This window comes from Actinomadura harenae (assembly GCF_003696215.1).
GTDB lineage: Bacteria > Actinomycetota > Actinomycetes > Streptosporangiales > Streptosporangiaceae > Spirillospora > Spirillospora harenae.
The window spans coordinates 115,343-164,384 of sequence record NZ_RFFG01000005.1; the positions used below are offsets into that span (position 1 = coordinate 115,343).

Consider the following 49,042-nt stretch of genomic DNA (forward strand, 5'->3'; position numbering starts at 1 on the left):
CCCCCGGCGACCTGACGCTGCACGTCGAGGCCGGGCTGACGTTCGAGGCGCTGCGCGCGGCCGAGGCCGGCGGGTGGGGGCAGCACCTGGCGCTGGCCCCGCCCATGGACGGGACGATCGGCGGCGCAATCGCGACCGACGTCGCGGGTCCGGGCCGGCTGCTCCACGGATCCGCGCGTGACCTGCTGATCGGGATCACGGTCGTCCGGGCGGACGGCACGGTCGCGCGGTCCGGCGGCAAGGTCGTCAAGAACGTCGCCGGATACGACCTGGGCAAGCTCTACACGGGTTCGCTCGGCACGCTCGGCCTCATCGTGGACGCGACGTTCCGCATGCATCCGGCCGCGCGCGTCGTGCGGGTGGCGGCCACGGTCAAGGACCCTGGACGGGCCGTCCAGGCGGTGCTGCATTCCCAGGTCGTCCCGCGTGCGCTCGAGATCGACCGTCCGGCAGGATCGGACGAGACGACGGTCGCGGTGGAGGCCGAGACCGAGACTCCTGACGAGACGTCCGCGCGCCTGCGCGAGCTGCTCGGTGGTTCGCCCGCTCCCGACCCCACCTGGTGGGGCAGCCTTCCAGAGGGCGAGGTCGTGGCGGAGATCCGGAGTCTCCCGGCCCGCTTGCCCGAGATCATGGACATCGCCAAGGGTCTGCCTCTGCGCGGTTCTACGGGCGCCGGACGCCTCTACGCCGTACCGGACGATCTGGAAGCGCTACGTGAAGCGCTGAAGCCGATCGGGGCGCGGGTCGTCCTCGTGCGCGCGGGGCAGGCCGTCCGTGAGTCCGTGGACGTCTGGGGACCGATGCCGGCTCTCCCGCTCATGCGACGCGTGAAGGACCAGTTCGATCCCGACCACCGGCTCTCGCCCGGTCGGTTCGCCGAAGGAGTGTGACCTCGTGGCCCGGCCGGACGAACTGCCGAACCTGCTGAACGACTGCGTCCACTGCGGCTTCTGCCTGCCGACCTGCCCGACCTATGTGCTGTGGGGCGAGGAGATGGACTCGCCGCGCGGACGCATCCACCTCATGCGGCAGCACGAGGAGGGCGCGCCGCTGGACGACGCCATGGTCCAGCACTTCGACGCGTGCCTGGGGTGCATGGCGTGCGTGACGGCCTGCCCGTCCGGCGTCCGGTACGACCGGCTCATCGAGGTCACCCGGGCCCGCGTCGAGGCCGAGCACCCGCGGTCGCGGGGCGAGCGAGCGGTCCGTGAGGCGATTTTCCGGCTGTTCCCGTACCCGAACCGGCTGCGGGCGCTCCGGGGCCCGCTACGGGCCTATCAGCGCTCCGGGCTGCCCGCCCTGGTCAGGCGCAGCGGCATCCTGGAGCGCCTGTCCCCGACGCTCGCCGCGATGGAGCGTCTCGCGCCGCCGTCCGGGAAGGCTCCCAGGCTGCCCGAACGGGTCTCCGCACGTGGCGGACGGCGGGCGACGGTCGGGATGCTCACGGGATGCGTCCAGCGCGAGTTCTTCCCCGGCGTGAACGCGGCGACCGCGCGCGTGCTGGCCCTGGAGGGCTGCGACGTGCTCATCCCGCGCCACCAGGGTTGTTGTGGAGCGCTGTCCCTGCACTCCGGGCGTGACGAGGAGGCCCGCGCGTTCGCGCGCCGGACGGTCGAGACGTTCGAGGGTGTGGACGTCATCGTGGTCAACTCGGCGGGCTGCGGCTCGGCGATGAAGGAGTACGAGTCACTCCTCGCGGACGATTCCGCCTGGGCGGCTCGTGCGCGCGCCCTCTCGGAGAAGACCCGGGACCTGGCCGAGTACCTCGTCGAGCTGGGCCCGCGCGCCGAACGGCACCCGCTGCCGGTGACCGCCGCCTACCACGACGCCTGTCACCTCGCGCACGCGCAGGGGGTGCGATCTCAGCCGCGCGCCCTGCTGACGGGCATCCCTGAGCTGACCGTGAAGGAGATCGCGGACCCGGACATCTGCTGTGGCTCGGCCGGCACCTACAACCTTCTCCAGCCGGACGCGGCGGCCGAACTGGGCGACCGCAAGGCGGCGAACGTGGCCGCGACCGGCGCGGACCTCCTCGTCGCCGCGAACCCCGGATGCTCGCTCCAGATCGCCCAGGCCCTGGAACGGCACGGCGCGCCGCTTCCGGTCGCGCACACCGCCCAGGTGCTGGACGCGTCGCTCCGCGGCCGTCCCGCCTCGACCTTGCTCACCCTGTGAGCCCCGCCGTTGCTCATTTGTTGACAAGTCCCGATACGTCGCCGCTGACAATGCATCGTTCCACGTCAGAGGCCTGACCGGCCGGTCAGCGGCGGGGACTCGTCAGGTATCGTGACCCACCCGACGCACCAGGACGCATCCCCCGAGGCCGACAGATGTCCCACAGCCACCGATCCCACCGCCGCCGCAAGAAGACCACCACCGGCAAGCTCGGGCTCGCGGGCGCGCTCACCGGCGCGCTCGGCATCGGCGCGGTCGCGGCCGTGATCATCGTGCTGCGCCCGGACGCTCCCGGCTCGCCCTCGATGGCCGGGACGGGCCGCGACACCTCGCAGAACGGATCGGCTCCCAGTGGCGTCCCTTCCGGAGGCCCCACTCCCATGTCCGCGCCGAAAGCGGGGCGCGAGCTCAGTTTCACTACACCCGAGGGCTTTGGCTACACGCTGGCCGCCGTCCGTTCGGGCACGGACAGGCAGCCCCTGTCGACGAGCCAGGCCCCCAAGGACGGCGAGACGTACGCGTACGCGGACTACGTCCTGACCAACAGCCAGCGCCGTCCCAAACCGCTGGACTTCCCGGCCGACCTTTTCATGCCGCGCGACTCGGTTCCCTCGTCCGCGCGAGAACGGTGCATGCCCCAGCCCGGCGTGCCCGACACCATGTGCACCCTGCCGAACCACAGCGAGGTCACCGCCCGCATCGGCGACGCCAAGGCGCCCTTCGCACAGGACGGCGACACCGTCCTGCCCGCTGGTGGCTCCTACATCGTCCGGGTCGCATCCGACCTGCCCGTAAGCGACGGCACCGCGTCACGCGATCTGCGCCTCTTCGTATGGGACGCCCGCTTCACCAGTGACCGCAAGGGCGTGGAGATCCCGCTCCCTTAGCCGTCACCTCTCAGTCGTCGCCCCTCGGCTGTCGCCTCTCAGGCGTCGCCGCTGAACCCGATGTCCTCGAAGGCCGGTTCCCAGAATCCGCATGCGCCCAGGTTGGCGAGCCCCGCCCTCACGGCGACGACCTGGGGGCGCTGGTAGAGAGGCAGCACCGTCGCCTCCTGCCAGACCAGCTTGTCGGCCGCGTTGATCAACCTGCGCGCACGAGCAGGTTCCACCTCGGCTATGGCCCGGTCCATGGCCGTGTCGATCTGGGCGGATCCCACGCGGGAGTAGTTCTGCTGAATGTGATCGCCCTGCGGACGAGCGAAGACCGACCGCAACGGTGACAGCGGAAACGCGGTGCCCAGCCATGAGAACGGCACGATGTCGAAGTTCCCCGGCGTGACGTATTGATCGAACAGGTCGTCCGTGGGGACGGGCACGATGTCCACGCGCACGCCCACGCGCGCGAGGAGCGCACGGGTCAGCTCCCCCTCACGCCTGCTGGTCGCCACGCCAGAGGGCACGACGAAGCGCAACGCGAGTGTCCGGCCGTTCTTCACCCGGTAGGCGCGGCCGTGCCGGATCCAGCCCGCCGCGTCCAGGAGCCGCCCGGCGCGCTCCGGGTCGTAGCGGCCGAGATCACCCGAGTCGTCCCGGTATCCGGCCTGCGTGTTGACGTAGAAGTGGTTCCCCAGCGGACGCGGCGGACGGCCCAGCCCCGCCAGGTCGGACCGGACGATCACGTCGCGGTCCACGGCCATGAACAGCGCACGCCGGACCCGCACGTCGGACAGCAGCGGCGACGCCGCGTTGAACGTCAGGTGCCGCCAGTCGGGGCCGCCCGCGCGGCGGATCCGCGCGCCCCGGACCTCGGCGGCCCTGCGCAGCCCGGCCGGGTCGGTGCCGACGTCCATGAGGTCCACCTCGCCGTTGGCGAACGCGCCGGGCATCGCGCCGGGGTCCAGGGCGCGGAAGACGATCCCGTCCAGCTTGGCGGGCCGCCCCCACCAGCCCGGGTCCCGGACGAGCTCGACGGTCTTGGCGGTCTCGTCGATCCGGCGGACCCGGAACGGCCCGGCCGTCACCGGCACCCGGTTCACCCAGCCGTCGTTGAACACGCGCGGATTCCTGCTGGTCGCGGCCGGATAGAGCGGGCTGAACAGGCTGCGCCAGTCGGCGTAGGGACGGTCGAACGCGACCTTGACCTCCCGGTCGTCCGTCCCGCGCTGGACCTTCGTGATCTCCCGGTAGCCGGTGACGGTCGCGACCTGGAAGCGCGGGTCGCGTCCTGACAGCGCGCGCGCCTGGGCGGCGAAATCGGCGTATCCGATGGGTTTCCCGTTCGACCAGTGCGCGTGCGGGTTGATCCGGTACGTGACGACCTGCCGCGGCTTGGTCATCGTGACACGCGCCGATTCGAGGAACTCGGGTACGGGATGCGGGACGGCCTTCTCGTCCGCGCGCATGAGGAACGGCAGGATGCCTTGCAGGACGAGAGCCACCGTCCCCTTGCCACCGTTCACATGGTGGAAGTTGAACTGGGCTGGGAATTCCGGCAGCGGCCAGCGCAGCGTCCCACCGAAGCGAACACGGTCGCGCGGCTGTGGATTCACATCGTAGGCGGGCGGTTGACCGCTCCTGGTCGACGCCATGGAGGACGAGGCGTCGGGCACGCTGCACCCTGTCGCCGCACATACCGAAGCGACCGCGAGGGCGAGGGCGCTCCAAGGCCGCAGGATCATGTGCTGACGCCCAACGCGTAGTGGCAGGCGACCATCCGGTCCGGTTCCCCGTCGATGCTCCGCGACACCGGATCCTCCCGGTCGCAGAGGGCCCGTGATGCTTCGGACAAGGCCAGGTAGCGCGGGCAGCGCTGCCGGAAGAGGCATCCGGTTTCCAGGCGTGGCGCATCGGGCGGGACGTCCGGCAGCCGAACGCGTCCGCGTTTCCGTTCCAGCACCGGATCAGGAATCGGGACGGCGTCCAGCAGCGCGCACGTGTACGGGTGCGCCGGGTCCTCGTAGACGTGCTCGACGTCGCCGATCTCCACGATGCGTCCGCGATGCATCACGGCTATGCGGTCGGCCACTCTCCGCACCACAGCCAGGTCGTGTGCGACGAACAGGTACGCCAGTCCTAGGCGAGCCCTCAGTTCCTCAAGCAGATCGATGACTCCGGCTTGGACGGACACGTCCAGTGCGGCCACCGGCTCGTCCAACAGGACCAGGCTCGGTTCCAACGCGAGCGCACGAGCGATGGCCACGCGTTGCCTCTGACCGCCGGAGAGCCCATAAGGATGACGGTTCGCGTGCGAGGGTTCTAGGCCGACCAGCTTGAGAAGCTCCTGCACGCGATCAGGGATGTGTTCGGAAGGAAAGGCATGGGTGCGCAGCGGTTCGGCGAGTATGGCGGCGACCCGCATCCTGGGATCGAGAGAGCTGAACGGATCCTGGAACACGACTTGGACGTTGCGGCGCAGGGCTTTGCGACCCGCACCGTCGAGGCCGGCACTGTCCTCGCCCAGGATCTCGATCCGCCCGCCATTCCGGGGCCGCGCCATCGCGAGGATCTCCATCAGGACGGTCGTCTTCCCACATCCCGACTCCCCGACCAGGCCCAGCGTCTCGCCCGCGCGGATGTCGAAGCTGACGCCGTCGACCGCGCGCAGCAAACCCTTCCCGCGCCCGAACGAGTTCCTCTGCTCAACGTGGAAACGGTGCAGGTCCTTCACATCAAGGACGGCCTCACGGCTCGTGCGTGCGCGCGCTGCATCGTCCTCACCGATCGGGGGGAGAAGCTCGGTGGGGGTCAGCGGGAACACGGCATCGGGATCGCGCGTCGCCGGGGTGTTGAGACACGCGGCGGCATGTCCGGGACGGCCGACCGGGAGCATTTCCGGCTCGTCGTCCCAACAGGCGCCGACGGCGATGGGACAGCGCGGCGCGAACGGGCAGCCGGGCGGAAGCGCGTTGAGCTGCGGCGGCGCCCCGTCGATCGGGACCGGACGGCCGCCCGCGTCGTCCAGCCGGGGAAGCGAGCGCAGCAGGCCGATCGTGTACGGCATCCGGGGACGCCGGTAGATGTCCTCGACCTGGCCGCTCTCCACCGCCCGGCCCGCGTACATCACCAGGACGCGGTCGGCGAACCCCGCGACCATGCCGAGATCGTGGGTGATCATCAGGATCGCCGCGCCGGCCGCCTCGCCCGCCGTCCGCAGCACGTCCAGCACCTGCGCCTGGAGCGTGACGTCCAGCGCGGTCGTGGGCTCGTCGGCGACGATCGCGAGCGGGTCGTTGGCGACCGCCATCGCGATCATGACGCGCTGCCGCATGCCGCCGGAGAACTCGTGCGGGTGCGCGCGGGCGCGGCGAGCGGCGTCCGGGATGCCGACCAGGTCCAGCAGTTCCACCGCGCGCGCACGAGCGGCGCCGCGGGTCGCCCCCGAATGGATCCGGATCGCCTCGGCGATCTGGTCGCCTACCGCGTGCACTGGTGTGAGGGAGGACAACGGGTCCTGGAACACCATCGCCAGGTCCTTGCCTCGGATGCGTGACATCTCGCCGTCGGACAGCCCAAGGAGCTCGCGCCCGCGGAGCCGTACCGAGCCGGTGACCTCCGTCCGGTCCGGCAGAAGCCCCAGGACGGCGAGCGCGACGGCCGTCTTGCCCGACCCCGACTCGCCGACCACGCCGAGCACCTGGCCGCGCCCGACGGAGAAGCTCACCCCCCGGACCGCCCGGACGTCCGGCCGGTAGGTGACGGCGAGGTCCTGGACCTCCAGCACGTTCGTTCCGATCCCCCGCGGGTTCATCCGGCGCTCCCCTCCACGGCGGGCTCCCCCGAACCGGCCCCCGAACCGGCGCGCGCGCCGTCCGCGGTGACCTCGGCCTCGGCCTCGGCGGACGGCCCGGACGCGGCGAGCTGCGGGTCGAGCACGTCGCGCAGCCCGTCCGCGAGCAGGTTCACCGCCAGCACGATCAGGACGAGCAGCCCGGCGGCGAACCCGAACAGCCACGGGAAGACCGTCGCCGCGCCGCGGCTCTCGGCGATCACCGTGCCCAGCGAGGTGTCCGGCGGCCGCACCCCGAACCCGAAGTAGGACAACCCGGACTCGGCGAGGATCGCGACACTCACGTTCACCGCCGCGTCCACCAGCAGCAGCGACGCCAGGTGCGGCAGGACGTGCCGGACGATCGTGCGGGTCGCGCCGACGCCCAGGAACCGTGCCGCGAGCACCCACTCGCGCTCGCGCAGCGACACGGTCATGCCCCGCACCATCCGGGCCGTCACCATCCACAGGAACGCGGCGAGCAGCGCCACCAGAGCCTGCCAGCCGCCGCCCAGCGCGGGCGACAGCACCGCCATGACCAGGAAGGACGGCAGGACGAGCAGCAGGTCCACGCCCCACATCAGCGCCCGGTCCGCCCAGCCGCCGAAGTATCCGGCGACCGTGCCGACGACCGCCGCGAGGCCGGTCGACAGCACCGCGACCGACAATCCGATGATCAGCGACTTCTGCATGCCGCGCAGGGTCAGCGCGAACACGTCCCGGCCGCTCTGCGTGGTGCCGAACCAATGCCGGGCGGACGGCGGGCTCAGGAACGCCGTGAAGTCGATGTCGTCCCAACCCCACGGGGACACGAGCGGCCCCGCGAACGCGAGCAGGAACAGCAGGACGAGCAGGAAAGCCCCGGCGATCGCCCGTCCCCGTCCCGGACGCCCCCGCATCGCGCCCGTCACCTCGTCCTCGTGCGCACGCGCGGGTCGAGGATCCCGTACAGGACGTCCGAGAACACCCCGGCGAGCAGGACGGTCACGGCGGCGAAGCAGGCCGTCGCGGCGACGACGTTGACGTCCCCACGGGAGATCGAGTCCACGAGCCACTCGCCCATGCCGTGCCAGCCGAAGATCTTCTCGGTGAACATCGAGCCGAGCAGCAGCATCCCGAACGTGTAGGAGAAGTAGGTGGTCATCGGGATCAGCGCGGTGCGCAGCCCGTGCTTCAGCAGCGCGGCCCGGCGGGTCAGGCCCTTCGCGCGGGCCGTCCGGACGAAGTCGGCGCCGAGCACGTCCAGCATCAGCCCGCGCTGGTAGCGCGCGTACAGGGCGGCCTGCCCGAAGGCGATCGTGAGCGTCGGCAGCAGCAGATGGCGCGCGCGGTCCGCGAGCGCGTCGAGCCCGCCGAACGTCCCGTCGCCCGCGCCCGGCGTGGACTCCCCGACCCACGCGAACAGCTGCGTGCCGGTCATCGCGTTCACCCTCTCGGCCGCGTACTGGAGCAGGACTGCCAGCACGAACACCGGAACCGACAGCAGCAGGTACGCGCCGTAGGTGGCGGCCCTGTCGGGGAACCGGTCGCGGCGCACCGCCGCGTACGCGCCGAGCAGCACGCCGAACACGCCGCCCAGGACGGCGCCGCCGAGCAGCAGCCGCAGGCTCACCCACGCCCGCCGCCACATCTCCCCGTTGACGGACTCGCCCTCCCAGGTGTGCCCGAAGTCGCCGTGCAGCACGCCGTCCGCCCAGGTCAGGTAGCGGCGCGGGAGCGGCGTGCGGTCGTTGAGGTTCAGCCGGGTCAGCTCGGCGTCCACCACGGCCGCGGACGGACGGGGGCTACGGTCCATGAGGTTCGCGCGCGGATTCAGCGCGCAGGCGGCCAGGACATAGGCAAGGCTCGCGGCCAGGACCACGAGCACCGCGTAGTTGGCCAGACGCCGTAGCAGAAAGCCCGCCATCCTCTCCTCTCCACACGCTAGGTGGTCACGGAATGCTACTTATTGCTCACGTCCTGCGCAGGGATTCCCCGAAGAACACGGCCCCGCGCTATCACGCGCGCACGAGCCCGCCCTCCGCGCCTCACATGGCGAAGGCGCACGCTGCCCGGACGGGCAGCGTGCGCCTTGGGTGGCGAGGTTTCAGGCCAGGGCGGCCTCAGGCTCGGAGGTGGGGGTCGGCATCGCGCGCCTGCGGTTGCGGAGGCCGCCGAGGGAGAGCAGGAGCAGGCCGCCGAGCGCCCACGCGCCCAGGACCGCGAGCGGCGTCGCGATCCGCGCGCCGTCGAAGAAGGCCGTCGCGCGGATCAGCGTGGCGGCGGCGCCAGGCGGGAGGTACTGGCCGATCTCGCCCCACGGCCGGGGCAGCATCTCGGGGGCGGAGGTCGCCGCCGACAGCGGGTTGCCGATCAGCAGCAGCGTCAGGGCGCCGAGCCCGAGCCCCGGACGGCCGACGAGGGCGGCCAGGCCCGCGACCGTCGCGGCGCACGCCAGGATCGCCAGGCCCGTCGCGCCCGCGATCCACAGGTACGAGCCGGGCAGCAGGGACAGTCCGTAGCGGGCGAGCCAGGCGGATCCGAGCCCTCCGGCGACCGCGAAGAGCAGGACCCCGGCGAGCCGCCACGGGACGGACCGGACGGCCAGAGTGAGCAGGGCGGCCCCGGCGATCCCGGACATGACCAACGGCAGCACCATGGCACCGAACCCGGTGCCGCGCGGGTCGCCGGGCGAGGCGGGCACCACGTCCTGGACGGCGGGCGCGGCAGGCCCCGCGCCGGCGGCCCGACCCGGCGCGGGGAGCAGCGCGGCCATCTGGCCGAGCTGCTGCGCGATCACCGGCGACGCGGCGGACGCGACGAGCACGCGCGGACCGGCCGGCGTGACGACGATCGCGCCGTAGGCGTCCCGGCCGGTGAGGGCCGCGCAGGCGGACGCCTCGTCCGGGCGGATCCTCAGGTCGAACATGCCGGGCCGCTCGTGGGCGAGCCGCGCGGCGACCGCGTCCGCGCCGGGGCCCGCGACGACGATCGGCACCTCGCGCGGCGCGACCTTCGCGGACGGCCAGGCGAAGGCCGTGATCATCACCAGCTGGAGCAGGGCCGCGCCGAGCGCGACCACCAGGGCGCGGCGGGCGGATCCGGCGTGGCGCGCGGGGCTCGTGGAGCTCGCGGGGCCCGTGGAGCTCGCGGGGGGAGTCACGGTCATGGCCGCCTCCAATAAAATCGGACGTTCGTTCTCTTTAACGCCCGTCACCGTCCCACCGGCCCGCCGACTTGTCAAGAACGGACGTTCGTTTTAGTTTGTGGGCATGCCCCGAGTCAGCGAAGAGCACCTGGAGCGCCGCCGCCGCCAGATCATCGACGCGGCCCGCGCCTGCTTCATCCGCAACGGCCTGTACGAGACGTCGATGCAGGACATCTTCGCCGAGTCGGGCCTGTCGGCCGGGGCCGTCTACCGGTACTTCAAGAGCAAGAGCGAGATCGTGGACGAGATCGTCGCGGAGGGTGGCGGCGAGCTGCAGAAGGTGCTGTCCGCCCTGGTGGACGCCGATCCGCTGCCCGACCCCGACCGGCTCTGCCTGGCGATGTGCGAGCGGATCACCGAGCTCGCGACCGGCAACGGCCCCGGCCGGCTCGCCATCCAGGCATGGGCGATGGCCGCGCACGACGGAGCCGTCGGTGAGAAGGTGCGGCAGACCATGCGCACCTCACGCGACCACTGGGTGACCTACGTCCGGCGGCTCGCGGAGGCCGGGCGGGTGCCCGCCGACATCGACGCCGAGGCCGCCGGGCGGGTCCTGTTCGGCCTGTTCCCGGGATTCATCCTCCAGCACCTGCTGCTCGGGGACGCGACGCCCGAGGGGTTCGCGGCGGGCGTCCGCGCCCTGTTCCCCATGACCGCCTTCACACCCGCGCCTTGACCGCCTTCACGCCCGCCCCCATGACCGCCCTCACGCCCGTCCCCGCGACGGCCCCACGACCGCATCCGTGACGCCCTCCGAGCAGGCCTAGGCGGACCTCCCGGAGACACCAGACCGACCCCTGCCCTCGCCCGCGCGCGGTAAAAGCGCTAGAAACTCCTCACACGCCCAACCTCGTCCATCACCGGACGAGTCGCGGTGGCGTGGCCATCACCTCAGCGTTTTAACATTTCATTACCTGGGGCGCGGGAGAGGCAGTGGGCAGGGTGAGGATCGGCCGGAGCATCGGAGGGGCGGCGCCGGCGGGCGCGGCGGCGGCCGTCCTGCTGGTCGCCGTCTCGCTCATGCTGGGCCACTGGCTGCCGGACGACCGGCGGATGGTGTGGTGGCATCCGGAGGTGTTCGTCGCGCTGTCCTGGTCGCCGGTCGGGGCGCTGCTCAGCGCGCACCGGGCCGGACGGCGGGTCGGGCTGCTGATGCTCGGGGCCGGGATCAGCGCGGCGGTCTACGTCCTGTCGCTGAACCTCGGGCCGCTCGCGCAACTCCACCACTGGCCCGGCGCGTGGCTGCCGGTCTGGCTCAGCCACTGGCTGTGGGCGGTCGACACCTACGCGCTCACGCTCGTCCTGCCCCTGCTGTTCCCGGACGGACGGCTCGTGTCGGCGCGGTTCCGCCCGGTTCTGGCCCTGGCCTGCCTGGTTCCGGTCGTGGTGGCCGTCCATCTGACCGTCGATCCGGGCGCGCGGCGGTTCCACGACGGCGTCTCGGTGTACCCGCTCCAGTCGATCCCGCGGGTGATCGCGGTGCTGATCGTGGGGGCGCTGGTCCTCTCCCTGCTGTCGCTGGCGGCCCGGTTCCGGCGGGCCGCGCCGGACGTGCGGCGGCAGATCGCCTGGGTCGTGTACCCCGGCCTGGTCACCGAGGCGATCATCTACGTCGGGGAGAGCGCCCGGATCGGGGACACCGTCCGGGACACCGCGATCGTCACCATCCCGATCTGCGTCGCCATCGCGATCACCCGGTACCGGCTGTACGACATCGACGTGGTGATCAACCGGACCCTGGTGTACGCCGGGCTGGTCGGCGTGATCACCGGCGTGTACTTCACGCTCGTCGGCACCGTCAGCCTGTTCATGTCCGACCACGGCGGCATGGCGGGGCTCGCGGGCGCGGTCGCGGCGGGCGTGGTGTTCGAGCCCACCCGGCGGCGGCTGCAACGCGGCGTGGACCGGATGCTGCACCGCGAACGCGACCCCTACCGGCTCGCCGACCGGCTGCAACGGCGCCTCCAGACGGCGTCCGGCCCGTCCGCGGCGCTCGCCACCGCCGCCTCCGTCGTCCGGGAGGCGCTGCACGCGTCCGGGCTGGCGATCGAGGTGCTGGACCGGGACGGCAACCTCGCCGCGCTGGTCGAGGACGGCGCGCCGGGCGAGCGCTCGCAGCGGGTCCCGCTGGTCTGGCACGGCGAACCGGTCGGACGGATGATCTTCAGCGGCGTCCGGGCGCCGGACGCGCGGCTCGCCGGGATCCTCGCCCGCAACCTCGCCGAGCTCGCGAACGCCGCCCGGCTCGCGATGGACGTGCAGCGCTCGCGCGAGCGGATCCTGCGCACGCGCGAGGAGGAGCGCCGCCGGCTCCGCCGCGACCTGCACGACGGGCTCGGCCCGACCCTGGCCAGCCTCGCCATGACCGTGGACGCGGCGCGGATCACGATGCGCACCGACCCGGAGGCCGCCGACGGCATGCTGGAGCGACTGCGCAGCACCATGGGCCGGACGATCGGGGAGCTGCGCGACCTGGTCTATGGGCTGCGCCCGCCCGCACTGGACGACCTCGGCCTCGCCGGGGCGATCCGGGCGCTCGGCGGCGTGGTCGGCAGCGGCGGGCACGGGCCGCGCGTGGACGTCGAGGTCGAGGGCGACCTGGCCGCGCTCCCGGCGGCGGCCGAGGTCGCGGCGTACCGGATCGTCCAGGAGGCGCTGACCAACGTGTACCGGCACGCGAAGGCCGGGCACGCGCTCGTCCGGCTGGACCTGAGCGGCGACCTGGACGTCACCGTCCGGGACGACGGGGTGGGCCTGCCGAAGGACGTCCGCGCCGGGGTCGGCCTGTCGTCGATGCGGGAACGGGCCGCCGAGCTGGGCGGATCCTGCACGGTCAGCCGCCGTCCGGAGGGCGGGACGGTGGTCCGGGCGCGGCTGCCGCTGTCCGGCGCGCCACCGGGCCCCTCCCCGGGCCCCTCTCCAGGGAGCTCTCCGCCGTCCGAACCGGACGGCGTCCCAGGGCAGCGGGGGGACGGGCATCTCGCCTCTGGCGGCGCCTCACACGCGCACGCGCCCGCCGAACGGCGCTGATCTCACGCCAGCGTTCAGACGTTGGGCTCAGACGCTGGGCTCAGACGTTGGGCATGGTGCGTTCTGACGTTGGACATGGTGAGGGCCGGTGACCGCCCCCCGCCAAGAAGGTCGCCACCGGCCCTCGAACACCGCTGCGGTTCCGAGGCTCCCATCCCGGCCCGCGCGGCCTGCACCTTGAGGTGTGCTCGCCACCCGAGGTGTGCACCCAGAAAGTAGGCGACCGGGAGGCCCTTCCGTCAGGGACGGGAGTCCCGAGTCACCCGGGACGAAAAATAGTCACATTTGACTAGAGCCATTCGGGCCTGGTCTCCCCCTCGGCCACCAGGACGGCAGGACCGGTCAGGAAGCTCGTCCCGGCCTCCAGGGACACCGTAACCCGGCCGCCGGGAACGTCCACGGTCCACTCCCCGACCGGCAGGTCCGAGGGGCCTGAGGGGGCGGATCCACCGAGCGCCGCGGCCACCGCGACCGCCACGGTGCCGGTGCCGCAGGAGCGGGTCTCGCCCGAACCCCGTTCGTAGACTCGCATCTCGACGTGACGTTCGCCCACCAGACGGAAGAACTCGACGTTCACCCCCTCGGGGAACACTTCCGGGTCGAAGCCGGGCGCATGGCACAGATCGAGCTCCGCGAGCGGACGGTCGACCGGGCAGGCCAGGTGCGGGTTGCCCATGGAGACGCGGACGCCGCCGAACGTCTCGCCCGCGACCGTCGCCGCGGATTCGCCCAGGTGGACCGGCCGGTTCATCTCGACGCGGACGTCCCCGGACGTCCCGACCGTGACCCGGCGCAGCCCGGCGCGGGTCGCGACGTCCCACTCGCCCGGCTCGGCGAGCCCGGCGTCCACGAGGTACCGCGCGAACACCCGGACGCCGTTGCCGCACATCTCGGCGATGCTGCCGTCGGCGTTGCGGTAGTCCATGAACCAGTCGGCGGCCAGGCCCTCGACGGCGGGCTCGCCCGCGAGCTTGGTGGGGACGACCCGCAGGATCCCGTCCGCGCCGATCCCCGCGTGCCGGTCGCACAGCCGGGCGGCCGCCTCGGCGGTCAGGTCAAGAGCCCCGTCCGGATCGGGAAGGATGACGAAGTCGTTCTCGGTGCCGTGGCCCTTGATGAAACGCATGCATTCGATCGTATTACCCCGCCGGAACGCCCCCGTTTCCCCAGGCCCGAGGCCCACAGGAGTCGCACGCCCGCGAGGGCTCAGGACCGCCTCACAGCAGGCTCAGGGCGCGATCCAGGAGGTCGGGGGCGTCGTAGGGCAGCCAGACGACCCGCGGGTCCCGCCGGAACCAGGACTCCTGCCGCCGGGCGAACCGGCGTGTCGCCCGGATCGTCTCGTCCTTGGCCTCGGCCTCGGACCACTCCCCCGCCAGGAACCGCAGGACCTGCGCGTACCCGAGGGCGCGCCCGGCGGTCAGGCCGTCCCGCAGGCCCTGCTTCTCCAGGGCGCGGACCTCGTCCACGAGCCCGGCCTCCCACATGCGCTCGACGCGCAGCGCGATCCGCTCGTCCAGCTCGGGACGCGGCACCTCCAGGCCGATCTGGACGACCGAGCGGTACCGGTAGCGGTGCTCGGGCAGGGTCGCGGTGAAGGCCCGTCCGGTGATCTCGATGACCTCCAGCGCCCGGACGATCCGCCGCCCGTTGCTGGGCAGGATCGCGTCGGCCGCCTTGGGGTCGAGCTCGCGCAGGCGCGCGTGCAGGACGCCCGAGCCGGCCTCGGCCAGCTCGTCCTCCAACCGGGCCCGGACGGACGGGTCGGTGCCGGGGAACTCCATCTCGTCCAGGGCCGCGCGCACGTAGAGGCCGGACCCGCCGACCAGCACCGGCACCCGCCCGCGTCCCCGCACCTCGGCGAAGACCTCGGCGCTGAGCCGCTGGAACTCGGCGACGCTCGCGGTGACGGTGACGTCCCAGATGTCGAGCAGGTGGTGCGGGACACCGCGCATCTCGTCCGCCGTCAGCTTCGCGGTGCCGACGTCCATGCCCCGGTAGAACTGCATGGAGTCGGCGTTCACCGCCTCGCCGGGCAGGCGCAGCGCCAGGTCGACGGCCAGATCGGACTTCCCGGCGGCGGTCGGGCCGACCACGGCGATCACGTCAGGAGAGCTCACGGGCTTAATTCTGGCAAGCCAGTGGGTATGGATCGGACTGTACGGGTGCCGCGGGCCGCCTCCCACCACGTGGCGGCCGCGACACCGGCGACCTCGGGGGAGGATTCCATGTCGTTCATCGACAAGGTGAAGGAAATGCTCGGCCAGCATCCCGACCAGGCCAAGGGCGGCGTGGACAAGGCCGGGGACATGGTCGACGACAAGACCGGCGGCAAGTACGCCGACAAGGTCGACAAGGCCCAGGAGAAGGCGGGCGACTACATCGACCACTCGTCCGGCCAGGGGCAGCCGAACACCGACCAGGCCCAGGACGGCGCGCAGGACGACCAGGGCGGCCGGCCCGGCCAGAGCGGTTCCTGATCACCCGGGACCCGGACCACGAAAGCGGAAGAGGCGTCCCAGAACACGCCTGGGACGCCCCTTGAGGCATGCCCGCCGGGAGACCGGCGGGCGATGTCAGTGCTTGCCTACGGGCAGGTGGAGCAGCCCGTGGACGCCTGTTCCGAAGCCGCCGAGCCCGCGGGACGGCCGATGGACGGCATGCCCAGCGCGACGCCCTTGGCGCCCTCGGGCTGGGCCTGACGGGCCTCCCAGGCGTCGCCCGCGCGCGTGCGACGCACGGAGAACGACTTGTCGGCCACCAGGTGGTGCGGCGCGGCGTAGGTGACCTCGACGGTCACCATGTCGCCGGGCCTGACGGCCTCGTCCGGGACGGCGAAGTGGACGAGCCTGTTGTCGGCGGCGCGGCCGGAGAGGCGGCGGGTCGCGTCGTCCTTGCGGCCCTCGCCCTCGGCGACCAGGACCTCCAGGGTGCGTCCGAGCTGCTTCTTGTTCTCGGCCCAGGAGATCTCCTCCTGGAGCGCGATCAGCCGCTCGTACCGCTCCTGGACGACCTCCTTGGGGATCTGGCCGTCCATGGTCGCGGCCGGGGTGCCGGGCCGCTTGGAGTACTGGAAGGTGAACGCCGAGGCGAACCGGGCCTCGCGGACGACGTGCAGGGTCTGCTCGAAGTCCTCCTCGGTCTCGCCGGGGAAGCCCACGATGATGTCGGTGGTGATCGCCGCCTCCGGCATCGCCGCCCGGACCTTCTCGATGATCCCGAGGAAGCGTTCCTGCCGGTAGGAGCGGCGCATCGCCCTCAGCACGGCGTCCGAGCCGGACTGGAGGGGCATGTGCAGGGACGGCACGACGTTCGGCGTCTCGGCCATGGCCGCGATCACGTCGTCGGTGAAGTCCTTCGGGTGGGGGGACGTGAAGCGGACGCGCTCCAGGCCCTCGATCCCCCCGCACGCGCGCAGGAGGCCCGCGAAGGCGCTCTGCCCGCCCTCGGTCATCGCCTTGACCTCGTCCGGGGCGGACGCCGGCGAGCCGAAGCCGGAGCCGTAGGCGTTGACGTTCTGCCCCAGGAGGGTGACCTCGGTGACGCCCTCGGCGACCAGCGCCTCGATCTCGGCGAGGATCTCGCCGGGACGGCGGTCCTTCTCCTTGCCGCGCAGGGACGGGACGATGCAGAAGGTGCAGGTGTTGTTGCAGCCCACCGAGATGGACACCCACGCCGCGTAGGGGGACTCGCGCCGGGTCGGCAGCGTCGAGGGGAAGGTCACCAGGGACTCCTCGATCTCGACCTGCGCCTCCTCCTGGACGCGGGACCGCTCGAGGAGCACCGGCAGGGCGCCCAGGTTGTGGGTGCCGAACACCACGTCCACCCAGGGGGCGCGTTTGACGATGGTGTCGCGGTCCTTCTGGGCGAGGCAGCCGCCGACCGCGATCTGCATGCCCGGGTGGGCGTCCTTGACCGGGCGCAGGTGGCCGAGGTTGCCGTACAGGCGGTTGTCGGCGTTCTCCCGGACGGCGCAGGTGTTGAACACCACGACATCGGGCTCAACACCGTCCGCGCGCACGTATCCGGCGTCCTCCAGCAGCCCGGAAAGGCGCTCGGAGTCGTGGACGTTCATCTGGCACCCGTAAGTACGAATCTCGTACGTGCGGGAACCGCTCTCAGTAGGCGCACTCATGACGGTCCAAGGGTAATAGGCCGGGCGGGGCGCCCGGCGCGTCCCGAGTGGATCACCATCTGGTTACCGGCCGGTCACATTACCGCCGACACACCCGCTCCCACCAGGCACGACGAACAGCCTGAGAACCCGTCATCCACGCGGTTACGTGGGCATTCGTGACCGGATCGGTACCGCCTGCATGCGTCTTCGACGATAAGCATCACGTAAAGTCCGGGCTCATGGTGGACATCGGCAAGGGAGCTGGTGACAAGGGGACCTCTGACAACCCGCCCCTCGTCGTGCTCGAGAACGTCAACAAGCACTTCGGTGAACTGCACGTCCTGAAGGACATCAACCTCACCATCGACCAGGGCGAGGTCGTCGTCATCATCGGCCCGTCCGGTGGCGGAAAGTCGACCCTCTGCCGGTCGATCAACCGGCTCGAGCCGATCGACGGCGGCACGATCCTCATCGACGGCAAGAAGCTCCCCCAGGAGGGACGCGACCTCGCCCGGCTCCGCGCCGACGTCGGCATGGTCTTCCAGTCCTTCAACCTCTTCGCCCACAAGACGATCCTGGAGAACGTCACGCTCGGGCCGATGAAGGTCCGCAAGGTGGGCAAGGCCGAGGCCGAACAGACCGCGATGCAGCTCCTGGAGCGGGTCGGCATCGGCACCCAGGCCGGCAAGTACCCCGCCCAGCTGTCCGGCGGCCAGCAGCAGCGCGCGGCGATCGCCCGCGCCCTGGCCATGAAGCCGAAGGTCATGCTGTTCGACGAGCCGACCTCCGCGCTGGACCCCGAGATGGTCAAGGAGGTCCTGGACGTCATGACCGACCTCGCGCACGAGGGCATGACCATGATCGTGGTGACCCACGAGATGGGCTTCGCCCGCCGCGCCGCCCAGAAGGTCGTCTTCATGGCCGAGGGGCAGATCGTCGAGGAGAGCACCCCCGAGGAGTTCTTCACCAACGCGCGCACCGACCGCGCCAAGGACTTCCTGTCCAAGATCCTCACCCACTGACGCACCGATCCGCGCCCGCCGGTCCGCCATGCGAGACCGGCCACAGGCGCACCGGAACGACGTAGCAGGAGCCGGTACGGAACCGCGTACCGGAACGCCACGCCGACGGCGCGTCCCCTTGGGCATACCAAAAGGCGCCAAAGGGGACGCATCACAAGGTGGGGCGACAGAGTTCGACTGGCCCCCCGCACCGGGCAACGCCGGGCAACGCACGAAAGTAGAGGGACGACACATGCGAGCACGTCAGATCGTGGCCGCTCTGGCCGCCGCCTCCCTGGCGCTCACCATGAGCGCCTGCGGCAGCGACTCCTCCAAGAAGAAGGCCGAGACGACGAGCGTCGCGGACAAGGCCAAGAACGACAAGAAGCTGGTCATCGGCGTCAAGTTCGACCAGCCGTCGCTCGGCCTGAAGAAGCCCGACGGCTCCATCGACGGCTTCGACGTCTCGGTCGCCAAGTACATCGCGCAGCAGCTCGGCGTGCCGGAGAGCGGGATCACCTTCAAGGAGGCCCGGTCGGAGAACCGCGAGACCTTCCTCCAGACCGGTCAGGTGGACCTGGTCGTCGCGACCTACTCCATCACCGACTCCCGCAAGCCCAAGGTGACCTTCGGCGGCCCGTACTACGTGGCCCACCAGGACACCATGGTCAAGGCCGGCAACACCAGCATCAAGAAGGCCGCCGACCTCGCGGGCAAGAAGATCTGCAAGGCGGCCGGCTCCAACTCCTGGAAGCGCGTCGTCCAGGGCCCGCCGGACGGCAAGCTGAACATCAAGGCCACCACCGTGGACGCCACGGGCTACGCCGACTGCGTCGCCAAGCTGGACGCCGGCGCGGTGGACGCGGTCTCCACCGACGACCTGATCCTGGCCGGGTTCGCCGCCCAGCAGCCGGGCAAGTTCAAGGTGATCAACGACCCCTTCACCGACGAGAAGTACGGCGTCGGCATCAAGAAGGGCGACACCAAGGGCTGCGAGGCCGTCAACGCCGCCATCACCAAGATGTACTCCGACGGCACCGCCAAGACGCTGCTGGAGAAGTACTTCAACGGCACCGGTCTGAAGCCGACCACGACCGTTCCGCAGTTCGAGGGCTGCTCCTGACCGTCTGACGCCCCCGGCCGCGCCGCGCCCCCTGCCGAGGGGGCGTCGGCGCGGCCTCCTACAGGTGGGAATCCATGGGCCAACTCTTCGACTTCACCGAGGTCATCAAGAACCTCGACAAGATCGCCATCAGCTTCTGGGCGACGATCCGGCTGGCCGCCCTGACGGCGGTCCTGTCCATGATCCTCGGCACGGTGTGGGCGAGCTTCCGGGTGTCCCCGACACCGGTGCTGCGGGGCGTCGGCACCTTCGTGGTGAACCTGCTGCGCAACACCCCCCTCACCCTGCTGGCGGCCTTCTGCATCTCCGCGCTCAGCGACATCCTCAAGTGGCACTTCTCTGAGACGCCGTCCGTCAACGGCTACTGGTGGGCGGTCAGCGCGCTGTCGGTCTACACCTCCGCGTTCGTCGCCGAGGCTCTCCGGTCCGGCATCAACACCGTCCCGCTCGGCCAGGCCGAGGCGGCGCGCTCCATCGGGCTGACCTTCACCCAGTCGCTCCGCATGATCATCCTCCCGCAGGCGGTCCGGTCGGTGATCGGGCCGCTGGGCAGCGTGCTGATCGCCATGATCAAGAACACGACGGTCGTGGCCGCGGTCTCCTACGGCGTCGACGCCGTCTCGGAGATGAAGCAGCTGTTCTTCGACCTGGGCGCCACGCTGCCGATGTTCATCGGCTTCGCCATCGGCTACCTGGTCCTGACCCTCCCGACCGGATTCTTCTTCGGCTGGCTGTCCAAGCGAATGGCGGTGGCGCGATGAGCCGCGACGACGCGACCGTCCTGTTCGACGCGCCCGGGCCGCGCGCCAGGAGGCGCAACAACATCCTGACCGGCGTCTCCGTGCTGGTGATCCTCGGGATCATCGGGTACATCATCTACGCGCTGAACGACAAGGGCCAGTTCGCCAAGGAGCTGTGGAAGCCGTTCACCCAGTGGGACGTCTGGCGCACCTACTTCATCCAGGGCACCATCAACACCCTGAAGGCCGCGGCCGTCGGCACGGTCCTCGCGCTGGTCTTCGGCGCGCTCTTCGGGCTCGCCCGGCTGTCGGACCACTGGTGGATCCGCGTCCCGGCGGGCGCGGTCGTGGAGTTCTTCCGCGCCATGCCGCTGCTGATCCTGATCTTCCTGGCGTTCTTCGTGCCGGCCACGGTCAGCCCGATCATCGCCGACGGCCCCCTCGGCAACTTCCAGCGGGTCATGGTGGAGAACGTCTTCTCGATCTTCGGGGTGACGATCAACAACGGCACGGTGACCGTGCCCGCGTTCGCCGCCGTGGTGTTCGGCCTCACCCTGTACAACGGCTCGGTGCTCGCCGAGATCGTCCGGGCGGGCGTGCAGTCGATCCCGCGCGGGCAGTCGGAGGCGGCGGTCGCGCTCGGCATGCGCAAGAACGCGGTGATGCGGCTGGTGCTGCTGCCGCAGGCCGTCACCGCGATGCTGCCGGTGATCGTCAGCCAGATCGTGGTCCTGCTGAAGGACACCTCGCTCGGCTTCATCATCGGCTACGAGGACCTCACGTCCTACGGGTTCAAGATCGAGCCGGCGAACTTCCACAACCTGCTGCAGGCGGCGATCGTCTGCGCGGCCATCTACATCACGATCAACCTCATCGTGAGCCGGATCGCGGCCGTGCTGGAGGCGCGCGTCCGCCGCAGCAAGAAGTCGATCACCACGATGAGCAGCACTGGCGTGAGCGTCCAGGCCGGTGCGGGCATGACCGCCAGCGGCGCGGACGCCGCCTCCTGACGGCCGTCCGGCCCAGCGGTGAAGGGCGTCCCCGGGAATCCGGGGGCGCCCTTCCGGGTTTCCGGGGACGTGACGTACGACGGGATTCCGGCGGGCGCGACCGCCGTGGACGTGGCGGTCGTGGGGGCCGGGCAGGCGGGGTTGTCGGCCGGGTACCAGCTGCGGCGGGACGGCGTGGACTTCGTGATGTTCGACCATGCGCAGCGTCCCGGCGGGGCCTGGCAGCACCGGTGGCCGACCCTGACGCTGGGCAAGGCGCACCGGATCGCCGATCTTCCCGGGATGCCGCTGGGGACGCCCGATCCGGGGCGTCCGGCGTCCGACGTCGTGTCGGAGTACTTCGCGCGGTACGAGCGGGAGTACGGGCTCGACGTGCATCGCCCGGTGGACGTGTCGTCCGTGCGGGACCTGCCGGACGGGCGGCTGCTGCTCTCGACGTCCGAGGGCGACTACGCGGCCCGTTTCCTGATCAATGCGTCCGGGACGTGGGAGAAGCCGTTCTGGCCCCGCTACGCCGGAATGGAGACGTTCCGGGGGCGTCATCTGCACACGCACGACTACCGGGGGCCCGCGGAGTTCGCCGGGAAGCGGGTCATGGTCGTCGGCGGCGGGGCCTCGGGCGTCCAGGCGCTCCTGGAGATCGCTGAGGTGGCCGCTGAGACGCGTTGGGCCACCCGGCGTCCTCCAGAGTGGGTCGAGGGGCCGTTCGACGAGGAGCTGGGCCGTGCGGCCGTCGCGAAGGTGGACGAACGGGTGCGACGCGGACTGCCGCCCGGGAGCGTCGTCTCGGTCACCGGGCTGATGCTGACGGACGAGGTGCGGGCCGCGCGGGCGTCGGGGGTGCTGCGCAGGCTGCCGATGTTCGAGCGGGTCACGCCGTCCGGCGTGGTGTGGGCGGACGGGTCGTCCTTCGACGCGGACGTGATCCTGTGGGCGACGGGGTTCCGGGCGTCCCTCGGGCACCTGGCGCCGCTGGGGCTGCGCGGGCCGGGCGGCGGGATCGCGATGGACGGGACGCGGGTCGCCGCGGATCCGCGCGTCCATCTCCTGGGGTACGGGCCGTCCGCGAGCACGATCGGGGCGAACCGGGCGGGCCGGAGCGCCGCGCGGGCCGTCCGGCGCGCCCTCCAGGAGACAGGGCGACCACGGGCTAATATCGGACGGACCACAATGAATCTCCCCAGTGAGCGTCCGGAATCTCCGCGTGACGACCGAACTGCGGAGATCGCCCCTGTTGCCTGAGTTCTCCCCGCTGAGCGGCTCGTATCTTTCCGGCGGCAACTGCCCCGTCATGGCCCCAACCGATCCTCCGATGCGGGACGATTCGCATATGACCGCTCGTGCGACCCTCCCCTACGGCTCCTGGCCGTCACCCATCTCCGCCGCCGACGTCGCCCGCGCTCGGCTGCGGATCGGCTTTCCCACCGTGGCGGGCGACGACGTGTGGTGGCAGGAGACCCGGCCGGAGGAGGGCGGCCGGACGACGGTCGTCCACCTCGCCGAGGGCCACCGCACCGAGCTGCTGCAGGCCCCCTACGACGCCAGGACGCGCGTGCACGAGTACGGCGGGCGGTCATATCTGCCGGTACCGTCCGGCGAGGGCCACGCGATCGTGTTCTCCAACTACGAGGACCAGCGGCTTTACAAACTCGACCCGAACGACCCGAAGCCCTATGCGCTGACACCGGAACCGGCCCAGCCAGGGGGGTTGCGCTACGCCGACTACGTGCTGTCCCCCGACGGCACACAGGTGTGGTGCGTCTGCGAGGGGCACACCCCGGGCGGCATCAGGCGCGCGATCGTCGGCATCCCGCTCGACGCGTCCGCCGCCGCGGACGCCTCGGCGATCCAGGAGCTGGTCAGCGGCGCCGACTTCTACGCCTCCCCCACGCCGTCGCCGGGCGGCGGGCACCTGGCGTGGGTCCAGTGGAACCACCCGCGGATGCCCTGGGACGGCACGGAGCTGCGCGTCGCCGCCCTCGCGGACGGCGAGACCGTCGCCCCGCGCACGGTCAAGGGCGGGCTCACCGAGTCCGCGCTCGCCCCGCTCTGGCGGGACGACGAGACCCTGTACGTGATCTCCGACTGGCCGGGCTGGTGGAACATCTACCAGGTCGGCCTGCACGGCGAGTCGGCCCAGGCGCTCTACCCCGCCGAGGAGGAGTTCGCCGGCCCGCTGTGGACGCTCGGCGGCAAGCCCTACGCGATCCTCGAGGACGGGCGCCTGGCCGTCCTGCACGGCGAGGGCGACCTGCGGCTCGGCGTGTACGACCCGGAGACCCTCGAGCTGACCGACCTCGACCTGCCGTACGCGGACTGGCGTCCGGCGCTGTCGGTGTCCGGGTCGACGGTGCTGGGCGTCGCGGGCGCGCCCGAGGTGCCGACCTCGGTCGTCCGGGTGGACATGAGGACCGGGCGGGCCGAGAGCCTGCGGCGCGAGCTGGCCGAGCCGCCGAACGCCGCCTACCTGTCGATGCCGCGCGCCGAGCGCCTCGAGGGGCCGTTCGGGCGTCCGGTGCACGCCCTGGTGTACCCGCCGTCCAGCCCGGACGCCGAAGGCCCGGCCGGTGAGAAGCCGCCGTACGTGGTGTTCGTGCACGGCGGCCCGACCGGGCGCGCGTCCAGCACGCTCGACCTGGAGCACGCCTTCTTCACCAGCCGCGGCATCGGCGTGGTCGAGGTCAACTACGGCGGGTCGGCCGGATACGGGCGCGCGTACCGCGAGCGGCTCCGGCGCCAGTGGGGCGTCGTGGACGTCGAGGACGCCGTCGCCGCCGCGCGCGCGCTGGTCGACCTCGGCGTCGCGGACGCCAAGCGGCTCGCGATCCGGGGCGGCAGCGCGGGCGGCTGGACGACCCTCGCCGCGGTCACCACGACCGACCTGTTCGCCGCCGGGACGTCCTACTTCGGCATCAGCGACCTGGCGTCGTTCGCGGCCGCCACGCACGACTTCGAGTCGCACTACCTGTTCGGGCTGATCGGGCCGCTGCCCGGATTCGAGCGCGCGTACGAGGAGCGCTCCCCGCTCGGGCACGCGAGCCAGACGTCCTGCCCGGTGCTGCTGCTCCAGGGCCTGGACGACCCGATCGTCCCGGCCGACCAGTCCGCCCGGTTCGCGGAGGCGCTGGACGAGAAGGAGGTGCCGTACGCGTACCTGACGTTCGAGGGCGAGTCGCACGGGTTCCGGCGAGCCGAAACGGTCATCACGTGCCTGGAGTCGGAACTCTCCTTCTACGGCCGCACGCTCGGATTCGAGCCGGTCGGCGTCCCGCCCATCGAGCTGAAGTAGCGGATACCTCCGTCAAGCGGAACTGCGGTGTGCCGGGGGCACACCGCAGTTCTCGTTTTACGGGGGTTGTTTCAGTTGTAGGGGTTGGGCGTGAGTGCTCGGCCTTGTGTCAGGCGCGGTTGTCGGCGGCCTTCCGCAGGTTGTAGACGTCCGAGTCGAAGTACGGCGAGTACGAACGCCAGGAGACGCTTCCGCCTTCCTGGTATCCGCCGATCACACCGTTGACGTAACCGGTGTGCGACTTGGTGTTGTACCAGAGCAGCCAGGGGCTGCCGCTGGTACCGCCATAGAACCCGGTGCAGTCCATCCGGATCTGGTACTTGAACGCCTTGGCCGTCTTGGTCTTGCAGTAGATCGGACGGTTGCTGCGGCTCGGGTAGCCCGCGACGTTCACCCAGTTGCCCGCGCCCTCATCGGTGGCGAGCTTGTTGTAACCGACCACCTGCTCGATCTTCCGGCCGCTGCGCGGGTTGACCGCGATGAAGCCGTAGTCGAGGTCGGGGTCGCTCTTGGAGGCCCAGCGCTTGTCCACCAGCAGCATCTTGGCCGACCAGATCCCGTAGGGACGCTTGCCGTTGTCGAACTTCGGCACGAAGGCCACGTTGCGCGAGTAGCCTCCGCCGCGTCCGCCGTGAATGCAGTGCGCCGCCGTCAACAGCAGACTCTTGGAGTAGCTGTGGATGACGCTGGCCGTGCAGTAGTGATTGCCCTTGCCGTTGTTGAAGAACACGGCGCCGACCGTCGGGATCCCACCGAACGCGGCGGACTTCGGGACGCTCTGCGCCGTCACGCTCCGCCCGCCCATGGTTCCCGGCGAGGGACTCGCCGACGGACCCGTCGAGGGGGCGGCCGCCTTCGGACCGCCGACCGGAGTCGCCGAGGCGAGCCGCTGCGGGGTCCAGTAGTTCTCGGCGTCCTGCGCCTCCACCGAGCCGATCTGCTGGCTCGTGGAGGTGTCCGCCACCGCGTGCGTCTTCGCGTGGCCCTGGCTGACCAGCACCCCGCCCGTGGCGACCGCCGCGACCCCCGTGACCGCCACGACCGCATAGGTAACCCGCATCCGACCCTTTCGCATTCGCCCGAAAATACCGACTCTTCCGTCACGCCACAACGAGAATGATCAGTCTCGTCCGGAAACCTGACCGGCCGATCAAGATCGTTCCAGCGGGCGCACCGGGAGGTGACCCGCTCCATGCCCGCGCTTGGAGCACGTCTCCCAGACTGCCGGGGGCCCGGCCATCCGGCACGACCGAAACCCCTTCCAGCATGGACGAGGCCCGTGACGCGCGTCCCGCCGGGGCCCGCTCCGGACGGATTCGAACATCCGGACCGCCCCGCGCCCAGGCCCCGCCGGCCCCCCGCCGAGGCCTGATCGCGGGCCTGTGTGCGGGCCACAAGCGGCCGACGCGTGAGCTCGCTCCCACGGGCGGCACGCCCGCGCGACAGGCTGTTGGAGGCCTGTCGCGCGGGCGCGCGTGCGGAGAGCCAACCGACGACTCGACGGCGGTGGGACGGTCAGCGGTACCCGGTTGTGCGGTGGGACGATCTCGGTAGCGCGGGTGAGGCGGTCAGCGGGCGAACTCGGTGGCGCGGGACTCGCGGACGACCGTCACCCGGATCTGGCCGGGATAGGTCAGCTCGTCCTCCACCTGCTTGGCGATGTCGCGCGCGATCACCTGAGCCTGGATGTCGTCCACCGTGTCCGGACGCACCATCACGCGGATCTCGCGTCCCGCCTGCATCGCGAACACCTTGTCCACGCCCTCGTGCTTCTCGCGCGCGATCTGCTCGAGCCGCTCCAGCCGCTTGACGTACGCCTCCAGCGACTCGCGGCGCGCGCCCGGACGGCCGCCGCTGATCGCGTCCGCCGCCTGGGTGATGACGGCCTCGACCGTCCGCACCTCGACCTCGTTGTGATGCGCCTCGATCGCGTGGACGACGTCCTCGTGCTCGCCGTAGCGGCGGGCGATCTCCGCGCCGATCAGCGCGTGGCTGCCCTCCACCTCGTGCGTGAGCGCCTTGCCGATGTCGTGCAGCAACGTCCCGCGCTTCACCACGTCCGCCGGGAGCCGCAGCTCGTGCGCCATGATCCCGGCGAGGTGCGCCGACTCGACCAGGTGCTTCAGCACGTTCTGCCCGTAGGACGTCCGGTACCGCAGTTGCCCGAGCAGCGCGATCAGCTCCGGGTGCATCTCGGTGATGCCGAGCTCGACCAGCGCGTCCTCGCCGGACCGCACGCACAGCTGCTCGACGTCGGACCGGCTGCGCTCGTACACCTCCTCGATGCGCGACGGGTGGATGCGGCCGTCCAGCACCAGCTTCTCCAGCGTCAGCCGCGCCACCTCGCGCCGCACCGGGTCGAAGCAGCTCAGCAGCACCGCCTCGGGCGTGTCGTCGATGATCAGGTTGACCCCGGTGGTGGACTCGAAGGCGCGGATGTTGCGGCCCTCGCGGCCGATGATCCGGCCCTTCATCTCGTCCCCGGGCAGGTGCAGGACGCTGACCACCGACTCGGCGGTCTGCTCGCTGGCGACCCGCTGGATGGCCAGCGTGACGATCTTGCGGGCGCGTTTGTCGCCCTCCGCCCGGGCCGCGTTCTCGATCTCCCGCGTGAGCGGCACGGCCTCCCTCTTCGCCTGGTTCTCGATCGCCGAGACCAGCTCCGACTTGGCCTGCTCGGCGGTCAGCCCCGCGGTCCGCTCGAGGACGGCCCGCCGCTCGTCGTCCAGCTTCGCGAGCTCCTCCCGGCGGGTCTCCAGGGACTTCCTGGACTCGCTCAGGCGGCCGGACCACTCCTCCAGGCGCCGCACCTCGCCGTCGAGCCGCTGCTCGCGCTCGGCGAGCCTCGCCTCGCGGCGCTCCAGGTCCTCGCGGAGCGTCCGGAGGTCCTCACGCAGCTCCCTGGCCTCCTCCTCGACCTCGGCGCGCGCCGTGGTCACCTGCCGCTCCGCCTGCGTCTCGGCCTTCGCGACGATGCCGTGCGCCTCGTCCCGGGCCGTCCGGCGCGTCTCCTCCGCACCCTCACGGGCCGTCCGGCGGATCTCGTCCGCCTCCTCGCGCGCGGCCCGGCGGATCTCCTCCGCTCCGTCCCGGGCGCGCTCGGCCTCCTCCGGGTCGGGTCCGGCCGGGGTGCCCGGACGCCGCACCACCATGACCAGGGCCACCACGGCGATCAACGCCACGAGCAGCGCCGCGACGGTCATTCCCGTGCCGCCCATCAGCGCCTCCCCACGGAAACGGCCGGACGGGCCGTCGGCCGGAGCGGGGTCGCCGGGGCCTCGGCGCGCCGTCCCGGCGGGGCCGCGTCATGTCGTCCGGTGCTCATCCCCGCACCTCGCGTCCCGCGTTACCGGCGCCTCCCGCCGCCGCGGTGACTCCGGCCGCGTCCACTGGACGCTCCGGCCCCCGTCCGCCGCCGCGTCCGTGGACACGGCGTGAACGCATGACTATCGACAAACTCACGGCACGCATGATGATCACCGCTATCTGTTCGTGAGATACCGGCACCCCGGAGCGGACCCGTGCGAGGCAGGACAGGCCGGTCCTTCTGGGCACGCGTGGCGTCGGGGTGCGCGAGGGGGAACGGAGGCGGACGGTCGTCCGTCCGCCTCCGGTGACAGGGAATGACCCGGTGTGGCTCCGGGCTGAAGGCCGTCCGGCCTGTGGGGTGGGGCCGCGACTCATGCGGGCCGGACGGAAGGGCCGGCCGGGCGGGGACGCCTCGTCGCGTCCCGGCGTCGGGACACGTCCTGGCAGTGGGGTGGGGACGGCTCCGGCCGTGTGGACGGACGCCCGGACGGTTCTGGGGCGTCCGGCCGCGAGGGTGGGCGGACGGGTGATCCACGTGACCACTCGCGGGTGGAGTCACGAGGCCGTTCCTTCCTCGCCCGCGGGCCCCTGACGGGGTTCTGGAGCCCTGCCTCGCGAGGACCTACCCGCACCCGAGCGGATCGTCGGGTACACGACATCGCCCGGCCGCCGTCGTGACGGCACCGGGCCGGCCGATCCGCTCCGGACCGGTTCCGGTCGCTGCCCCTCCCACCTCTCGCCTGCTAGAACACGCTCGGTCGTATGGAAATCCGCTGGTGCGCGGAGTAACTCCTCACTGCCGTAACGGTAAGCGCCATCCAGGTGATGAGCAAGCAAACCCAGGGCATTCCGGACAGGCTCCTCCGCCCTTTCACCGCCGTCCACCCCGCTCACCTGCCGCGACGTGACAGCCGGTCAACCTCCCGCTAACACCTCCGGCGTGTCGCCCCACAACCTCCCGGGGAGGCACCACCTGCCCCGTTCGTCCCCCACGCGTCACGCGGTTGGGGAGGCCAGGGCGGTCAGTGGCCGAGGCCGCGTTCACCCATGTCGATGTCCCAGGCGTCGGCGAGGACGATGTCGATCTCGATCTCGGCGCCCTCGATCGCACTGCCGCCGTACGTGCGGTAGGCGTCCTCAAGAGACTCGGCCTCGACGTTGTCGTAGGAGGTCCGGCCGTCGCGGGTCCGCGTCCGCATGGAGTAGATCCTCAGCCGCTTCTCGCCACTCATCACCTCAAACTAGCGCGAGTCGCCGACGTCCAGGAGGAGACGGAGCGAAGCGACGAAACGCTCGCCCTCGGCGTCCCCGAGCGGGGCCAGGAAGTCGCGCTCCATGCGGCGGCGGGCGCCCTCCGCCCGGCGGAGCAGGTCCGCGCCGTCCCCGGTCAGGGCGACGACGTTCTTGCGCCGGTCCTGCTCGCCACGGCGGCGCTCGACGAGGCCGCGACGCTCGAGCCGGTCGACGGGCCCGACCATCGTCGTCCGCCGGCGGACGGCTCGTCGTGGGCCTCGGCGTCGGCGGCACCCGCCGGCCCACGCGCCACCGGCATCGCAGCCCAGCCGGTGGCGCGTGGGAACGGATGGCCCCGTGGAGGCTCGGCGGTACCGCGTGAGCGGCGGGAGGACGCAACCGGTTCATGCTTCGGCGCTGCCCGAGCGAGGTCCGGCAGCGCGAGCAGCGGGTGTGCGGGCGCACGGCGTCCCTCCCACTCCGACCAGCGCGCGCCAAAACGCGGCGTAGCCGCCTACCTTGTGACGCCCGGGGGCTGGCCGTGCGTCAACGGCCTGCCGCCTGCCTCGCGAATGCGCGGCGCTTCGCTGCCCTCTGCGGGCAGGGCGGTGGAGCGTCCGGCGGAGGGCGTCGCGTCAGTCGAACTCCCAGCTCTCCGGGAGGGTGTCGGTGTCGTCGTCGATGTCGCCGCCTTCGGCGTCCAGCGCCTCTTTCACGACGCGGTAGGCCATGCCGGGCGGGTAGCCCTTGCGGGCGAGCATCCCGACGAGCCGCCGGACGCGCTTCGTGCGCTCGACGCCGCGTGTCGAGGACAGTCTGCGCACGACGAGCTCACGCGCGCGCCGTTCCTCCTGCTCGGAGTCCAGCGACTCCACGGCCTCGCTGACGATCTCGTTGTCGACGCCGCGCCGGCGCAGCTCGGCCGCCAGTGCCCGCCGTCCCAGACCTCGTCCGGCATGTCGCGACTGAACCCATGTCTGCGCGAACGCCTCGTCGTCGATCAGGCCGACGTCGGTGAACCGCCCGAGCACCCGCTCCGCGACGTCATCCGGGATGTCCTTCCTCCGCAGGGCGTCCGCCAACTGCGCCCGGGTGCGCGGCGAGCCCGTCAGCAGCCGCAGGCAGATCTCCCGGGCCCGGGCCTCCGGATCCCCGGTGTCCCGCTCGCGCGTGCCGCCGTCCTCGTTCCGGGGCCCTGGCGCGGACTCCCCGGCTCGGCGTTCGCGCTCTTCGGTGCCCGGCTCCCGGCCATGCTCGTCCTCGTTCGAGGCTCGCCGCCGAGGTCCCTGGCGTCCACGACGACGCCCGTCGGACGCGTCCTCTCCGCCCCAGGAGGCTCGAGAGCCACCGAACGGTCTCTCCGACTTCCGCTTCCCCGAGTCACGCCGCCCTCGGCTACGACGTTCGCCTGATGCCGCGGCCTCGCTCGCGGAGGTTCCGTTCTCAGGGAACGCGTCGTCACTGGAGTCACCGCGCGTCGGGGGTGCCTGCGGCGAGGCGCCTACTGCCGTGTGCTGCCACTCGGACACGCTCTCTGTGGGCGGATCCTGCACGAACGAGCCCTGCGCACGGTCATCCATGGGGACGTTCTGTTCGGGGATGTCCTCGACAGGCGTATCCCCCGTCGGCACGCCCCCCTCGGGGCTCGGTGGGAGCGGCCCCGCACCGTCGGCAGCATCCTGGAGGGCGCTGGGCTCCCGGGCTCCCTCTTCTGGGCCGCCCCCTACTGCGCGGCTCCTCGACGCCGCGCTCCGTGGCCTGCTCTCGGCCGCCGAGGCATCAGCGGCGTCGCTTGCCGAGCTCTCCGGTTCCGCCTCTGGTCGGGGGGCGGGGGCTGCGGCGCGTCGTTCGGAGGGCGTCCGGCGTGGCTTCTTGGCCGCCGGGGCGGCTGCGGAGACCGAGTCGGAGGGCGGCTGGGACGCGTCCTCTGTTCCCGTCTCGTGCTTCTCGATGGGCGGGGTGCTCAGCCAGGTCGGGGGGGCGTCCGGGGGCTTCGGGGTGCTCTCGGCAGTCCCTCGGGTTTCGTTCGGCGGTGCGGAGGACCGCTGTGGGGAAGCGGGTGTTGCGCCCCAGGGGTTGCTGGACGGGCTCGCCCACGGCGGCGGAGCGGCCGTGCTCGGCTGGTTCCAGGGCAGTGCGCTGGGGTCCGTCTTCGGTGTGGGGACGTTCCAGGGGAGGGCGGCCCCTCCCTCGGCCGGAGGCTGCGCCGTCCCCGGGTTCGGGTTCTGGGCGTCGGCCGCTCCGCTCCAGGACGATGCCGCTGGAGTCTGCGTGTCGGTCTCGGCAGCGTCGGAGCCCGCGTTCCCGGTGGTCGGGGCCTGCTCGGGATCGGTACGGGGAGGCGCCCAGGGGGTGGCGGACGAGGTCGGCCACGATGGGGTGTCGTCCGAGGGCGGGGTGGTCATCGGAGGCCCTCGGGGACGGCGGCGCCGGTGGGGAAGGACCGCGCACCGGCGAACCGGTGGCGGTGGAGGCGCCGCCGCCCTGCATACGAGATCATCGCTCAGTCTTCGTCAGGAGTCACCCGATTCGACGGATTCGCCGTCAGGAATCCCCGGCCTTGGCCTTGGCCGACTTGCGCGCGGACGGAGCGGCGGCAGCGGCGGCAGCGGCGGCGGGCTTGGCCGGGGCCTCGGCGGCCGGCTTGGCGGCGGCGTCCCCGGCCGGCTTGTCGACGCGCGGCCCGACGCCGAGCTTCTCCTTGATCTTCTTCTCGATCTCGTCGGCGGTGTCGGGGTTGTTCTTGAGGTAGTTGCGGGCGTTCTCCTTGCCCTGGCCCAGCTGGTCGCCCTCGTAGGTGTACCAGGCGCCGGACTTGCGGACGAAGCCGTGCTCGACGCCGAGGTCGATCAGGCCGCCCTCGCGGGAGATGCCGTGGCCGAAGAGCAGGTCGAAGTCGGCGACCCGGAAGGGCGGGGCCATCTTGTTCTTGACGACCTTGACCCGGACGCGGCTGCCGACGGCCTCGGTGCCGTCCTTCAGGGTCTCGATGCGGCGCACGTCGAGCCGGACCGAGGAATAGAACTTCAGCGCGCGGCCACCGGTGGTGGTCTCCGGCGAGCCGAACATGACGCCGATCTTCTCGCGCAGCTGGTTGATGAAGATCGCGGTGGTACGGGTCTGGTTCAGCGCACCGGTGATCTTGCGGAGCGCCTGCGACATCAGCCGGGCCTGCAGGCCCACGTGGCTGTCGCCCATCTCACCCTCGATCTCGGCGCGCGGGACGAGCGCGGCGACCGAGTCGACGACCACGATGTCGACCGCGCCGGAGCGGACCAGCATGTCGGTGATCTCGAGCGCCTGCTCGCCCGTGTCGGGCTGGGACACCAGCAGGGCGTCGATGTCGACGCCGAGCTTGGACGCGTACTCGGGGTCGAGCGCGTGCTCGGCGTCCACGAACGCGGCGATGCCGCCGTTCCGCTGGACGCTGGCCACCGCGTGCAGCGCGACGGTCGTCTTGCCGGAGCCCTCGGGGCCGTAGACCTCGACGACGCGGCCGCGCGGCAGGCCGCCGATGCCGAGCGCGATGTCGAGCGAGATCGCCCCGGTCGGGATGACCTCGACGGGCGCGCGCGCCTCGTCGCCCATCCGCATGATCGAGCCCTTGCCGAACTGCCGCTCGATCTGGGCGAGCGCGGTCTCGAGAGCCTTCTCCCGGTCGTTGGCTGCCATGTCTGCCCCTTGTCTCGTATTCGGTCGCCGGGTCTGCCGGCTCTCGGCTTCGCGATGTCGAAGGCGACGTTACGAGGTGCCTCCGACAGTTCTCGAGCCCTCACCGGAACTGTGGATAACGTCGCTCGCCGGGCACAGCCTACCGAACATCCGTTCGATCATGGACGGGCCTCCCGATTCGCCCCGGATTACCCGTGCGCCGAACGCCTCGACACCGTACGCTGGCGGCGCCGTCCCCGGAGGCTTTCATCATGACGCTGACCGTCCTTTTCTGCGTCGATCCGCTCCACACCCGGCGCGTTGAGCCCCACTTCTCCCGCGAGGCCGCGGCCGTGCGCGATCACTACGGCGAGATCGGCCTCATCGACCACGACGAGCTGCGGCGCGGCGACGCCGACGCGGCCGTCCGCGGCGTCCCCCGCGACCTCGGGCACGCCTGGTACCGCGGCTGGATGCTCACCGGGGCCGAGTACGCCGCCCTGGCCGCCGCGCTGAAACGGCGTGGCACGGTGCTGCTCACCCATCCGGACGACTACAGGCGCGCGCACGAGCTGCCGGGCTGGCACGACTCGTTCGCGGGGCTGACCCCGAACAGCGTGTGGCAGGAGCTCTCCCCAGGGGACGACCCGGGCGACCTGGCCGAGCTGGTGCGTCCCCTGCGCGGCGGGCCCGGCATCGTGAAGGACTTCGTCAAGTCCCGCAAGCACGAGTGGGCCGAGGCGTGCTTCGTCCCGGACGTCCGTGATCTCGCGCGCCTGCGCGCCGTCGCCACCAAGATGATCGCCCTTCAGGAGGAGTACCTGGCGGGCGGCCTGGTCGTGCGCGAGTACGAGGAGCTCGACGGGGACGGTGAGGCGCGCGTCTGGTGGGTGGACGGCGAGCCGGCGCTCGTGGGGCCCCATCCCGACACCCCCGACACCGAGCCCGAGCCGGACCTCTCCGGGGTGGCGCGGGCCGTCCGGGCGCTGGGCTGCAGGTTCATCACCACCGACCTCGCGCGCCGCGCGGACGGCGCCTGGCGCGTGGTGGAGGTCGGCGACGGGCAGGTGAGCGATCTCCCGGCGACGGTCGACCCGATGGATCTGTACGCTCACCTGCCGGTTCCTGATTGACGGCGAAGAAACCGGATTAGGTACGGTTTCGTCTCAGATACGACCGTGAAACGTCACCCGCTAAGGACGTGTCCCCGTTGCCCCCTCAGGAACCCGCGCGCCGTCTCAGCTCACGAGCCGTGAAGATCGGCATGGTGAGCGTGCTGTCCATCGCCGTCACCTCCGCCTGCGGCACCAAGTCCACGACGGCCTGGTGCGTCGACCGCATGGCCCCTCCGACCGGCCTCACCAAGGGCGGCTACAAGGTCGTCCCGGACGCCTACTGCGACACGCGGGAGATCGAGAACGGCTCGGTCGGCTACAACCGGTACTTCTGGTACTACGGCGGCAAGCGGGACAGGTACGGGTACGTACGAGGCGGCGGCTACAGCGCGCCGCGCAGCCACCGGATCAAGTCGAGCAGCGGCCATTCGCTGATCCGGGGCGGTTTCGGCGGTCACGGCCGGAGCGGCGGCTGATATGCGGCGCGAGTACAGCGACCCGCGTCCGGACTGGGCCGCGCGCGTCGAGGCGCAGGGCCTGGCCTACCACCGGACGGCGCATCCCGAGTATCTGAAGCGTCCCTACTGGGACGAGTCCGTGCACTACGTCTTCGAGATGGACGAGGTGCTGGCCCTGGAGGAGACCGTCGAGGAGCTCCACCGCATGTGCCTCCAGGCGGTGGAGCACGTGGTCACCACGGGCCGCTACAACGTGCTGGGCATCCCCGACTGGGTGGCGCCCCTCATCGAGGCGTCCTGGCGGCGGCGCGACCCGCATCTGTACGGGCGGTTCGACCTGAGTTACGGCGGCACGGGCCCGGCCAAGCTGCTGGAGTACAACGCCGACACCCCCACGTCCCTGGTGGAGAGCTCGATCGTCCAGTGGTACTGGCTGCGGGACGTGTACCCGGACGACGACCAGTGGAACTCGATCCACGAGCGGCTGGTGGCGCGCTGGAAGGAGATCGCGGGGAGCGTCCCGGGCGGGCGCGCGCACTTCGCGTGGACGAACGAGGACGAGACCGGTGAGGAGGTCATGACGGTCGCCTACATGCAGGAGACCGCCGAGGAGGCGGGCCTGCCGGGCGAGGCGATCGCCATGGAGGACATCGGCTGGGATCCCGTGCGCGCGCGGTTCGTGGACATGGGCGAACGCGAGATGACCACGGTCTGCAAGCTCTACCCGTGGGAGTGGATCGTCGCCGAGCCGTTCGGCCGGAACCTCGCGCACGCGCCCACGAGGTGGATCGAGCCGATCTGGAAGATGATCCTCTCCAACAAGGCGCTCCTGGTGCTGCTCTGGGAACTGTTCCCGGGCCACCCGAACCTGCTGCCCACGTACCTGAACACCCCCGGCGACCTGACGTCCTACGTGCAGAAGCCTCTGCTGGGACGCGAGGGCGCGAGCATGCGCATCGTCACCCCGGACGGCCCCGAGGTCAGCACCGAGGGCGAGTACGGGCGCGAGGGCTTCGTGTTCCAGGAGTTCTGCCCGCTGCCCGACTTCGACGGGGAGCACCCCGTCCTCGGCGCGTGGGTCGTGGAGGACGAGTCCGCCGGGCTCGGCATCCGCGAGACCTCGGGCCTCATCACCGACGACACGTCCTCGTTCGTCCCGCACCGCATCCCGCTGTAACCCTCGAGGAGAACCATGACCCCGCTCGCCGCCGCCTCCGGCGACGACAGCCTCGGCCATGTCCTGCTGCACGGCTCCGGAGCCCTGCTCGCGTACGCGGCCGCCGGCCTCGTGCTGTTCGTGGCCGGTTTCTACATGACCGACCTGGCGACGCCCGGCCGCCTGATCCACGTGATCCGCCGGGACCGCAACCCCAACGCCACGCTGCTGGCCTGCGCGTCCACGGTCGGCGTCGGCCTGATCGTGGCCGTGTCGATCTTCGCGGCGGGCGGGGACCTGATCGAGGGCCTGACCCGGACGCTGGTGTTCGGCCTGGTCGGGATCGTCGCGCAGACCGCCGCGACGATGGCGTTCAACCGGCTCGTCGGGATCAACGTCCGGGAGCTCGCGGACGGCCCGGAGGACAAGCTGGAGCCCGCCGCGATCCTGCTGGCCGTGGCGAACGTGATGATCGGGTTCGTGACCGCCGTCGCGGTGTACTGACCGCCGACCGCAGGCACTCCTGCTGTCACGGGCGCGCGCGGACGTTTGGCCGCGCGCGCCTGGCGCCGGGGTGAAGAGTGCCTAGCGGAGGCTCGCGGGCACGTCGAAGGTGGCGACGACCGCCCGCCAGACCGACTTGGCGGATTCGCCGTCCGCCAGGGCCTGGTCGATCGTGCGCCCGCCGAGCTCGGCCAGGACGTAGTCCTTGGCGACGCTCGCGGCGTAGCCCTCGCCGAACTGCTCGTTCATCCGCTGCCAGAACATTGTGAGACGCACGCCGACACGCTATCCGACGGACTCGTCCATCTCGTCCGGTCCGCTCGGCCGACCCGCCTGGACGTACCGGCCGTGCAGGTCGGCCAGGTGGCGTCCGACGCCTTCGACCACGCGGGCCGTCCGGTACGACGGGAACACGTCGAAGGCGTGTTGGGCCCCCTGCAACTCGGCGTAGAGGACGGGTGCGTCCGACGCGTCCCGGAGCTTGTCCACGAATCGGCGTGCCTCCAGGACGGGGATCAGCGAGTCGTGACTGCCGTGGATGACGAGGAACGGTGGCGCGTCCGCGCGGAGGTAGCTCACCGGGGACGCCTTGGCGAAGGCATCTCGATCCTTGTCGAAAGACCGTTTCAGTACGCGTTTCTGTAGCAGCGCGGTCTTTCCGAGGGGAATCGGCCAGGGGCCTGGTTCGAGGAGGTCGTACACGCCGTAGATGGGCACAGCGCCTTGGACGGACGTGTCCACGTCCTCGAAACCGGGCTGGAACTCGGCGATGTTGGCCGTGAGCGCGACCATGGCCGCGAGGTGCCCGCCCGCCGAACCCCCTGTCACGCAGAGGAAATCCGGGTCGGCCCCGTACTCCTCGGCATGCGCGCGGTACCAGCGGAGGAAGTGCTTCAGGTCGAGCAGGTGGTCGGGCCACGTGGCGCGTGGGCTCAGCCGGTAGTTCACGTTGAATCCGACCCATCCTTGCAGCGCCATGTGGTTCAGCAGAGGCAGGCCCTGTTCGCGCTTGTCGCCGATGATCCAACCGCCACCATGGATCTGCATAAGGCCGGGGCGTAGGCGCCCGTCGTTCTTGGGGCGGTACACGTCCAGCTTCAGGCGCAGCCGCCCGTCCTCGTGGAAGACGACATTGCGGTCGACCTGGACGCCGCGCCGGGGCACCAGGCACAGCGGCGGCAGGATGAGCTGGCTCAGCGGATAGCGAGACGGCACCTGCGGGTCCGGATCCCCGGGGACGCCGCTCTCGCGGAGCGTGGCCGCCGTCCCGCGGGACGCCGCGATCGTGCCGATCGTCCCGGCGAGCCCGACCAGTCCCAGCGCCAGGCCGACCCCTCCGGCCCAGCCGTCCAGGCCCCCGGCGGCGGCTGTCGAGACGAGCCCGACGATCTCCAGAACCAGCAGGTGGGGCGCCATTTCTAGGGCGAACCAGCCCGCGAAGAATCCGGGCATGGACAGGACCGCCCCGTGGGGCGGGCGGCGGGCGTTCACGGCGAGCAGCAGGCTCACCGCGCCCACCGCGAGCAGGACGTACGGCATCGGGGCTCCCGGGGTCGCGCCTGCCACCAGCGTGCACCAAGCAATCACTTGCTTACAATGTGACGCGGACCACCCTCGCGCGGTTCTGTCGGACCCGCGAGGCAGGATGGGACGCATGACCGGACTGCCGCACGACAGCACCGCTGACGTGCTCGAACGCTTCTCCCCGGCGACCCGCGCGTGGTTCGCCGGGGCGTTCGCCGCGCCCACCGCCGCGCAGGCGGGCGCGTGGCGGTCCATCGCGGCGGGCGACCCGACGCTCGTGGTCGCGCCCACGGGCTCCGGCAAGACCCTCGCGGCATTCCTGTGGTCCCTCGACCGGCTGGCCTCCGAGCCTCTCCCCGACGACCCGAAGCACCGCTGCCGCGTGCTGTACGTGTCCCCATTGAAGGCCCTGGCCGTCGACGTCGAGCGCAACCTGCGCGCGCCCCTGACGGGCATCCGCCAGGCGGCGCGCCGCCTCGGCCTCCCCGAGCCGGACGTCCGGGTCGGCATCCGCTCCGGCGACACCCCCGCCGACGAGCGGCGGCGGCTGGCCACCAAACCCCCGGACATCCTCATCACCACGCCCGAGTCACTGTTCCTGCTGCTCACCTCGCAGGCGCGCGAGGCGCTGCGCGGCGTCGAGACCGTCATCGTCGACGAGGTGCACGCGGTGGCGGGCACCAAGCGCGGCGCGCACCTGGCGCTCTCCCTCGAACGGCTCGACGCGCTGCTCGACCGGCCCGCACAGCGCATCGGGCTGTCGGCGACGGTCCGTCCCGCGGCCGAGGTCGCGGCGTTCCTCGGGGGCGCGCGCCCGGCGGCCGTCGTGCAGCCGCCGTCCGAGAAGGTCTTCGACCTCGACGTGGTCGTCCCGGTGGAGGATCTGGGGGAGATCGCCCAGTTCGTGGACGGTTCCGGCGACATCGACCCGCGCCAGCGCAGCATCTGGCCCCACGTCGAGGACCGGCTGCTCGACCTCATCGAGACGCACCGCTCCACGCTGGTCTTCGCCAACTCGCGGCGGCTCGCCGAACGGCTCTGCGGCCGCCTCAACGAACTCGCCTTCGAACGCGCCACGCGCGCGCACGAAGGGCCGGAGGAGCACGACGAGGGCGACGGCCTCCGCCGGATCGGCCCGGACGACATAGAGCGAGCCCTCAGCCTCGGTCAGCCGCCCGGCCCATCGCACGCGCGTGAGGAGAGCGGGGCGGCGCGGAGCGGCGGGGGGATGCCCGCGCAGATGATGGCGCAGGCCGGGGCCGCCAAGGGCGTTCCGGCGGAGATCGCGCGCGCCCACCACGGGTCGGTGTCCAAGGAGGAGCGGGCGGGCATCGAGAACGCCCTGAAGGAGGGACGGCTGCCCGCCGTGGTCGCCACGTCCAGCCTGGAGCTGGGCATCGACATGGGCGCGGTCGACCTGGTCGTCCAGGTGGAGTCTCCGCCGTCGGTGGCCAGCGGCCTGCAGCGGGTCGGGCGCGCGGGGCACCAGGTCGGCGCGGTGTCCAAGGGCGTGATCTTCCCCAAGTACCGGGGCGACCTCGTGCAGACGGCCGTGGTGGCCGAGCGGATGCGCGGCGGCGAGATCGAGGAGCTGCGCTACCCGCGCAACCCCCTCGACGTGCTCGCGCAGCAGATCGTCGCCATGGTCGCCATGGACGAGTGGACCGTCGACGACCTGGATTCCCTGGTCAAACGGGCCGCACCCTACGGCACGCTCCCCCGGGCCGCGCTGGAGGCGACCCTCGACATGCTCGCGGGGCGCTACCCCAGCGACGAGTTCGGCGAGCTCCGCCCCCGCCTGGTGTGGGACCGGGTGACCGGCGTCCTGCGCGACCGTCCGGGAGCGCAGCGCCTCGCCGTGACCAGCGGCGGCACCATCCCCGACCGGGGCCTGTTCGGCGTGTTCCTCGTGGGGGAGAAGTCCTCGCGCGTGGGTGAGCTCGACGAGGAGATGGTCTACGAGTCGCGGGTCGGCGACGTGTTCGTCCTGGGCGCGAGCTCCTGGCGCATCGAGGACATCACCCCCGACCGGGTGCTCGTCTCCCCCGCGCCCGGGCAGCCGGGCAAGCTGCCGTTCTGGCACGGCGACTCGCCGGGCCGTCCGGCCGAGCTGGGCAAGGCGCTGGGCGCGTTCACGCGCGAGCTGGCCTCGCTCCCCGAAGAGCGGGCCCGCGCGCGCGTGAACGATGCCGGGCTGGACGAGTGGGCCGCCGAGAACCTGGTGTCCTACCTGGGCGAACAGCGTGAGGCGACCCGGCACGTCCCGGACGACCGGACGATCGTGGTCGAGCGGTTCCGCGACGAGCTCGGCGACTGGCGCATGGTCGTCCACTCCCCGCTCGGCGCCCGCGTGCACGCGCCCTGGGCGCTCGCCATGGCGGGCCGCCTGCGCGAACGCTACGGCGTGGAGGCGCAGGCCATGCACGCTGACGACGGCATCGTCATCCGCATCCCGGACATGGACGACCCCCCGAGCATGGACCTGTGCGCCTTCGACGCCGACGAGATCGAACGCGTCGTCGTCGACGAGCTGGGCGGATCGGCCCTGTTCGCGGCGCGTTTCCGCGAGTGCGCGGCCCGGTCCCTGCTGCTGCCGCGCCGCCGTCCCGACAAGCGCATGCCGCTCTGGCAACAGCGTCAGCGCGCCGCGCAACTGCTGGGCGTCGCCAGCAAGTATCCATCGTTCCCGATCGTCCTGGAGACGATGCGCGAGTGCCTCCAGGACGTCTTCGACGTTCCGGGGCTCGTCCAGCTCATGCGCGACCTGTCCGGACGCAAGGTCCGCATGGTCGAGGTCGAGACGAACGAGCCGTCGCCCTACGCGCGGTCCCTGCTGTTCCACTATGTGGGCGCGTTCATGTACGAGGGCGATTCGCCGCTGGCGGAGCGCCGCGCCCAGGCCCTCGCGCTCGACACGGCCCTGCTGTCGGAACTGCTGGGCCAGGCCGACCTGCGCGAACTGCTCGATCCCGAGGTCGTCACCGACACCGAGCGCGAGCTGCAACGCCTCGCATCCGAACGCCGCGCGCACGATCTGGAGGGCGTCGCCGACCTGCTGCGCACGCTCGGGCCGCTCACCACGTCCGAGATCGGGCTCCGCCTCACGCACCCGCACGACGCCGCGCCCTACGCCACCCGGCTCGAAGGGGAACGTCGCGTCATCCGCGTCCGGATGGCCGGTGAGGAGCGATGGGCCGCGATCGAGGACGCGGGCCGCCTCCGCGACGCGCTGGGAGTGCCGCTTCCCGTGGGCGTCCCCGAGGCGTTCCTCGAACCCGTGGACGATCCGCTCGGCGACCTGGTGTCCCGGTACGCGCGCACGCACGGGCCGTTCCGCGCCGCCACCGTGGCGGAACGGTTCGGGCTCGGCGCGGCCGTGGCGACCGAGGCCCTGCGCCGGCTCGCCGCGGCCGGACGCGTCATCGAGGGCGAGTTCCTGCCGGTCGAGGCCGTGTCCGGGCCGCTGACCTCCGAGTGGTGCGACAGCGGGGTGCTGCGCACGCTGCGGCGCCGGTCCCTCGCGCGCCTGCGCGCCGAGGTCGAACCGTCCCCGCCCGAGGCGCTCGGCCGGTTCCTGCCCGCCTGGCACGGCATCACGGGCGGCTCGCGCCTGCGCGGACTCGACGCGCTGGTCCAGGCGATCGAGCAGCTCCAGGGGTCGGCCGTCCCGGCGTCGGCGCTGGAGTCGCTGATCCTGCCGTCCCGCGTGCCCGGCTACTCGCCCGCGATGCTGGACGAGCTGACCTCCTCCGGCGAGGTCGTCTGGGCAGGTCAGGGCAGTCTTCCGGGCGGAGACGGCTGGGTCTCGCTGTACCTCGCCGACACCGCGCCGCTGCTCATGCCCGAGCCCGCCGAGATCACCCTCACACCCGTCCACCAGGCGGTGCTCGACCTGCTGGAGGGCGGCGGCGCGCTGTTCTTCCGCATGCTCTCCGACCGGGTGAACCAGCAGGTCAGCGTGAACGACCCCGACCTGGTCACCGCACTCTGGGACCTGGTCTGGGCGGGCCTGCTCACCAACGACACCCTCGCGCCGCTGCGCGCCGCGCTCGGTTCCGGGCGTCCCGCGCACCGCGCGCGCTCGCCCCGGCGGGGCCGCCCGGTCCTGCCGTCCCGGACGGGTCCTCCCACCGTCGCCGGACGCTGGTGGCCGCTCCCCGAACGCGAGACCGCGCCGACACTGCGCTCGCACGCGCTCGCCGAATCCCTGCTCGACCGCTACGGCATCGTCATCCGCGGCGCGGTCGCCGCCGAACGCACACCCGGCGGGTTCTCGGCCGTCTACCCCGTGCTGCGCGCGTTCGAAGACTCCGGACGCTGCCGCCGCGGCTACTTCGTGGAGGGCCTGGGCGCCGCGCAGTTCGCCCTCCCGGGCGCCGTCGACCGCCTGCGCGCCCTCCGCCCGTCGCCTCCGTCCACCCCCGAACCCGCACCCACCCTCTGGGATTCACCGAGCCCGCCCACCCCCGATGAACGAGGAACACCGTCGTCCACAGGCGAACCCTCCGACGAGCGTTGGGGGGCTTCCCCTGATCGTTGGGACGAGCCCGACGCGTCGTCCCCCTACCGGGGCTCGACCGGTCGGGGCGGCCCGACCCGGCATGGACGGCCCGCTTCACAGGGCGGGTCGGTCGCGCCTGCCGCGTCCACGCGCGGGCACGAGACGGGCGAACGCGCGCTCGTGCTGGCCGCGGCGGACCCGGCGAACGTCTACGGCGCGGCACTCCCCTGGCCCGACCGTCCGGACGAGGTCGCGAGCGGCCACAAGCCCGGCCGGAAGGCGGGCGCGCTGGTCGTCCTGATCGGCGGACGGCTCGTCCTGTACGTCGAACGAGGCGGCAAGACCCTCTTGACCTGGGGCGACGACCCGGCGGTCCTGCAACCCGCGGTGGACGCGCTCGCGCTGGCCGTCCGCGAGGGCGTGCTCGGCAAGCTGACCGTCGAGCGCGCCGACGGCGAGTCCATCAACGACTCCCCGCTCGCCGCCGCGCTCGAGGCGGCGGGCTTCCACCCGACCCCCAGAGGCCTCCGCCTCCGCGCCTGACCAGGCGTCCGCCTCGGAGCCGATGGGGTTCTCGTTCCTGGGGCGCCGCTGCTCCAAGGGTTGCGCGTCTGTGTGTGCTTCTAGGTGCTGGTCGGGGAAGGGGGTGTGGTTCGGGAGGTGGTCAGGCGGCGGGTCGTGCGCCAGGTGGGCCAGAGGAGGGACGCCGCGAGGCAGCCGATGGCGAGCGGGGTCAGGAAGGCGAAGCGCAGGCCGATCGAGGCGCGCACGTCCACGTTCGAGGTGCCGTCCAGGCGCAGTACGGCGACGGACCACGCGCCGTGGGTCTTGTTCCAGGTCAGGGTGCGGGGACCGGTGCCGGAGGACGAGGCGACCCAGAACGTCCGGCGCGTGGGGTCCGCGCTCCGCGCGGCTCCGGGGACGCGCCGGAAGTGCGCCCGGAAGGCCTTCAGCTCGGCCGAGACGAAGTCGTCGTAGGCGGTTCCCCGGAGGAACGCCTCGACCTCGTCCTTGGGCCCGATGCCCACGGAGACCGGGACGTCCGGGGCGACGGGGTCGACCTTGACGCGGACGCGGGCCAACTCGCCGATGTCCGGATCGGGGTCGGCGGCGTGCGCGGACGACGAGCCGACGTCGATCGCGTCGGTCTTGAGGGCCGCGGCGGCGGTGGTGAAGCGGTGCCGGGACGTGGAGAAGTAGCCGCCGCCGTCCGCCTGCGCCACGGCGAGGACCCCGGCGGCCGCGCCCGTCAGGAGCAGCAGCGCCGAGAGCGTCCAGGCCGACACCCGGGCGGCCGCGGGTCCGGGTGGGACGGTCGGTCAGGAGCTCCGGCCCTTGAAGAGGGAGATGAGGCCTCGGAGGGTGCGTTCGTCCAGGGAGCCGAAGGGGTTGTCGTGGACGAGGTAGGTCCAGGTGGCGGACGGGCGCTGGAGGCCCGCGCCGGCCAGGTCGAGGGTGCCGTCGGCGGCGACCTTGAGGGTCTCGAAGGCGGCGACGGCGGCGGTGCGGGCGTCGGGGAGGAGGCGCTTGCCCGCCGGGACGGCCTCGCTGTTGAACTCGATGAGCGGGTCGAGGCCGCGGCCGAGGGAGCGCAGGTGGATGCCCTCGCGGACGTCGGTGAGGAAGGCCAGGTGGTCCGACCAGCGGCGGTCCAGGTGGAACAGGAGGAACTGCCGGGCGGCCCGCGCGACCTCCTCGGCGCCGGCGGCCTCGACGAGTTCGGCGTGGCGCGCGGGGGTCCGCTCGGCCATCAGCCGGTCGGCGGCGTCGCCGCGCAGGACGGTGTCGCGCTCGGCGAGGACCTCGGCGCGCTGGAGGCCGATGAGGTGGTTGTAGCGCCAGGTGTTGCGGTGGAGCTCCAGGTCGACGCCCTCGGCGACGCGCTGGGCGTGGCCGACGATCCAGTGCGCCTGCTTGGCGTCGATCAGGCCGTCGTCGCCGGACGGGCCCTTGTACTCCTCGCCGGGGGCGTACCGGGTGACCAGGTCGTCCTGGAGGCTGGTGAAGAACACCGAGGCGCCCGGGTCGCCCTGGCGTCCGGCGCGTCCGCGGAGCTGGTCGTCCAGGCGGCTGCTGTGGTAGCGGCCGGTGCCGATCACCAGGAGGCCGCCCGCCTCGACGACCTCGTCGTGGGTCCCGTCGGAGGGGTCGTCCAGCGGGGCGGTGCCGGGGGTCTTCTCGGCCGGGGGTCCGCCGAGCCGGATGTCGGTGCCGCGCCCGGCGATCTGGGTGGACACCGTGATCGCGCCCGGCGCGCCCGCCCGGGCGATGATCGCGGCCTCCTCGGCGTCGTTCTTGGCGTTCAGCACCACCGGCTCGAACCCGGCGCGGACGAGGCGGCGCGCCAGCCGCTCGGACTCGGCGACATCGCCGGTGCCGACCAGGACGGGCCGTCCCCCGGAGTGCGCGGCCGCGATCTCCTCGACGACCGCGACCTCCTTGTCGGCGGACGTGGCGTACAGCCGGTCCGCCCGGTCGTCGCGGACGCAGGGACGGTTCGGCGGGACGACCGTGATGCCGAGGTCGTAGAACTCGCGCAGCTGCCCGGCGACGGCCATGGCGGTGCCGGTCATGCCGCACCGCACCGGGTACCGGCCGACGAGCTCCTGCACGGTGACCGAGTCGAGGATCTCGCCGCTCGGCGACGCGTCCAGGGCCTCCTTGGCCTCGACGGCCGCCTGGAGGCCGTCCGGCCAGCGCTGGAGGAGCGCGACCCGGCCGCGCGACTCGTTGATCAGCTTCACCGCCCCGTCCCGGACGATGTAGTCGACGTCGCGCTGGAGCAGCACCTCGGCGTGGAGGGCGACGTTCACGGCGGTGAGGACGGCCAGGTTGTCCGCCGCGTACAGGTCGACGCCGCCGAGCGACCGCTCGACCTCGCGCGCGCCCGCCGCCGTCAGCTGGACGCTGCGGGCCTCGGTGTCGGTGCCGTAGTCGCGGCCGGGACGCAGCCGCCGCACCAGGTCGGCGTAGGACGGGTCGGCGCCGGTGGTGTCGGCGGCCCCGGCGAGGACGAGCGGAACCATCGCCTCGTCCACCAGGACCGAGTCGGCCTCGTCGATCAGGGCGACCTCGGGTTCGGGCAGGACCCGGTCGTCCTCCGAGGTCGCGAGGCGGTCGCGGAGCAGGTCGAAGCCGATCTCGCTGACCGGCCCGTAGGTGACGTCGGCGGCGTAGGCGACGCGGCGCTCGTCGGGGGTGGACGTCTGCCCGACCCAGCCCACGGTCACGCCGAGCAGTTCGTAGAGCGGGCCCATCCACTCGGCGTCGCGGCGGGCGAGGTAGTCGTTCACCGACATCACGTGGACGCGGCGCCCGCGCAGGGCGAACCCGGCGGCGGCGATCGCCCCGGCGAGGGTCTTGCCCTCGCCCGTGGCCATCTCGGCGATCTGGCCGCGCAGCAGCGCCAGGGTTCCGACCAGCTGCACGTCGTACGGGCGCTCCCCCAGCGTCCGCCGCGCGGCCTCCCGGCCGAGCGCGCACAGCTCGGCGAGGTCGATGTCCGCGTCCTTCCTGGACGATCCGGCCGCGTCCTTCCTGGACGGCCCGGTCCCGTCCTTCCTGGGCCCCTTGGAAGGGGGAAGGCGGAGGGCCTTGGCGGCGGCGGTCAGCTCGGCGTCGCTGAGCGCGCGGACGCGCGCCTCGCGCTCCCCGGCCTCGGCGGCCACGGCGCGCAGCGGAGCGAGGTCGGCGCTGCCGGGCTTCTGCACCATCCTTCTCAACCGGTCGCGCAGTGCCATGGCATCCCCCCGAGGTCGGTCACGTGTGTCCGGCGGTCCCGTCGCCGGGCCCGTTCCCCATCATGATCCACCCTGGGCCTCCACTGAAGGTCTGACCGGCGTTTCATCCCGTGGGTGGATCCGTTTCGGTCGTCCGGGTGACAGCATTGCCGTACATGGGGTTGCGGTGGCTCTGGGGATGCGGGGTCACTGCGGAACGGGGGTCAGCATGACACCGACGGCACGGTACGCCGCCGCGCAACGACGGCGGCGTCACGTCATCAACCAGGTCATCATCGACCGTGCGCTGCGCGATCCGCGCCGCCTTGAGGAACCTGAGCCACAGCCCGCGAGCAAATAGGAACCCTCCTCCTGCGCAGGCGCCGCCGCACCCCTCCGCGGCGGCGCCTGCTTTCTGCGTTCACGGCGGGAGGAAGGGCGCGCCGGAAGGCGGGTCAGGTGGAGAAGACCTCGTCGCGGGCCTGCTCGAGGGCGGCGTAGAGGGCACCGCGCAGGACCGGGTTGCCGTCGATCTCGGTGACGGTGACGGCGGGACGGGTCGGGCTGAGGCGTCCGACGGCGCGTTCGATGCGCTCGGCGAGGGGACGTCCGCCCGCGCGCCCGAGCTCGCCGGACAGGACGACCAGCCCGGGGTCGAGGACGATGTTGACCGAGGTCACGCCGTAGGAGATGCGGACGGCGAGCTCGTCCAGGAAGTCGCCGCCGCGGGCCTCGTCGGCGGCGGCCGCGCGGACGCACTCGACGGCGGTGGGCTCGGTGATGCCGTGCCGGTGGGCCAGGTCGCGGACGGCGTCCGCGCCGACCAGTGAGCCGTAGCCGCCGGCGAGGGCGGGGATGCCCCAGGACGTCGACTCGGTGACGCCCTCCTCGCCGTCCATGGGGGCGCGGCGGGCGGTGCCGAGGGGCAGCGGGGCGCCGGGGACGGGGAGGTAGCCGATCTCGCCCGCGCCGCCGAAGCGGCCGCGGATCAGGCGTCCGCCGAGCATGACCGACAGGCCGATGCCGCGGTCGAGCCACATGAGGGCGAAGTCCTCGTGCTCGCGGGCGGCGCCGTGGGCGCGTTCGGCGAGGGCGGCGAGGTTCACGTCGTTCTCGATGACGACCGGGCGGCGCAGGTCGTGGCGGAGGGCCGACAGGACGCCCTCGTGCCAGTGCGGGAGGTCGAAGGCGAACTGGACGTCGCCGGTCACGGGGTCGACGACGCCGGGCGTCCCTATCACCAGGACGGTCAGCTTCTTCAGCGCGACCCGGGCGGAGCGGGCGGCCTTCACCACGGCGTTATGGACGGATTTGACCGGATCACCGCCGTTGTTCGGGTCGACGGTAACCTGTGCGGCGACACAGCCGGTGATGTCGGCGACGCCCGCCGTGACCCCCTCCGGCCCGACCGACAGACCCGCGACGTAGGCGGCCCCCGCCACGACCGAGTAGAGGGCGGCGTTCGGCCCGCGTCCGCCCGCCTGCTCCCCGACGACCTCGACGAGTCCGCGCTCCTCCAGCCGGGCCAGCAGCTGTGAGGCGGTGACCTTGGACAACCCGGTGTGCGCGCCGATCTGGGCGCGGGTCAGCGGACCGCGCGCGACCAGCAGGTCCAGGGCGGCCCGGTCGTTCAGCTCGCGCAGCAGGCGCGGCGTCCCGGGGCGGCTCTCCATGCTCGTGTCGTCCCCTCGAAGTCTCAATCCGCTAACGGGCAGTTTTGTTTAGGAAAGTTTCTTGTTAGTTTACGCGCAAGCGTCCCACCGCCCCAGGCGAACGGAGCAGGACGCGAGCGTTGCACCGACTCGCGAGCACCCCCCGCGGCCGGTGCGCGGAACACCGGGCATGGCTGGACCCTAAACGGTCCGGCCCCGGTTTCCCGCATCGCGCCGTGAAGTCCCGCCCGCTGGGGGCGGCCGGAAGAAGGAGAACCCCTTGAAGATCGCGAAAATCACGGCCGTGAGCGCGGCCCTGGCGATCGGGCTGACCGCCTGTGGCGGCGGCGGCGACAAGAAGGACAAGGACTCGGGAGCCGAGCCCGCCAAGCTGACCGCCTGGTTCATGGGCGCGGCCAACAAGGAGGAGGACGGCGTCCTCGCCCAGGCCAAGGCCGACTTCCAGCAGAAGCACCCCAAGACCCAGGTCGAGGTCGTCTACGTCCCCTGGCCGGACGCCACCAAGAAGCTCCAGGACGCCCTGAACACCGGACAGGGCCCGGACGTCGTCGAGATCGGCAACGACCAGGCCGTGACCTGGGCGGGCCAGAGCGCCCTCGCCGACATCACCGACAGCGTCAACAACTGGTCCGAGGGCAAGGACCTGGTCAAGGGCTCCCTGGACCTCGGCCAGCTGGACGGCAAGACCTACGCCGTGCCGTGGTACGCGGGCGTCCGGGTCGTCTGGTACCGCAAGGACCTGTTCCAGAAGGACGGCGTCCAGATCCCCAAGACCTGGGACGAGCTGAAGACCGCCGCCAAGACCATCCAGGACAAGGAGGGCGGCAAGGTCGACGGCATCGCCGCCCCGTCCGACTTCACCAACGGCTTCGCCAGCTTCCTGTTCGGCGCCGGCGGCGACATCGCCGCCAAGGAGAACGGCAAGTGGGTCGGCAAGCTCGACACCCCCGAGGCCAAGAAGGCCGTCGAGTACTACACGGGCCTGGTCAAGGACGGCGTCGCCCCCAAGAAGTACATCGGGGTGAACGAACTGGCCGGTCCGCAGAAGGACTTCGCCAACGGCAGGCTCGGCATGTACATCGACGGCGCCTGGACGCTGCCGCAGATCGAGAAGATCAGCGCCAAGTACACCAAGGACATGGGCGCGTTCACCATCCCGACGCCGACCGGCCAGGTCGGCCCGGCGTTCTCGGGCGGCTCGCACCTGGCGGTCTGGCGTGACTCCAAGGCCAAGAGCGTCGCGTTCGACTACCTGTCCTCGGTGGCCAGCAAGAAGAACGCCAAGGCGTTCGCCGACCAGCTGAAGTTCTTCCCGCAGTTCACCGACCTGCTGAAGGACGACTCCTACGCCAAGGACCCGATCCAGGGCCCGGCCTCCCAGCAGATGGCCAACGTCAAGGGCGCGCCGAAGACCCCGAACTGGACCGAGGCGGACCAGAACAAGAAGATCATCCCCACCCTCCTCAAGGAGGTCATGAACGGGGGCTCGATCGACTCCGCGATCGCCAAGGCGAACAAGGACATGACCGACACGCTCAACCAGAGCTGATCATCGGGCGGCGTCCGGACCGCCCGGCCGGGCACCACCGTCCGGCCGGGCACCACCGGGCGCCGCCCTCCGGGCCGGGGCACACCGCCTCCGGCCCGGGGCCGGACGCGGACCCCGACCGGGACCGCTCCGGCCGCACCCCCGCCGGTGCACCAGCCAGGCGGGCCGGGACCGCTGCCCGGCCCGCCGACAGCGTCCCGGACGCCTCGCCGGCCGGGGCCTCCAGAGAGTCCCCGAGGGATAGGCCAGCCCCATGGCGAACACCGCC

The 49,042-nt window shown here is 71.9% G+C and carries 37 protein-coding genes (1 of these 37 only partly in view); 18 read left to right on the plus strand and 19 right to left on the minus strand.

Annotated elements, in window-relative coordinates:
- From EBO15_RS04440 to EBO15_RS04450, 3 genes are all read left to right on the plus strand, one after another.
- Positions 1–893, plus strand: the 3' portion of a protein-coding gene (locus EBO15_RS04440; RefSeq protein ID WP_122193000.1) for an FAD-binding oxidoreductase. The gene continues 262 nt to the left of window position 1, outside the view; only the last 893 of its 1,155 coding nucleotides appear in the window; its start codon lies off the left edge, out of view; it ends in the stop codon at positions 891–893.
- A 4-nt stretch (positions 894–897) separates the two neighbouring features.
- Complete coding sequence (locus tag EBO15_RS04445; RefSeq protein WP_122193001.1) at positions 898–2,178, plus strand: (Fe-S)-binding protein; 1,281 nt, start codon at positions 898–900, stop codon at positions 2,176–2,178.
- Positions 2,179–2,333: 155 nt separating this feature from the next.
- Positions 2,334–3,065 (plus strand): hypothetical protein, encoded by a 732-nt coding sequence (locus EBO15_RS04450; protein ID WP_122193002.1) that lies wholly within the window; start codon positions 2,334–2,336, stop codon positions 3,063–3,065.
- 38 nt (positions 3,066–3,103) lie between these two features.
- Here EBO15_RS04450 and EBO15_RS04455 read toward each other — a convergent pair whose 3' ends face one another.
- The 5 genes from EBO15_RS04455 to EBO15_RS04475 all read right to left on the minus strand — a co-directional run bounded on the left by EBO15_RS04455 (position 3,104) and on the right by EBO15_RS04475 (position 10,033).
- Positions 3,104–4,579 (minus strand): ABC transporter family substrate-binding protein, encoded by a 1,476-nt coding sequence (locus EBO15_RS04455; protein WP_233615932.1) that lies wholly within the window; start codon positions 4,577–4,579, stop codon positions 3,104–3,106.
- Between the two features lie 215 nt (positions 4,580–4,794).
- Positions 4,795–6,867, minus strand: coding sequence for a dipeptide ABC transporter ATP-binding protein (locus tag EBO15_RS04460; RefSeq protein ID WP_122193004.1), 2,073 nt, complete (start codon positions 6,865–6,867; stop codon positions 4,795–4,797).
- The gene (locus EBO15_RS04465; protein ID WP_122193044.1) at positions 6,864–7,784 is read right to left on the minus strand and encodes an ABC transporter permease; all 921 of its coding nucleotides are present in this window, start codon (positions 7,782–7,784) and stop codon (positions 6,864–6,866) included. Before EBO15_RS04465 ends, EBO15_RS04460 begins: the two co-directional genes overlap by 4 nt.
- Positions 7,785–7,792: 8 nt before the next feature.
- A complete protein-coding gene (locus EBO15_RS04470) occupies positions 7,793–8,791 on the minus strand; it encodes an ABC transporter permease (protein ID WP_122193005.1) in 999 nt (332 codons plus the stop codon).
- A 180-nt stretch (positions 8,792–8,971) separates the two neighbouring features.
- Positions 8,972–10,033 carry a hypothetical protein gene (locus EBO15_RS04475; RefSeq protein ID WP_199744323.1) on the minus strand — a complete coding sequence of 354 codons (1,062 nt, stop codon included), beginning with the start codon at positions 10,031–10,033 and terminating at the stop codon, positions 8,972–8,974.
- A 103-nt stretch (positions 10,034–10,136) separates the two neighbouring features.
- Here EBO15_RS04475 and EBO15_RS04480 point away from each other — a divergent pair, with 103 nt between their 5' ends.
- Both EBO15_RS04480 and EBO15_RS04485 read left to right on the plus strand, forming a co-directional pair.
- Positions 10,137–10,748, plus strand: coding sequence for a TetR/AcrR family transcriptional regulator (locus EBO15_RS04480; protein WP_122193006.1), 612 nt, complete (start codon positions 10,137–10,139; stop codon positions 10,746–10,748).
- Between the two features lie 257 nt (positions 10,749–11,005).
- Positions 11,006–13,102, plus strand: coding sequence for a sensor histidine kinase (locus tag EBO15_RS04485; RefSeq protein ID WP_233615934.1), 2,097 nt, complete (start codon positions 11,006–11,008; stop codon positions 13,100–13,102).
- 289 nt (positions 13,103–13,391) lie between these two features.
- Here the strand turns inward: EBO15_RS04485 and dapF are convergent, their stop codons facing one another.
- Both dapF and miaA read right to left on the minus strand, forming a co-directional pair.
- Complete coding sequence (dapF, locus tag EBO15_RS04490; protein ID WP_122193007.1) at positions 13,392–14,228, minus strand: diaminopimelate epimerase; 837 nt, start codon at positions 14,226–14,228, stop codon at positions 13,392–13,394.
- A 91-nt stretch (positions 14,229–14,319) separates the two neighbouring features.
- Positions 14,320–15,207 (minus strand): tRNA (adenosine(37)-N6)-dimethylallyltransferase MiaA, encoded by an 888-nt coding sequence (gene miaA, locus EBO15_RS04495; RefSeq protein ID WP_233615940.1) that lies wholly within the window; start codon positions 15,205–15,207, stop codon positions 14,320–14,322.
- A gap of 123 nt (positions 15,208–15,330) precedes the next feature.
- Here miaA and EBO15_RS46720 point away from each other — a divergent pair, with 123 nt between their 5' ends.
- The gene (locus tag EBO15_RS46720; protein ID WP_122193047.1) at positions 15,331–15,582 is read left to right on the plus strand and encodes an antitoxin; all 252 of its coding nucleotides are present in this window, start codon (positions 15,331–15,333) and stop codon (positions 15,580–15,582) included.
- Positions 15,583–15,689: 107 nt separating this feature from the next.
- On the opposite strand, the gene miaB is transcribed toward EBO15_RS46720, so the two are convergent.
- On the minus strand, positions 15,690–17,237 hold the full coding sequence (miaB, locus tag EBO15_RS04505; RefSeq protein WP_122193009.1) for a tRNA (N6-isopentenyl adenosine(37)-C2)-methylthiotransferase MiaB: 1,548 nt from the start codon (positions 17,235–17,237) through the stop codon (positions 15,690–15,692).
- Positions 17,238–17,458: 221 nt separating this feature from the next.
- On the opposite strand from miaB, the gene EBO15_RS04510 reads away from it, so the two are divergent.
- From EBO15_RS04510 to EBO15_RS04535, 6 genes are all read left to right on the plus strand, one after another.
- Positions 17,459–18,241 carry an amino acid ABC transporter ATP-binding protein gene (locus EBO15_RS04510; protein WP_199744324.1) on the plus strand — a complete coding sequence of 261 codons (783 nt, stop codon included), beginning with the start codon at positions 17,459–17,461 and terminating at the stop codon, positions 18,239–18,241.
- A 232-nt stretch (positions 18,242–18,473) separates the two neighbouring features.
- Positions 18,474–19,343 carry a glutamate ABC transporter substrate-binding protein gene (locus EBO15_RS04515; protein WP_122193010.1) on the plus strand — a complete coding sequence of 290 codons (870 nt, stop codon included), beginning with the start codon at positions 18,474–18,476 and terminating at the stop codon, positions 19,341–19,343.
- 74 nt (positions 19,344–19,417) lie between these two features.
- Entirely contained in the window at positions 19,418–20,104 is a 687-nt protein-coding gene (locus tag EBO15_RS04520; RefSeq protein ID WP_122193011.1) for an amino acid ABC transporter permease, read from the plus strand.
- The gene (locus EBO15_RS04525) at positions 20,101–21,093 is read left to right on the plus strand and encodes an amino acid ABC transporter permease (protein WP_122193012.1); all 993 of its coding nucleotides are present in this window, start codon (positions 20,101–20,103) and stop codon (positions 21,091–21,093) included. The genes EBO15_RS04520 and EBO15_RS04525 overlap by 4 nt, the downstream gene beginning before the upstream one ends.
- A gap of 69 nt (positions 21,094–21,162) precedes the next feature.
- Positions 21,163–22,335, plus strand: coding sequence for an NAD(P)-binding domain-containing protein (locus EBO15_RS04530; protein ID WP_233615937.1), 1,173 nt, complete (start codon positions 21,163–21,165; stop codon positions 22,333–22,335).
- Between the two features lie 88 nt (positions 22,336–22,423).
- Positions 22,424–24,382 (plus strand): S9 family peptidase, encoded by a 1,959-nt coding sequence (locus EBO15_RS04535; RefSeq protein ID WP_122193013.1) that lies wholly within the window; start codon positions 22,424–22,426, stop codon positions 24,380–24,382.
- 109 nt (positions 24,383–24,491) lie between these two features.
- Here the strand turns inward: EBO15_RS04535 and EBO15_RS04540 are convergent, their stop codons facing one another.
- The 6 genes from EBO15_RS04540 to recA all read right to left on the minus strand — a co-directional run bounded on the left by EBO15_RS04540 (position 24,492) and on the right by recA (position 32,596).
- Entirely contained in the window at positions 24,492–25,442 is a 951-nt protein-coding gene (locus EBO15_RS04540; RefSeq protein ID WP_158628131.1) for a trypsin-like serine peptidase, read from the minus strand.
- Positions 25,443–25,950: 508 nt separating this feature from the next.
- Positions 25,951–27,600 (minus strand): ribonuclease Y, encoded by a 1,650-nt coding sequence (rny, locus tag EBO15_RS04545; RefSeq protein ID WP_122193015.1) that lies wholly within the window; start codon positions 27,598–27,600, stop codon positions 25,951–25,953.
- A 1,113-nt stretch (positions 27,601–28,713) separates the two neighbouring features.
- Positions 28,714–28,923, minus strand: coding sequence for a hypothetical protein (locus tag EBO15_RS04550; protein WP_122193016.1), 210 nt, complete (start codon positions 28,921–28,923; stop codon positions 28,714–28,716).
- Between the two features lie 9 nt (positions 28,924–28,932).
- A complete protein-coding gene (locus EBO15_RS04555; RefSeq protein WP_122193017.1) occupies positions 28,933–29,169 on the minus strand; it encodes a MarR family winged helix-turn-helix transcriptional regulator in 237 nt (78 codons plus the stop codon).
- Positions 29,170–29,559: 390 nt separating this feature from the next.
- Complete coding sequence (recX, locus tag EBO15_RS47015; RefSeq protein ID WP_325051867.1) at positions 29,560–31,329, minus strand: recombination regulator RecX; 1,770 nt, start codon at positions 31,327–31,329, stop codon at positions 29,560–29,562.
- A 139-nt stretch (positions 31,330–31,468) separates the two neighbouring features.
- Complete coding sequence (gene recA, locus EBO15_RS04565; protein ID WP_122193019.1) at positions 31,469–32,596, minus strand: recombinase RecA; 1,128 nt, start codon at positions 32,594–32,596, stop codon at positions 31,469–31,471.
- 251 nt (positions 32,597–32,847) lie between these two features.
- On the opposite strand from recA, the gene EBO15_RS04570 reads away from it, so the two are divergent.
- From EBO15_RS04570 to EBO15_RS04585, 4 genes are all read left to right on the plus strand, one after another.
- On the plus strand, positions 32,848–33,708 hold the full coding sequence (locus EBO15_RS04570) for an ATP-grasp domain-containing protein (protein WP_122193020.1): 861 nt from the start codon (positions 32,848–32,850) through the stop codon (positions 33,706–33,708).
- Between the two features lie 119 nt (positions 33,709–33,827).
- Positions 33,828–34,166 carry a hypothetical protein gene (locus tag EBO15_RS04575; RefSeq protein WP_233615938.1) on the plus strand — a complete coding sequence of 113 codons (339 nt, stop codon included), beginning with the start codon at positions 33,828–33,830 and terminating at the stop codon, positions 34,164–34,166.
- Between the two features lies 1 nt (position 34,167).
- On the plus strand, positions 34,168–35,325 hold the full coding sequence (locus EBO15_RS04580) for a glutathionylspermidine synthase family protein (RefSeq protein ID WP_122193022.1): 1,158 nt from the start codon (positions 34,168–34,170) through the stop codon (positions 35,323–35,325).
- 15 nt (positions 35,326–35,340) lie between these two features.
- Positions 35,341–35,808 carry a DUF350 domain-containing protein gene (locus EBO15_RS04585; protein WP_122193023.1) on the plus strand — a complete coding sequence of 156 codons (468 nt, stop codon included), beginning with the start codon at positions 35,341–35,343 and terminating at the stop codon, positions 35,806–35,808.
- Between the two features lie 81 nt (positions 35,809–35,889).
- Here EBO15_RS04585 and EBO15_RS04590 read toward each other — a convergent pair whose 3' ends face one another.
- A complete protein-coding gene (locus EBO15_RS04590) occupies positions 35,890–36,084 on the minus strand; it encodes a DUF3046 domain-containing protein (protein WP_122193024.1) in 195 nt (64 codons plus the stop codon).
- Between the two features lie 9 nt (positions 36,085–36,093).
- On the minus strand, positions 36,094–37,347 hold the full coding sequence (locus EBO15_RS04595) for an alpha/beta hydrolase (RefSeq protein WP_122193025.1): 1,254 nt from the start codon (positions 37,345–37,347) through the stop codon (positions 36,094–36,096).
- A gap of 115 nt (positions 37,348–37,462) precedes the next feature.
- On the opposite strand from EBO15_RS04595, the gene EBO15_RS04600 reads away from it, so the two are divergent.
- Positions 37,463–42,376: a DNA glycosylase AlkZ-like family protein gene (locus EBO15_RS04600; protein WP_199744325.1), complete on the plus strand. Its 4,914-nt coding sequence runs from the start codon at positions 37,463–37,465 to the stop codon at positions 42,374–42,376.
- 80 nt (positions 42,377–42,456) lie between these two features.
- On the opposite strand, the gene EBO15_RS04605 is transcribed toward EBO15_RS04600, so the two are convergent.
- From EBO15_RS04605 to EBO15_RS04615, 3 genes are all read right to left on the minus strand, one after another.
- Positions 42,457–43,119 carry a hypothetical protein gene (locus EBO15_RS04605; protein ID WP_122193027.1) on the minus strand — a complete coding sequence of 221 codons (663 nt, stop codon included), beginning with the start codon at positions 43,117–43,119 and terminating at the stop codon, positions 42,457–42,459.
- Between the two features lie 33 nt (positions 43,120–43,152).
- Positions 43,153–45,573, minus strand: a complete 2,421-nt coding sequence (gene secA2, locus EBO15_RS04610; RefSeq protein WP_122193028.1) for an accessory Sec system translocase SecA2 — start codon at positions 45,571–45,573, stop codon at positions 43,153–43,155.
- Positions 45,574–46,007: 434 nt separating this feature from the next.
- Entirely contained in the window at positions 46,008–47,225 is a 1,218-nt protein-coding gene (locus tag EBO15_RS04615; protein ID WP_122193029.1) for an ROK family transcriptional regulator, read from the minus strand.
- Between the two features lie 259 nt (positions 47,226–47,484).
- Here EBO15_RS04615 and EBO15_RS04620 point away from each other — a divergent pair, with 259 nt between their 5' ends.
- Positions 47,485–48,774, plus strand: a complete 1,290-nt coding sequence (locus EBO15_RS04620) for an extracellular solute-binding protein (RefSeq protein ID WP_122193030.1) — start codon at positions 47,485–47,487, stop codon at positions 48,772–48,774.
- The last annotated feature ends 268 nt before the right edge of the window (positions 48,775–49,042 follow it).

Bases quoted from the DNA above. Each gene is read 5' to 3' on its own strand.
- EBO15_RS04450 (WP_122193002.1), top strand. From the start codon at position 2,334: ATGTCCCACAGCCACCGATCCCACCGCCGCCGCAAGAAGACCACCACC.
- EBO15_RS04460 (WP_122193004.1), bottom strand. From the start codon at position 6,867: ATGAACCCGCGGGGGATCGGAACGAACGTGCTGGAGGTCCAGGACCTC.
- EBO15_RS04465 (WP_122193044.1), bottom strand. From the start codon at position 7,784: ATGCGGGGGCGTCCGGGACGGGGACGGGCGATCGCCGGGGCTTTCCTG.
- EBO15_RS04470 (WP_122193005.1), bottom strand. From the start codon at position 8,791: ATGGCGGGCTTTCTGCTACGGCGTCTGGCCAACTACGCGGTGCTCGTG.
- EBO15_RS04475 (WP_199744323.1), bottom strand. From the start codon at position 10,033: ATGACCGTGACTCCCCCCGCGAGCTCCACGGGCCCCGCGAGCTCCACG.
- EBO15_RS04480 (WP_122193006.1), top strand. From the start codon at position 10,137: ATGCCCCGAGTCAGCGAAGAGCACCTGGAGCGCCGCCGCCGCCAGATC.
- dapF (WP_122193007.1), bottom strand. From the start codon at position 14,228: ATGCGTTTCATCAAGGGCCACGGCACCGAGAACGACTTCGTCATCCTT.
- EBO15_RS46720 (WP_122193047.1), top strand. From the start codon at position 15,331: ATGTCGTTCATCGACAAGGTGAAGGAAATGCTCGGCCAGCATCCCGAC.
- miaB (WP_122193009.1), bottom strand. From the start codon at position 17,237: ATGAGTGCGCCTACTGAGAGCGGTTCCCGCACGTACGAGATTCGTACT.
- EBO15_RS04510 (WP_199744324.1), top strand. From the start codon at position 17,459: ATGGTGGACATCGGCAAGGGAGCTGGTGACAAGGGGACCTCTGACAAC.
- EBO15_RS04515 (WP_122193010.1), top strand. From the start codon at position 18,474: ATGCGAGCACGTCAGATCGTGGCCGCTCTGGCCGCCGCCTCCCTGGCG.
- EBO15_RS04520 (WP_122193011.1), top strand. From the start codon at position 19,418: ATGGGCCAACTCTTCGACTTCACCGAGGTCATCAAGAACCTCGACAAG.
- EBO15_RS04525 (WP_122193012.1), top strand. From the start codon at position 20,101: ATGAGCCGCGACGACGCGACCGTCCTGTTCGACGCGCCCGGGCCGCGC.
- EBO15_RS04535 (WP_122193013.1), top strand. From the start codon at position 22,424: ATGACCGCTCGTGCGACCCTCCCCTACGGCTCCTGGCCGTCACCCATC.
- EBO15_RS04540 (WP_158628131.1), bottom strand. From the start codon at position 25,442: ATGCGGGTTACCTATGCGGTCGTGGCGGTCACGGGGGTCGCGGCGGTC.
- rny (WP_122193015.1), bottom strand. From the start codon at position 27,600: ATGGGCGGCACGGGAATGACCGTCGCGGCGCTGCTCGTGGCGTTGATC.
- EBO15_RS04550 (WP_122193016.1), bottom strand. From the start codon at position 28,923: ATGAGTGGCGAGAAGCGGCTGAGGATCTACTCCATGCGGACGCGGACC.
- EBO15_RS04555 (WP_122193017.1), bottom strand. From the start codon at position 29,169: ATGGTCGGGCCCGTCGACCGGCTCGAGCGTCGCGGCCTCGTCGAGCGC.
- recX (WP_325051867.1), bottom strand. From the start codon at position 31,329: ATGACCACCCCGCCCTCGGACGACACCCCATCGTGGCCGACCTCGTCC.
- recA (WP_122193019.1), bottom strand. From the start codon at position 32,596: ATGGCAGCCAACGACCGGGAGAAGGCTCTCGAGACCGCGCTCGCCCAG.
- EBO15_RS04570 (WP_122193020.1), top strand. From the start codon at position 32,848: ATGACGCTGACCGTCCTTTTCTGCGTCGATCCGCTCCACACCCGGCGC.
- EBO15_RS04580 (WP_122193022.1), top strand. From the start codon at position 34,168: ATGCGGCGCGAGTACAGCGACCCGCGTCCGGACTGGGCCGCGCGCGTC.
- EBO15_RS04585 (WP_122193023.1), top strand. From the start codon at position 35,341: ATGACCCCGCTCGCCGCCGCCTCCGGCGACGACAGCCTCGGCCATGTC.
- EBO15_RS04595 (WP_122193025.1), bottom strand. From the start codon at position 37,347: ATGCCGTACGTCCTGCTCGCGGTGGGCGCGGTGAGCCTGCTGCTCGCC.
- EBO15_RS04600 (WP_199744325.1), top strand. From the start codon at position 37,463: ATGACCGGACTGCCGCACGACAGCACCGCTGACGTGCTCGAACGCTTC.
- secA2 (WP_122193028.1), bottom strand. From the start codon at position 45,573: ATGGCACTGCGCGACCGGTTGAGAAGGATGGTGCAGAAGCCCGGCAGC.
- EBO15_RS04615 (WP_122193029.1), bottom strand. From the start codon at position 47,225: ATGGAGAGCCGCCCCGGGACGCCGCGCCTGCTGCGCGAGCTGAACGAC.